General features: G+C 69.8%; 49 protein-coding genes and 1 pseudogene (1 of these 50 running past the window's edge). 27 read left to right on the top strand and 23 right to left on the bottom strand.

What is annotated here, in order from left to right; all coding sequences use genetic code 11:
- Positions 1-518, top strand: partial view of a metal-dependent transcriptional regulator gene (locus tag K0817_RS03385; RefSeq protein ID WP_219979961.1) — the 3' portion only. Its footprint begins 118 nt before the window's first position; only the last 518 of its 636 coding nucleotides appear in the window; the start codon falls outside the window, past its left edge; the stop codon is at positions 516-518.
- A gap of 323 nt (positions 519-841) precedes the next feature.
- On the opposite strand, the gene K0817_RS03380 is transcribed toward K0817_RS03385, so the two are convergent.
- On the bottom strand, positions 842-1,792 hold the full coding sequence (locus K0817_RS03380; protein WP_219979960.1) for an SDR family NAD(P)-dependent oxidoreductase: 951 nt from the start codon (positions 1,790-1,792) through the stop codon (positions 842-844).
- A 38-nt stretch (positions 1,793-1,830) separates the two neighbouring features.
- On the opposite strand from K0817_RS03380, the gene K0817_RS03375 reads away from it, so the two are divergent.
- Together K0817_RS03375 and K0817_RS03370 are read left to right on the top strand one after the other, a co-directional pair.
- Entirely contained in the window at positions 1,831-2,640 is an 810-nt protein-coding gene (locus K0817_RS03375; RefSeq protein ID WP_219979959.1) for an HAD-IIA family hydrolase, read from the top strand.
- 30 nt (positions 2,641-2,670) lie between these two features.
- Positions 2,671-3,243 carry a YdeI family protein gene (locus K0817_RS03370; protein WP_219979958.1) on the top strand — a complete coding sequence of 191 codons (573 nt, stop codon included), beginning with the start codon at positions 2,671-2,673 and terminating at the stop codon, positions 3,241-3,243.
- Positions 3,244-3,361: 118 nt separating this feature from the next.
- Here the strand turns inward: K0817_RS03370 and pyrE are convergent, their stop codons facing one another.
- Positions 3,362-3,940 carry an orotate phosphoribosyltransferase gene (pyrE, locus tag K0817_RS03365; protein WP_219979957.1) on the bottom strand — a complete coding sequence of 193 codons (579 nt, stop codon included), beginning with the start codon at positions 3,938-3,940 and terminating at the stop codon, positions 3,362-3,364.
- Between the two features lie 68 nt (positions 3,941-4,008).
- Here pyrE and K0817_RS03360 point away from each other — a divergent pair, with 68 nt between their 5' ends.
- Positions 4,009-4,845: an exodeoxyribonuclease III gene (locus K0817_RS03360; protein ID WP_219979956.1), complete on the top strand. Its 837-nt coding sequence runs from the start codon at positions 4,009-4,011 to the stop codon at positions 4,843-4,845.
- Between the two features lie 59 nt (positions 4,846-4,904).
- Here the strand turns inward: K0817_RS03360 and K0817_RS03355 are convergent, their stop codons facing one another.
- Complete coding sequence (locus K0817_RS03355) at positions 4,905-5,480, bottom strand: hypothetical protein (protein ID WP_253735155.1); 576 nt, start codon at positions 5,478-5,480, stop codon at positions 4,905-4,907.
- Between the two features lie 247 nt (positions 5,481-5,727).
- On the opposite strand from K0817_RS03355, the gene K0817_RS03350 reads away from it, so the two are divergent.
- From K0817_RS03350 to K0817_RS03340, 3 genes are all read left to right on the top strand, one after another.
- Positions 5,728-7,650: a sigma-70 family RNA polymerase sigma factor gene (locus tag K0817_RS03350; protein WP_219979955.1), complete on the top strand. Its 1,923-nt coding sequence runs from the start codon at positions 5,728-5,730 to the stop codon at positions 7,648-7,650.
- 85 nt (positions 7,651-7,735) lie between these two features.
- Complete coding sequence (locus K0817_RS03345; RefSeq protein WP_219979954.1) at positions 7,736-9,022, top strand: sensor histidine kinase; 1,287 nt, start codon at positions 7,736-7,738, stop codon at positions 9,020-9,022.
- Positions 9,023-9,066: 44 nt separating this feature from the next.
- The gene (locus K0817_RS03340) at positions 9,067-9,738 is read left to right on the top strand and encodes a response regulator transcription factor (protein WP_253735181.1); all 672 of its coding nucleotides are present in this window, start codon (positions 9,067-9,069) and stop codon (positions 9,736-9,738) included.
- 55 nt (positions 9,739-9,793) lie between these two features.
- On the opposite strand, the gene K0817_RS03335 is transcribed toward K0817_RS03340, so the two are convergent.
- Positions 9,794-10,363 (bottom strand): NADPH-dependent FMN reductase, encoded by a 570-nt coding sequence (locus K0817_RS03335; protein ID WP_219979952.1) that lies wholly within the window; start codon positions 10,361-10,363, stop codon positions 9,794-9,796.
- Positions 10,364-10,603: 240 nt separating this feature from the next.
- Between K0817_RS03335 and K0817_RS03330 the strand changes: the two genes are divergently transcribed.
- Positions 10,604-11,488 carry an ABC transporter ATP-binding protein gene (locus K0817_RS03330; protein WP_219979951.1) on the top strand — a complete coding sequence of 295 codons (885 nt, stop codon included), beginning with the start codon at positions 10,604-10,606 and terminating at the stop codon, positions 11,486-11,488.
- Positions 11,485-12,615, top strand: coding sequence for an ABC transporter permease (locus K0817_RS03325; protein WP_219979950.1), 1,131 nt, complete (start codon positions 11,485-11,487; stop codon positions 12,613-12,615). The genes K0817_RS03330 and K0817_RS03325 overlap by 4 nt, the downstream gene beginning before the upstream one ends.
- Before the next feature lie 89 nt (positions 12,616-12,704).
- On the opposite strand, the gene K0817_RS03320 is transcribed toward K0817_RS03325, so the two are convergent.
- Positions 12,705-13,115: a VOC family protein gene (locus K0817_RS03320; RefSeq protein ID WP_219979949.1), complete on the bottom strand. Its 411-nt coding sequence runs from the start codon at positions 13,113-13,115 to the stop codon at positions 12,705-12,707.
- Between the two features lie 226 nt (positions 13,116-13,341).
- Between K0817_RS03320 and K0817_RS03315 the strand changes: the two genes are divergently transcribed.
- Entirely contained in the window at positions 13,342-14,463 is a 1,122-nt protein-coding gene (locus tag K0817_RS03315; RefSeq protein WP_219979948.1) for a hypothetical protein, read from the top strand.
- A gap of 78 nt (positions 14,464-14,541) precedes the next feature.
- Here the strand turns inward: K0817_RS03315 and K0817_RS03310 are convergent, their stop codons facing one another.
- Positions 14,542-16,332 (bottom strand): glycoside hydrolase family 15 protein, encoded by a 1,791-nt coding sequence (locus tag K0817_RS03310; protein ID WP_219979947.1) that lies wholly within the window; start codon positions 16,330-16,332, stop codon positions 14,542-14,544.
- A gap of 77 nt (positions 16,333-16,409) precedes the next feature.
- Here K0817_RS03310 and K0817_RS03305 point away from each other — a divergent pair, with 77 nt between their 5' ends.
- Positions 16,410-17,777, top strand: a complete 1,368-nt coding sequence (locus K0817_RS03305) for a glucose-6-phosphate dehydrogenase (RefSeq protein ID WP_219979946.1) — start codon at positions 16,410-16,412, stop codon at positions 17,775-17,777.
- Between the two features lie 24 nt (positions 17,778-17,801).
- Here K0817_RS03305 and K0817_RS03300 read toward each other — a convergent pair whose 3' ends face one another.
- Positions 17,802-18,338: a transcriptional regulator gene (locus tag K0817_RS03300; RefSeq protein WP_219979945.1), complete on the bottom strand. Its 537-nt coding sequence runs from the start codon at positions 18,336-18,338 to the stop codon at positions 17,802-17,804.
- Between the two features lie 57 nt (positions 18,339-18,395).
- On the opposite strand from K0817_RS03300, the gene K0817_RS03295 reads away from it, so the two are divergent.
- The gene (locus tag K0817_RS03295; protein ID WP_219979944.1) at positions 18,396-19,856 is read left to right on the top strand and encodes an MFS transporter; all 1,461 of its coding nucleotides are present in this window, start codon (positions 18,396-18,398) and stop codon (positions 19,854-19,856) included.
- 11 nt (positions 19,857-19,867) lie between these two features.
- On the opposite strand, the gene K0817_RS03290 is transcribed toward K0817_RS03295, so the two are convergent.
- Positions 19,868-20,203, bottom strand: coding sequence for a hypothetical protein (locus K0817_RS03290; protein ID WP_253735154.1), 336 nt, complete (start codon positions 20,201-20,203; stop codon positions 19,868-19,870).
- A 14-nt stretch (positions 20,204-20,217) separates the two neighbouring features.
- Here K0817_RS03290 and K0817_RS03285 point away from each other — a divergent pair, with 14 nt between their 5' ends.
- The 3 genes from K0817_RS03285 to K0817_RS03275 are packed head-to-tail and all read left to right on the top strand — an operon-like array spanning position 20,218 to position 23,390.
- Positions 20,218-21,501 (top strand): type III polyketide synthase, encoded by a 1,284-nt coding sequence (locus K0817_RS03285; protein ID WP_219979942.1) that lies wholly within the window; start codon positions 20,218-20,220, stop codon positions 21,499-21,501.
- 49 nt (positions 21,502-21,550) lie between these two features.
- On the top strand, positions 21,551-22,255 hold the full coding sequence (locus K0817_RS03280) for a methyltransferase domain-containing protein (RefSeq protein WP_219979941.1): 705 nt from the start codon (positions 21,551-21,553) through the stop codon (positions 22,253-22,255).
- Positions 22,248-23,390: an NAD(P)/FAD-dependent oxidoreductase gene (locus K0817_RS03275; protein ID WP_219979940.1), complete on the top strand. Its 1,143-nt coding sequence runs from the start codon at positions 22,248-22,250 to the stop codon at positions 23,388-23,390. Before K0817_RS03280 ends, K0817_RS03275 begins: the two co-directional genes overlap by 8 nt.
- A 256-nt stretch (positions 23,391-23,646) precedes the next feature.
- On the opposite strand, the gene K0817_RS03270 is transcribed toward K0817_RS03275, so the two are convergent.
- From K0817_RS03270 to K0817_RS03260, 3 genes are all read right to left on the bottom strand, one after another.
- Positions 23,647-24,489 carry a UbiA family prenyltransferase gene (locus tag K0817_RS03270; RefSeq protein ID WP_253735153.1) on the bottom strand — a complete coding sequence of 281 codons (843 nt, stop codon included), beginning with the start codon at positions 24,487-24,489 and terminating at the stop codon, positions 23,647-23,649.
- 123 nt (positions 24,490-24,612) lie between these two features.
- On the bottom strand, positions 24,613-26,832 hold the full coding sequence (locus K0817_RS03265) for an ATP-dependent Clp protease ATP-binding subunit (RefSeq protein WP_219979938.1): 2,220 nt from the start codon (positions 26,830-26,832) through the stop codon (positions 24,613-24,615).
- Between the two features lie 97 nt (positions 26,833-26,929).
- Positions 26,930-28,597: a SulP family inorganic anion transporter gene (locus K0817_RS03260; RefSeq protein ID WP_219979937.1), complete on the bottom strand. Its 1,668-nt coding sequence runs from the start codon at positions 28,595-28,597 to the stop codon at positions 26,930-26,932.
- Between the two features lie 157 nt (positions 28,598-28,754).
- On the opposite strand from K0817_RS03260, the gene K0817_RS03255 reads away from it, so the two are divergent.
- Positions 28,755-29,159, top strand: a complete 405-nt coding sequence (locus K0817_RS03255; protein ID WP_219979936.1) for a hypothetical protein — start codon at positions 28,755-28,757, stop codon at positions 29,157-29,159.
- A 37-nt stretch (positions 29,160-29,196) separates the two neighbouring features.
- Here the strand turns inward: K0817_RS03255 and K0817_RS03250 are convergent, their stop codons facing one another.
- From K0817_RS03250 to K0817_RS03240, 3 genes are all read right to left on the bottom strand, one after another.
- Positions 29,197-30,285 (bottom strand): GlxA family transcriptional regulator, encoded by a 1,089-nt coding sequence (locus K0817_RS03250; protein ID WP_253735152.1) that lies wholly within the window; start codon positions 30,283-30,285, stop codon positions 29,197-29,199.
- Positions 30,286-30,491: 206 nt separating this feature from the next.
- On the bottom strand, positions 30,492-31,766 hold the full coding sequence (locus K0817_RS03245) for a glycosyltransferase (protein ID WP_219979935.1): 1,275 nt from the start codon (positions 31,764-31,766) through the stop codon (positions 30,492-30,494).
- A gap of 6 nt (positions 31,767-31,772) precedes the next feature.
- Positions 31,773-33,002 (bottom strand): glycosyltransferase, encoded by a 1,230-nt coding sequence (locus K0817_RS03240; protein WP_219979934.1) that lies wholly within the window; start codon positions 33,000-33,002, stop codon positions 31,773-31,775.
- Between the two features lie 125 nt (positions 33,003-33,127).
- Here K0817_RS03240 and K0817_RS03235 point away from each other — a divergent pair, with 125 nt between their 5' ends.
- The 6 genes from K0817_RS03235 (at position 33,128) to cls (ending at position 40,367) form a co-directional block, all read left to right on the top strand.
- Complete coding sequence (locus K0817_RS03235; RefSeq protein ID WP_219979933.1) at positions 33,128-33,724, top strand: hypothetical protein; 597 nt, start codon at positions 33,128-33,130, stop codon at positions 33,722-33,724.
- A 53-nt stretch (positions 33,725-33,777) separates the two neighbouring features.
- The gene (locus K0817_RS03230; protein WP_219979932.1) at positions 33,778-35,427 is read left to right on the top strand and encodes a SulP family inorganic anion transporter; all 1,650 of its coding nucleotides are present in this window, start codon (positions 33,778-33,780) and stop codon (positions 35,425-35,427) included.
- A 15-nt stretch (positions 35,428-35,442) separates the two neighbouring features.
- Positions 35,443-36,114 carry a GAP family protein gene (locus K0817_RS03225; RefSeq protein ID WP_219979931.1) on the top strand — a complete coding sequence of 224 codons (672 nt, stop codon included), beginning with the start codon at positions 35,443-35,445 and terminating at the stop codon, positions 36,112-36,114.
- 31 nt (positions 36,115-36,145) lie between these two features.
- Positions 36,146-37,072 (top strand): formylglycine-generating enzyme family protein, encoded by a 927-nt coding sequence (locus tag K0817_RS03220; protein WP_308211860.1) that lies wholly within the window; start codon positions 36,146-36,148, stop codon positions 37,070-37,072.
- A gap of 262 nt (positions 37,073-37,334) precedes the next feature.
- The gene (locus K0817_RS03215; protein ID WP_219979930.1) at positions 37,335-38,834 is read left to right on the top strand and encodes an arylsulfatase; all 1,500 of its coding nucleotides are present in this window, start codon (positions 37,335-37,337) and stop codon (positions 38,832-38,834) included.
- 63 nt (positions 38,835-38,897) lie between these two features.
- Positions 38,898-40,367, top strand: a complete 1,470-nt coding sequence (gene cls / locus K0817_RS03210; RefSeq protein ID WP_219979929.1) for a cardiolipin synthase — start codon at positions 38,898-38,900, stop codon at positions 40,365-40,367.
- A 12-nt stretch (positions 40,368-40,379) separates the two neighbouring features.
- Here the strand turns inward: cls and K0817_RS03205 are convergent, their stop codons facing one another.
- Positions 40,380-41,474, bottom strand: a complete 1,095-nt coding sequence (locus K0817_RS03205; RefSeq protein ID WP_219979928.1) for an AI-2E family transporter — start codon at positions 41,472-41,474, stop codon at positions 40,380-40,382.
- A 177-nt stretch (positions 41,475-41,651) separates the two neighbouring features.
- On the opposite strand from K0817_RS03205, the gene K0817_RS03200 reads away from it, so the two are divergent.
- The 3 genes from K0817_RS03200 to K0817_RS03190 are packed head-to-tail and all read left to right on the top strand — an operon-like array spanning position 41,652 to position 42,857.
- A complete protein-coding gene (locus K0817_RS03200) occupies positions 41,652-42,035 on the top strand; it encodes an SHOCT domain-containing protein (RefSeq protein ID WP_219979927.1) in 384 nt (127 codons plus the stop codon).
- A 23-nt stretch (positions 42,036-42,058) separates the two neighbouring features.
- Positions 42,059-42,478: a DUF6325 family protein gene (locus tag K0817_RS03195; RefSeq protein ID WP_219979926.1), complete on the top strand. Its 420-nt coding sequence runs from the start codon at positions 42,059-42,061 to the stop codon at positions 42,476-42,478.
- A 25-nt stretch (positions 42,479-42,503) separates the two neighbouring features.
- Complete coding sequence (locus K0817_RS03190; RefSeq protein WP_219979925.1) at positions 42,504-42,857, top strand: SHOCT domain-containing protein; 354 nt, start codon at positions 42,504-42,506, stop codon at positions 42,855-42,857.
- Positions 42,858-42,887: 30 nt separating this feature from the next.
- Here K0817_RS03190 and K0817_RS03185 read toward each other — a convergent pair whose 3' ends face one another.
- The gene (locus K0817_RS03185; protein ID WP_219979924.1) at positions 42,888-43,616 is read right to left on the bottom strand and encodes a potassium channel family protein; all 729 of its coding nucleotides are present in this window, start codon (positions 43,614-43,616) and stop codon (positions 42,888-42,890) included.
- Entirely contained in the window at positions 43,609-44,193 is a 585-nt protein-coding gene (locus tag K0817_RS18775) for a DUF998 domain-containing protein (protein WP_374209524.1), read from the bottom strand. The genes K0817_RS03185 and K0817_RS18775 overlap by 8 nt, the downstream gene beginning before the upstream one ends.
- 262 nt (positions 44,194-44,455) lie before the next feature.
- On the opposite strand from K0817_RS18775, the gene K0817_RS18770 reads away from it, so the two are divergent.
- Positions 44,456-44,701, top strand: a complete 246-nt coding sequence (locus tag K0817_RS18770; RefSeq protein ID WP_374209518.1) for a hypothetical protein — start codon at positions 44,456-44,458, stop codon at positions 44,699-44,701.
- On the opposite strand, the gene K0817_RS03175 is transcribed toward K0817_RS18770, so the two are convergent.
- From K0817_RS03175 to K0817_RS03160, 4 genes are all read right to left on the bottom strand, one after another.
- The gene (locus K0817_RS03175) at positions 44,676-45,797 is read right to left on the bottom strand and encodes an AI-2E family transporter (protein WP_219979922.1); all 1,122 of its coding nucleotides are present in this window, start codon (positions 45,795-45,797) and stop codon (positions 44,676-44,678) included. The genes K0817_RS18770 and K0817_RS03175 overlap by 26 nt on opposite strands.
- A gap of 60 nt (positions 45,798-45,857) precedes the next feature.
- Positions 45,858-46,793 carry an HAD family phosphatase gene (locus K0817_RS03170; RefSeq protein ID WP_219979921.1) on the bottom strand — a complete coding sequence of 312 codons (936 nt, stop codon included), beginning with the start codon at positions 46,791-46,793 and terminating at the stop codon, positions 45,858-45,860.
- Between the two features lie 38 nt (positions 46,794-46,831).
- Positions 46,832-48,493, bottom strand: a complete 1,662-nt coding sequence (locus K0817_RS03165) for a SulP family inorganic anion transporter (protein ID WP_253735151.1) — start codon at positions 48,491-48,493, stop codon at positions 46,832-46,834.
- A 177-nt stretch (positions 48,494-48,670) separates the two neighbouring features.
- Positions 48,671-49,084, bottom strand: coding sequence for an MmcQ/YjbR family DNA-binding protein (locus K0817_RS03160; protein ID WP_219979920.1), 414 nt, complete (start codon positions 49,082-49,084; stop codon positions 48,671-48,673).
- 113 nt (positions 49,085-49,197) lie between these two features.
- On the opposite strand from K0817_RS03160, the gene K0817_RS03155 reads away from it, so the two are divergent.
- Complete coding sequence (locus K0817_RS03155) at positions 49,198-52,512, top strand: DUF5979 domain-containing protein (RefSeq protein ID WP_219979919.1); 3,315 nt, start codon at positions 49,198-49,200, stop codon at positions 52,510-52,512.
- A gap of 74 nt (positions 52,513-52,586) precedes the next feature.
- Here K0817_RS03155 and K0817_RS18680 read toward each other — a convergent pair whose 3' ends face one another.
- Complete coding sequence (locus tag K0817_RS18680; RefSeq protein WP_219979918.1) at positions 52,587-55,073, bottom strand: LuxR C-terminal-related transcriptional regulator; 2,487 nt, start codon at positions 55,071-55,073, stop codon at positions 52,587-52,589.
- Between the two features lie 216 nt (positions 55,074-55,289).
- Positions 55,290-57,671 (bottom strand): annotated as a pseudogene (locus K0817_RS03145) (DUF11 domain-containing protein); the annotation flags it as partial.

Below are 57,671 nucleotides of genomic sequence, written 5' to 3'. Positions count from 1 at the left end.
TGACCGAGATGGTGCGAAAGCTGGCGGCGCAGGGGCTGGTGACGCATCGCCCCTACGGGCCCATCGCCCTGACCGAGGCCGGCGAGCAGCGCGCGGCCTCGATCATCCGGCGTCACCGGCTCATCGAGACGTGGCTGGTCGGCGAGTTCGGCTACGCGTGGGACGAGGTGCACGACGAGGCCGAGGTGCTCGAGCACACGATCAGCGACCGCCTGCTCGAGGGCATCGACGAGCGCCTCGGACGCCCGCGATTCGACCCCCACGGCGACGCGATTCCGGATGCCGCGGGCCGCGTGCACCGCGAGCCGTTCGTGCTGCTGGGCCAGGCGCCGGCGGGGCACGTCGGGCGTGTGCTGCGGGTGAGCGACCGCGACCCGGATCTGCTTCGGGCTGTGGAGGCGGCCGGTGTCGCCGTCGGCGCGACGGTGACCGTGGCGGATGCCGGCAGCATCCGCGTCGACGGGACCGAGGTCCCGCTCCCCGAGGCCGCCGCGGCCGCGGTGTGGCTCAGCGCCTGACCCCGACTCAAGCTCGGGCGGACTCGAGCCCCGGTCGGGCCCCGGTGGACTCGAGCCCCGGTGGACTCAAGCTCGGGCTGATTCGAGCCCCGGTCGGGCCCCGGTGGACTCGGGCTCCGGTCGGGCTCCGGAGCCGGGCAGGCCGTCCCTGACCCCGGCCACAACATCGGATCCGCACGTGCGGACATCCCGCCCGACACGCCGCGGTCGAGGTCGGCGACACGGCGCGTCGCAGCATCCGTCCGCACCTGCGGATCCGATTCTGTGTCGTGGGATCGGCCGGATTCTCAGCCGGAGGACGGACCCGCCGGGGCGAAGCGGACTCAGGTGCGGGCGGCGGCCGCCTGCTCGAAGGGCCAATGCACGCCGGTCGCGGACTCGGCGACATCCCACAGCCGCGCGGCGATCTCGGTGTCGCGGGTGATCTTGGGCGCGGCCCGGCGCCGCGGTTCGCCGCGCGTGCCGGTGCGCGGGCCCCAGAACTCGCCGCCCTGCACCTCGGGGTCGACCAGCGCACGCACCAGCGGCCACGCGCCGTGCTCCTTGGACTGCGCGACGGCAGCCTGCAGGTTGTCGCGGAACCGCTTCATGCGCGAGGGCTCGTTGACCCCCGCGATGCCCGGGGTGCGACCCCCGGTCGAGTAGCCGGGGTGGGCGACGACGCTCGCGACCGGCACCTCCGCGGCGCGCAGCCGCCGGTCGGCCTCGAAGCCCAGGGCAGCGGTGGCGACCTTCGACTGGACGTAGGCCCGCCACGCCGAGTAGCGGTCCTCGAGGTGCGGGTCGACGGGGTCGTAGGGGCTGATCCTGGCCGACATGCTGCCGACCCACACCATCCGGCCGGATGCCTCGGCCAGAGCCGTCAGCAGTTCTCCGGCGAGCGCGAAATGGCCGAGCGCATTGGTGGCGAAGACGACCTCGTGCCCCTCGATCGTCGTCTCGCGCGCACGGGGTGCATGGACGATCCCGGCGTTGAGCAGGACCCCGTCCAGACCGCCCCGGCCTCGCACGCTCGCTGCGGCCGAGCGGACCGACCCGAGGTTGGACGTGTCGAGGATGAGCGGCTCGGTGGCGTCGGGCGCGGCATCCGGAACCCGACGCCGGATCGCGGCACGCGCGGCCGACAGCCGATTGGGGTGGCGGCCCGACATGAGGACGGATGCGCCGGCGCGTACGAGCTGCTCCGACGCGAAGTAGCCCAGGCCGGCGTTGGAGCCGGTCACCAGGTACACGCGGCCGGAGAGGTCGGGAAGGCTCCGGGGGTCCCAGGTCACGGGTTCGACCCTACGCCCGCGACACCTAGTCTGGACGCATGCGCACCCGTGCCGAGATCGAATGCTGGCTCACCGACATGGACGGGGTTCTCGTGCATGAGAACACCCCCATTCCCGGGGCATCCGCTCTGCTGCAGCAGTGGCGCGACCAGGGGGTGCCGTTCCTGGTGCTGACGAACAACTCGATCTTCACGCCGCGCGATCTGTCAGCCCGACTGCGGGCGTCCGGGCTGATCGTGCCCGAGGAGTCGATCTGGACCTCGGCGCTGGCGACCGCCGACTTCCTGAAGTCGCAGATGCCCGGCGGCACCGCATTCGTGATCGGCGAGGCCGGCTTGACCACGGCCCTGCACGAGGCCGGGTTCATCATGACCGAGACCGACCCCGACTACGTGGTGGTGGGCGAGACCCGCAACTACTCGTTCGAGGCCATCACGAAGGCGATCCGCTTCCTCCGCGCCGGTGCGCGGTTCATCGCCACGAACCCCGACGCCACCGGCCCGTCGACGGAGGGCGTGCTCCCGGCGACGGGCGCGATCTCGGCGCTCATCACGAAAGCCACCGGCATGGAGCCCTACGTCGTCGGCAAGCCGAATCCCATGATGTTCCGATCCGCGCTCAACCGCATCGGCGCGCATTCCGAGACCACCGGCATGATCGGCGACCGCATGGACACGGATGTCGTCGCCGGCATCGAGGCGGGCCTGCACACCGTTCTCGTGCTCACCGGCATCAGCGATCCTGCCGAGATCCAGCGCTACCCGTTCCGGCCCGACGAGGTGCTCGACTCGGTGGCCGAGCTGCTCGACGCCGAGCCCGTCGAGTCCGAGGATCCCGAGCTGCTGTAGGCGTCGGCGCGTCCCGATAGGGTCACCACCATGGGTGCGCTCGACGACGGCGAGAGAGTGGAAGCGACGGATGCCGCGGCCTGGCGCGCATGGCTGGCCGAGCATCACACCATCTCGAAGGGCGCGTGGCTGGTGCGGCCCCGCCCGGGTTCCGGGCTCGACCTGATCGGCTACGAGGACGCGATCCTGCAGGCGCTGTGCTTCGGATGGATCGACGGTCCGGTGCGCTCGTTCGACGAGCAGCGCGGCGGGCTGTGGTTCGCTCCCCGTCGGCCCACCAGCGGGTGGGCGGCCACGAACAAGGCCCGGGTCGCGAAGCTCGAGGCGGAGGGACTGCTCACGGCAGCCGGCATCCGCGCGATCGAAGTGGCGAAGGCGAATGGCTCCTGGGCCGTACTCGACAACGCCGAGGCACTGCGCGAACCGGATGATCTGACAGCTGCCCTCGATGCGGTTCCCGCGGCTCGAGAGGCGTGGGACGCGTTCCCGCCATCGACCCGCAAGGTCGGGATCTCGAACGTCGACCTGGCTCGGCGCGACGAGACGCGCGCCGCGCGCATCGCGAAGATCGTCGCGGATGCGGCGGAGGGGAGGCGACCGTGATCTCAGAGACCGAGCAGACGCTGCTGCTCTCGGTGTCGGCCATCGTCGTGCTGGGCACGCTCGTGGCTCTGGTGTGGCAGCTGTGGCGGGGCCGCGGCCGCCGCGACGACTGACGGACCTACTGCGGCTCCAGCCCGAGGTCGTCGAGGTCGATCGCGGCGAGCCATTGCAATCCCTCGGCCTCGACGGCGGCCTGGGCGCCGGTCTTGCGGTCCACGATCACGGCGACGGCGACCGGCTCTGCCCCCTCGCGACGCAGCGCCTCGACGGCTTTGAGCGCCGATTGGCCCGTCGTGGAGGTGTCTTCGAGCACGACCACGCGCTTGCCTGCGACATCCGCCCCCTCCACCTGGCGCCCGCGGCCGTGGTCCTTCGGCTCTTTGCGCACCACGAAAGCGTCGAGCGGGGTGTTCGTGCGCGCGGACTCGTGCATCACGGCGTTGGCGATGGGGTCGGCGCCGAGCGTGAGACCCCCGACAGCGACGATGCCGTCGACGTCGCGCACGAGGTCGAGCATGATGCGGCCGATGGCCGGCGCCGCGCGATGGTCGAGCGTGAGCTTGCGCATGTCGACGTAGTACGTCGCCTGCTTGCCGCTGGAGAGCGTGAAGTCGCCGTGGAACACCGCCTCGGCCTTGATGAGCGCGATGAGGTTCTGCCGGTCGAGCTCGAGCTCGGGCGTGGAGGCGACGGTCATGACCCCGAGTCTACGGAGGGGCGGGTCTGCGGACAGGCCGCGTCGGCGGTCGGCCGTAGGCTGGAGCAATGCGCCTGGCCACGTGGAACGTCAACTCCATCCGCGCCCGGGTCGACCGCATCGTCGACTTCGCGGTGCGCGAGCACATCGATGTGCTCGCGATGCAGGAGATCAAGTGCAAGGTCGAGCAGTTCCCCTTCGACCGGTTCGAAGAGGCGGGCTTCCAGGTCGAGGCGCACGGCTTCTCGCAGTGGAACGGCGTCGCGATCGCGAGCCGTGAGCCGGTGACCGACGTACGCACGGCCTTCCCGGGCATGCCGGGGTTCGAGAAGGGGCACACCGGAACGGATGCACCGCTCGAGGCCCGCGCGATCGGCGCGACGGTCGGCGGCGTCCAGGTGTGGAGCCTGTACGTTCCCAACGGCCGGTCGCTCGGCGATCCTCACTACTTCTACAAGCTCGAATGGCTCGAGGCGCTCCGCGCGTACGTGTCGGACACGCTCACCTCCGACCCCGACGCGGCGCTCGCCCTGGTGGGTGACTTCAACATCGCACCGACGGATGCCGACAACGGGGTACCCGAAGTGGTCCAGGGCTTCTCGACCCACGTGTCGCCGCCCGAGCGCGAGGCGTTCGCAGCCCTCGAGACCGCCGGTCTTCACGACGTGGTGCGTCCGCTCCTGCCGACGGGCTACACCTACTGGGACTACAAGCAGCTGCGCTTCCCCCGCAACCAGGGCATGCGGATCGACTTCATCCTCGGATCGCATGCCGTGGCCGACGCGGTGGCCGGGGCGGCGATCCACCGCGACGAGCGCAAGGGAGAGGCCCCGAGCGACCACGTCCCCGTCGTCGTGGACCTCGACTTCGACGACGCGGACGACGACCGCCCGATGATCTTCTGACCCGGCGGCGACGAATCGCGCACACGGACGGAGGCGTGGTGCTGCGCCCCTGACGCTCGCTACTCGACCGGCGAGGGGTCGGGGCTCGGGTCAGGCGTGCAGCCGTGGGGCTCGGAGTTGCCGCTGATCGCGAAGTCCTCGCACGTCAGGAAGTGCGCCTGGTGCAGCCCGAGCACGAACGAGGCGAGGGCGATCCCGAGGACCACTCCGGCGATCAGCCACTTGGTGCGGCGCCGCGTCTGGGACGCGAAGTCGGGCCAGACGACCCGCACGAGCACCCACAGCGTGAACGGGATGCCGAGCAGCACCGCCGCCAGCGCCGCGAGGTCGACGAGCGCGACCGCCAGGTCGGTGGTCTCACCCGAGATCGTGAAGTTGAGCACCAGCCAGACCGTCGGCAGCAGGAGCACGAGAGCGCGGGCCAGACGCCCACCGACCGGCCGCCGCTCGACGAGGACGAAGACGAACGCCGCCGTCGACGCCGCCCACAGACCGAGGATGTCGTCGAAGAAGATGTCGCCCCACGCCCCGAGAGTGAAGGCGGGCCACCACGCGACCGCCGCCATGCCGACCATGACGACGCCCACCGGCACATCCCGCCGTCGCGATGCGGATTCCGGCTGCGGGTCGCTCACAGCCGCACGCTAACGGCTGCCGCCGTGACATCCGTTCCCCCACGCCGACCGGAATCGCGAACTTTCTTCTGAGGCCCGCGTCATGATCGAAGTCGCATCGCGTCTTGACACTCGGAGCCCATGCTCCACCCAAAGACCCGAACCCCTCTCATCAGGGGTTTCCCAGCACACGTCGCTAGCCTGCACGCGGTCCGCCGCGCCGGTGAGACGAGTGAGCCCCAGAGACGCCATCCGGCGAGGAGAAGACGTGACCGTCCCGAACGCCGCCGTCGCCGGCGATTCGCTCATCGAGCGGTCCGACGACGACCTGGTCGAAGCCGCCCGCCGCGGCGACGACGCGGCGTACGCGACCCTGTGGCAGCGTCACGTTGCGAGCGGCCGACGCGCCGCGCGTGCGGTGAGCCCCTCGGTCGACCCGGACGACCTCGTGTCCGAGGCGTTCATGTCGATCCTCGCCGCGATCCGCAAGGGCGGCGGCCCGCGCGAAGGCTTCCGGCCCTATCTGTTCAGCACGATCCGCAACGTCGCCGCATCGTGGGGGCGACGGTCGAAGGAGCAGCCGCTCGATGACCTGGACGAGCGGCCCGACGACGCGCCCGCTGACATCGCCGAGGCACTGGCCGACCGCTCCGTGCTCGCGCAGGCGTTCCGCGAACTGCCCGAACGCTGGCGCACGCTGCTGTGGTACCTCGAGGTCGAGGGCATGAAGCCCCGCGAGGTGGCGCCCCTGCTCGGCATGACGCCCAACGCGGTGTCGGCGCTGGCCTACCGCGCTCGCGAGGGATTCCGCCAGGCGTGGCTGCAGGCCCACGTCAGCGACCCGCGGCGTCCGGCCGAGTGCCGTTGGGTGTGCGAACTGCTCGTCGCGAACGAGACGAAGAAGACCGTGCGCCGCGCCGATCGCAAGCGACTCGACGCGCACCTGCGCGAATGCCAGGCCTGCCGCATCGTCGCGGCAGACATCGAGGACGTCTCGCACAAGCTGCGGATGATCCTCTTGCCACTCGTACTCGGCGGTGCTGGGGCCGTCGCGTATACCGCTGATGCCACTCCGGCCGTGGCATCGGCGGTGACCGGGACGCCCGACTGGGGTGGAGCGTCCGAAGCGGGGGGGAACGGCGCTGGGGAAGCCGTGGGCGGAGGTGCCGGCGCGGGGGGCGCCGGCACCACCGTCCTTCCGATCGTGGGGATCGCCGGCGGCGTGCTCGCGGCGACCCTCGCCGCAGCGGCCGCCGTGGTCATCGCGATCGCCCCGTGGAATCCGCCGGCCGACGATGGCACCGTCACAGCCGACAGCAGCGCGCCGATCGTCTCGGACGACACTGGAGCCGACACCGGGCTCGGGATCGACGACGACGGCCCGGCCGAAGCGGCCCAGCCGGTTCCCGACACCGCCCTGCCGGCTCCCGAGACAGATCCGCCGGTCGAGCCGGTCGCCGCACCGGAACCGGATGCCGCACCCCCGGCGGCACCCGTGCCCGCTCCCGCACCGAGCCCGGCGCCTGCGCCGAGCCCCACGCCTGCACCCACACCCACGCCGACGCCCACACCCACACCCACGCCGACCCCCACACCGACGCCGACGCCGCAGACCGCGGCACCGGCACTGGATGCCCCGCAGGATCTGGCGGCCCCGGTGCCGGCAGCCATCACGGGCAGCGGCGTCGCCGACGCGACGGTGGAGCTGATCGACGACCTCGGCACGCGCCTGGCCGAGGTGACCGCGGGCGATGACGGACGGTTCCGCGCCGAGATTCCCGCCGACGCGCTCCGCTCTGGCATGACCGTCCACGCGGTGCAGTCGGCGCCCGGCGAGCTCGTGTCGGCAGCGAGCGCGCCGATCGGGCCGTTTTCGGCACCGGCTCCGACGATCACGGCAGACGGCGGCACGCTCGAGGGGCACCTCGTCGATGCCGACTTCGACGGCGCCGACGACGACCTCATCCTGCTGCTGGACGGGCTCCCCGGCGAGACCGTGGTCGTGTCGGTGGACGGCGCCTCGACGGGCAACCGCCATGTGCTGACAGACGAACCCCTGCGCCGGGTCGTACATGACATGGCTCCCGGCGAGCACGTGATCGGCATCCGGTATCTCGACCCGGTCACCGGCATGCTCGGCCGTCGCGCCGACATCACCGTCGTCGCGATGCCACCGGCGCCGACCGCCTGACGCGGGCACGGGACCGAACAAGCCGGCGCACCATCTCCCCCGGGGGACGGATGCCGGCGCCCGCCGCGGTCCGTACCGTTGAGGCATGCCCGTCCACACCCCCGAGCGCTCCGCCCACCGGCCGCCGCCGACGCCACGCGAGCTGCGCAACGACGTCTGGCTGGCCGCCGCACTGTTCCTGGGGGCTGTGCTGAGCGCGGCTCTCGGAGCCGTGGCGGGTATCTTCGGCGACACCGAGGTGCCGGGCATGCAGTGGGCGCTGCTCTACGCCCTCGGAATCACCGCCCCCCTCGCGGTGCGCCGGCGCTACCCCGAGGCCGTGGTCGTCGCGATCGCCCTCGTGTTCTTCGCCGGCGTCTCGGCGCGCATCCCCGAGGTGTACGTGAGCAACATCGCGATCTTCATCGGGATGTACACCGTCGGCGCGTGGGTGGACAATCGCCGGCGCGCAGTCTACGTGCGGGCCGCCGTGATCGTGGGCATGTTCGTGTGGCTGCTCATCACGACCTTCCAAGCAGCGATCGACCCGAGTGACGAGGCGCTGTCGCGGGCAGGGCTGTTCTCGCCGTTCGCGGCGTTCATGCTGATCCAGTTCCTGGTGAACGCCGCGTTCTTCGGCGGGGCGTTCTACATGGGTGACCGGGCGTACGCCGCCGCGCTGTCGCGCGCCGCGCTCGAGGAGCGGACCCGTGAGCTCGAGCGCGAGCGTGAGGTGACCGCGGCGCAGGCGGTCGCGCTCGACCGTGTGCGCATCGCGCGCGAGCTCCACGACGTCGTCGCCCACCATGTCTCGGCCATGGGCGTGCAGGCCGGCGCTGCCAGGGCCGTGCTCGAGAAGGATCCGGATGCCGCGCGCACGGCGCTCATCGCGGTCGAGGCATCCGCTCGCTCCGCCCTGCACGATCTGCGCCAGCTGCTCGAGACGCTGCGCACCTCTTCCGGCGACTCGGAGGGCGAGTCGACGGTGCACCTGTCGGCCCTGGACGAGCTGGTGCAGTACGCGAACGACAACGGTCTGCCCACGACCCTCACGGTGATCGGCGACGCGGTCGACCTGCCCGACCTCGTGCAGGTGAACGTCTATCGCGTGGCGCAGGAGGCGCTGACCAACGCGCGCCGGCACGGCGGACCGGATGCCACGGCCGACGTGCGCCTGCGCTACGGCGCCGACGCGGTCGAGCTGGAGGTGTCGAACTCGGGCCGGCCGACGCTGGCGGTGCGGCCGGGCCTGGGCCTGGTCGGCATGCGTGAGCGCGCGCTGGCCTCGGGCGGAACGCTCGACGCCGGCCCCCGCGCGCGGGGCGGGTTCCTCGTACGGTTGCGCGTGCCGCTCGAGAGGGTGCCCGTCTCTGCCACGGCGGTGGGGTCGTGACCCCCGGCGCGATTCGCGTGCTGCTGGTGGACGACCACGCCGTGATGCGCGCGGGCTTCCGCATGATCCTCGAGTCGGCCGGCGACATGGTGGTGGTCGGCGAGGCCTCGACCGGAGCCGAGGCCGTGGCCGCGGCATCCGCTCTGCGTCCCGATGTGGTGTGCATGGACGTGCAGATGCCCGACATGGACGGGATCGAAGCCACGCGCCGCATCGTCGCCGACGCCTCGCCCTCGCCCTCGATCGTCGTGGTGACCACGTTCGACCGCGACGACTACCTGTTCGATGCGCTCGCGGCTGGGGCGAGCGGTTTTCTGCTGAAGAACGCCGGGCCCGAGGAGCTGATCTCGGCCGTGCGCGTGGCCGCCGCCGGCGACGCGCTGCTGGCCCCCGAGGTGACCCGGCGCGTCATCTCCCGCTTCGCCGCCCCCTCGGCCTCGGCAGACGGTGAGACGTCATCTGCTGGACGAGACGGTGGTCGGCACCCGGGGTCTCGGCAGCCAGACGACGTCTCACGGGTAGCGGCGGGGCTGACGGACCGCGAGGCGGAGGTGCTGCGACTGGTGGCGCAGGCGATGAGCAACGCTGAGATCGCACGGCGGCTCTATATCGGCGAGGCGACCGTGAAGACGCATGTGTCGAATGTGCTGCAGAAGCTCGGCGCGCGGGACCGTGTCGCCGCCGTCGTCTACGCCCACCGGCACGGCCTCGCCTGACCCGTCGTTCCGCCGCCGGCCGTTGCGCGAACGAGCCGGCGGCGGCTCGTGAAGCTCAGGCGGCGACGGCAACCGGTGCGTAGCGGTCGACGAGCGCGCGGAAGGCTTCGAGATAGCCGACGAGGAACTCGGCGGTCTGGTCGTTCGTGACCTCTCCGGTCTCGGTGAACAGGCCGGGCGTGGACTGCACGTAGCCCTCGGGCTGGCCGAGCGTCGGGGAGTTGTAGTGGCTGAGGATCGCCTTCAGGTGCTGCTGTGCAGCGGCCGTGGCGATGCCGCCGCCTGACGTGCCGATCACCGCGGTGGGCTTGCCGTTGAAGGACATCTGACCGTAAGGACGTGCCGACCAGTCGAGGGCGTTCTTGAGCACCCCGGGAATGGAGCGGCTGTACTCAGGCGTCACGATGATGACACCGTCCACGTCGTCGATCGCCTTCTTGAAGTCGCGCGCCGCCTGCGGGAAGTCGGCGTCCTGATCGGGCGAGTAGAACGGCAGATCGGCGATCGGGATCTCGACCAGACGCATGCCCGCGGGTGCGAGATGCTCGAGCGCCTTGGCGAGGCGACGGTTGATCGAGGTCGACGAGATGCTGCCGACGATGTAGCCGATGGTCCGGTCGGTCATATGTTCCTCCAGATAGCGAGGTCCGGGCGGGGCGCCGCAGACGTTCCATCTCCATGCAAGGACATAGAACTGAGGTCTATTCCCGTGCATGAAGACCCTCAGCCCTCCTCCGGGCGGAGAAGAGTCCGCCCCCGGGGGGAGGCACACCGCCGCTGCAGTTTCATAGCGTGGTCTTCACAAGCTCGACAAGCTCGACCGGCGATGCCGGAGATTCGACCGCACGGTCGGAGAGGGGACAGGATGCTGCAGCTGAGCGGGATCACCAAGAGCTACGGCGGACGCCGCGTGCTCGACGACGTATCGTTCGAGGTCAGGCCCGGGCGCCTGACGGGATTCGTCGGCGGCAACGGCGCCGGCAAGACCACCACGATGCGGATCGTGCTGGGAGTGCTCGCACGAGACGGCGGCACCGTCACGCTCGACGGTGCCGAGGTCGGGGCATCCGATCGCCGTCGCTTCGGCTACATGCCCGAGGAGCGCGGCCTCTACCCGAAGATGAAGGTGCTCGAGCACATCGTGTACCTGGCGCGGCTGCACGGATTCTCCAAGACGGATGCCACGGCCCGGGCGACCGCGCTGCTCGAGCAGCTGGGACTCGGCGAGCGCCTCGAAGACAACGTCGAGACGCTGTCGCTGGGCAACCAGCAGCGCGCGCAGATCGCCGCGGCCCTCGTGCACGACCCGCAGGTGTTGATCCTCGACGAGCCGTTCTCGGGCCTGGATCCGCTCGCGGTCGACGTCGTCGCCGCGGTGCTGCAGGAGCGCGCCGCCGCGGGAGCCGCCGTGCTGTTCTCGTCGCACCAGCTCGATGTGGTCGAGCGGCTGTGCGACGACCTCGTGATCATCGCGGGCGGCACCATACGGGCCGCCGGCGCGCGCGATGCGCTCCGTGCGCAGCACTCCACCCGGCGGTTCGAGCTGGTCTCGGCCGGCGACGCCGGCTGGCTGCGCACCGAGCCAGGCGTCGAGGTGCTCGACTTCGACGGCGGCTATGCACTGTTCGACGCCGACTCCGACGAGACGGCCCAGCGCGTCCTGCGCCGGGCCGTGACACAGGGAGACGTCGCGAGCTTCGCACCGCAGCATCCCACCCTCGCCCAGATCTTCAAGGAGGTCATCCAGTGAGCGCTTCCCTCGACCGCACCTCGGCGCCGCGTGGCGCCGCACCCACGCAGAGCCTCAGTGGCGCGCAGGGCGTCTGGCTCGTTGCCGAGCGTGAGATCGGCTCGAAGCTGCGGAGCAAGGCATTCGTCATCTCGACGGCGATCATGGTGCTCGGCGCCCTGGCGCTCGTGATCTGGGGCGGGTTCCAGGCGTCCAACGCCACCGGCACGCCGGTCGCAGTGACCGCCGACGCCACCCAGTACGTCGGCGAGGCGCAGGGCCTCGACGTCACCGATGTCGGCGACCGTGCCGAGGCCGAGGCCCTGGTCGAGAGCGGCGACGTCGACGCCGCCATCGTCGGCGACGCCTCTTCACCGACCGGCTTCACGATCCTCGCCGACTCGGCCGCCCCGACGCAGCTGATGCTGCAGCTGGCGCAGCTGCCGCCGGTCGAGCTGCTCAACCCCGACGAAGTCAACGGCGCTCTCGGCTACATCGCCGCGCTCGGATTCGGCATCGTGTTCCTCTTGGCCGCATCGATGTTCGGCGGCACGATCGCGCAGAGCGTCGTCGAAGAGAAGCAGACGCGCGTCGTCGAGCTGCTCATCTCGGCCATCCCGGTGCGGTCGCTGCTGGCGGGCAAGGTGATCGGCAACACGATCCTGGCGATGGGGCAGATCCTGATCCTGGCCGGCGTCGCCGTCGTGGGGCTGACCGTGACCGATCAGACCGCGCTGCTGCAGGGGCTCGGTGCGCCGATCGCATGGTTCGCGGTGTTCTTCCTGTTCGGCTTCATCCTGCTCGCGTCGCTGTTCGCGGCGGCCGCCGCGATGGTGTCGCGCCAGGAGGACATCGGGTCGACGACAACTCCCCTGACGCTGCTCATCATGGCCCCGTACTTCCTGGTGATCTTCTTCAACGACAACCCGCTGGTGCTTGGCGTCATGTCGTACGTTCCGTTCTCGGCGCCCGTGGGCATGCCGATGCGGATCTTCCTCGGTGAGGCGCAGTGGTGGGAGCCGCTGCTGTCGTTGGTCATCCTCATCGCGACCTGCGTCGTGGCCATCCTGGTCGGCGCCCGCATCTACCAGAACTCGCTGCTGCGCATGGGCGCTCGCGTGAAGCTCAGCGAGGCGCTGGCCCGCTGACATCCGTTTCGAATCGCGCACTTGCAGCCTTCGACCCCATGGTCGTGCCAAGTGCGCGATTCGCAAACGGGAGCGGATGCCTCGTGTGGTCAGCCGCCTGTCATCTGGGGCGCCATCCGGCCGACGGCGATGACGTTGCCGCCCGGATCGCGGAACCACGCGATGTCGGGGCCGCCCTCGAAGCCGCGCGAGATGCCCTTCTCGTCGGTGCCGTAGTCGGGGTCGGTGTAGATCTTGGTCACGACACCACGGGCGTTCAGGTCGTCGACGGCGGCCTCGACATCGTCGACATCGAAGTTCAGCACCGTGAAGACCGCCGGCTCGTGATCGGGTTTGGGGTATACGAAGATGTGCCCCGCGCCCGGCAAGGCGATGGTGAAGCCGCCGCCCATCTCCTCGAAGACGGTGACGTCGAGGCCCAGCGTGTCGCGATAAAAGGCCGCCGCTTCGCCGACGTCGGGAACGGCGAAGCTTGAGAACGGCCGGTCGGGTGTGAACATTGTGCGCCTCCAGAGTGATAGTGCCCCCGGGGCCACGATCCTCCTGCGCCGTATCCCTGTCCAGGCCCGTGCCGGCCGATCAGGCGCTGCTGCGCATGGGCGCTCGCGTCATTCCCGCAGGGCGGCGCGCCCGGCGTGACCCACGAGCGCGTCGGATCATCCCGCATCGCCCCTAGGGGCCGGACCACTCACCGTGGAGGTCTGCGCAGACGAATAGAGTCCCGGCATGAGCACTGAGCCGCTTGCGTCAGCGAGAATGAGAGCACACAGGACTTCCGTCGCCGAGCGACTCGTCGGACCCTTCGGGGCCTTCTTGCTCCTCTTCGTCGGCGTCCTGATGCTTGGCGTGATGGCTGCCGCGATGGGCCAGGACAATCTCGGGAAGGGTATGTTTCTCGCCGTCCACGCCATCGGCGAGTTCGTCGGCCCGACGCTGCCGTATGCCCTCGCGGTGATCGGGCTCGTCGCGACCTTACTCATACCCATCGCGGCTTTCACCGCCTTCGGGAGCGAACAACACCGGCTCGACGAAGCCGTCCGCGCTGCGCTCCGCATCGTGGTGCTCGTTCTGCAGTTCATTCTGGCCGCGATGTGCGCCGTCTTCGTCCCGATCGGACTTTCCAGTCCACGCGATATCCCGATGATCATCGCGACGCTTGTTCTGGCGTGGAGTACCGCGACCGCCGCGGGATTGACTTTCTCGCCTCCTCGATCTGGGGCGGCGCAACGAGTGAAGTCTCTTGAAAACCGCCTCGACGCGGGTGAACGTCGTGCGACCCGTGTTCTCGGTTCCGCTTGGCGCAATCGGGTGGTGTCACGAACGACGGGCAGGTACATCGCATTGTGGCTGACGCCCGTTCTCACTTGGGGCGGCGGCGCCGTAGTGATCATGTGCTTCGCGGATGCGCGACTGATCCTGCATCCGACAGCTCTTGCGCTCGTGATCCTGCCTTGCCTTTTGGACACCTACCTGACCTTCGCGTGGTACGCGGCCCGCAACAAGGCCGAACTGTCATGGGCGCCCCGCGTCGCTGCCGTGTCGCTCGGCGTACTTGGAGCCGCGGGGATGGGGTCGCTCGCGATCGTGCTCGCGCCACATGGTCACCCTTGGAACACCCTCTCCGTCTACGTGGTCCTCTTCACGCTCGCACACGCCGCGATACTCTTCCTGCCCGCACGGGTCGGCCTCCACCCCGGCATCCGACGCCTCGAAGCCTCAACGACCGCGAAGCATCTGCGGAGAATCGAAGAAGATCTGATCCTGGCGCAGGAGCAAGCACGCTACGAGGCGGGCGACCCTTCCGGGTGGTGGCGATCGATGCTGCAGCTCACACGCAGGGCGAGATGATGTCGTGTCATCTCGTCACGCTGCGTGGGTCGAGAGGTGCTCCCGAAACCGCGCTGACCGTGCGCCGGGTCGCTCGCGTCATTCCCGCAGAGCGGCGCGCCCGGCGTGACCCACGAGCGCGTCGGCCGCGCGCACCAGCGCCAGGTGGGTCAGCGCCTGCGGTGTGTTGCCCGCGTGGCGCTCGCCTTCGACGTCGTACTCCTCGGACAGCAGGCCGACATCGTTGGCGAGGCCGCACAGGCGATCCATGAGCCTGTCGGCGTCCTCGACGCGACCACTGCTGGCGTACTGCTCGACCAGCCAGAAGGAGCACGCCAGGAAGGGGTGCTCACCACCGGCCAGACCGTCGACCTCGGCCTCGGTGCGGTAGCGCCGCACCAGCCCGTCACGCAGCAGGGTGCGCTCGATCTCTGCCACCGTGCCGAGCATGCGCGGGTCGTCGTAGGCGCAGTAGCCGACCTGCGCGATCAGCAACAGCGACGCGTCGACCTCGGTCGAGCCGTAGTGCTGGACGAAGTGGCCGCGCTCGGCGTCGTACCCCTTTTCGTCGACCTCGGCACGCACCAGGTCGCGCACCCGCTCCCATTCGTCGGCATCGCCCGGCAGGCCCGCCTCTCGCACCGCCCGCACACCGCGGTCCAGGGCTGCCCAGATCATGACGCGGGAATGCGTGAACATGCGGTCCTCGGCACGGATCTCCCAGATGCCGCGGTCGGGACGGTCGATCCACTGGATCACCTGCGCGAGCAAGGCCCGCTGCAGCGGCCACGAGAACGTGTCCTCCTCTACACCCGCTTGCCGGGTGGCCTCGAGGGCGACCATGACCTCGCCGATCACGTCGGCCTGATACTGGCTCACCGCACCATTGCCCACCCGCACCGGCGATGCGCCCCGGTAACCGGGAAGGCTGTTCATCTCCCGTTCGGCGAGGTCGCGCTCACCGGCGATCCCGTACATGATCTGCACGTCGGCGGGGTCACCGGCGATCGCGCGCAGCAGCCATCCGCGCCAGCGTTCCGCGGCCCGGGTGAAGCCGTGCTCGATCAGCGTCTCGAGGGTGAGCGCGGCATCCCGCAGCCACACGTAGCGGTAGTCCCAGTTGCGCGAGCCGCCGAAGTCCTCGGGCAGCGACGTGGTGGCCGCGGCCACGATGCCGCCGGTGCTCTCGTGCGTGAGCGCCCGCAGCACCAGCAGCGACCGGACGACGGAATCGTGGTGCGGACCGTGATGGTCGATGCGGTCGGCCCACTCCTGCCACCACGCCCGCGTCGCCACCAGCGACGCCTCGACGTCGAGCGGTGCCGGAACCTCGTGGTGGGACTTGAACCAGGTGAGCGTGAGGTCCGCGGCCTCACCCGCCTGCACCACGATCTGCGCGGAGTGCGCGTGATCGATGGGACGCAGCGGCGCCCCCCGAAGCACCAGTGCGTGGGGGCCGGCGATCGCGAGACCGGTCAGCGGCACCCCGGGCACCTGTCGCACCCACGGCATGGCCCGGGCGTAGTCGAAGCGCAGGCGCACCGTGTCGGTGAATTCGACCGTCCCCGAGACGCCGACGATCCGGCGCACGATGTCGACCCGGTTGCCGTCGATCGGCATGAAGTCGTGCACCTCGGCGACGCCGGCGTCGGTCGTCCAGCGGGTGACCAGGATGAACGTGTCGCCGTCGTAGCGCCGTGTGCTCGTCGCCTGCGGGTCGCTCGGGCGCAGGCTCCAGCATCCGTGGTCTTCGTCGCCGAGGAGGGCGCCGAACACCGAGGGCGAGTCGAAGCGCGGCACGCACAGCCAGTCGATACTGCCCTCCCGCGAGACGAGCGCCGCGGTGCGACAGCTGCTGAGCAGGGCGTAGTCCTCAATGGGTGCCGGCATCGTCCTGATTGTGGCAAACCATTCCCCCATGCGCCAACCCCTGCCGTTCCCGACGAGGGCCGGATAGGTTGGGCCGCATGGCGACGGAGACCACGCTTCTGATCCTGGGCGCCACCGGCGACCTCACCTCGCGACTGCTGCTGCCCGCACTCGGCCAGCTGCTGAGCCTCGAGCCCGAGCGACGAGTGCGCTTGCGCGGCGCCGGTATGGAGGACTGGGACGACGCCCGGTGGCGCGAGACCGTACGTGCGGCGTTCGCCACCAGCGGGTCGGAGGCGGCGTTCGCGCGCGTCGAAGAGACCACCTACCGGCAGGCCGACATCACGGCGCCCACCGACCTCACCAGACTGCTGGCGGACCCCGGCGAGCGGATCGCCCTCTACTTCGCGGTGCCGCCGGCGGTGGCCGCAGCGGCCTGCGAGGCCCTGGCCGGCGTCGCGATACCCGACGGTACGGTCCTGGCACTGGAGAAGCCGTTCGGCGTCGACGCCGCCAGTGCGCAGAAGCTCAACGAGACCGTCGCGCGGCTCGTGCCGGAGGAACAGGTGTTCCGTGTGGACCACTTCCTCGGCCGGTCGACGCTGCTCAACGTGCTGGGCGTGCGGTTCGCGAACCGGGTGTTCGCGCCGGTGTGGTCGGCCGAGCACATCGAGTCGGTCGTGATCCGCTATGACGAGACTCTCGGGCTCGAGGGCCGCGCCGGCTACTACGACCGCGCCGGGGCACTCGTCGACATGATCCAGAGCCATCTGCTGCAGGTCATGGCGGTGCTCACGATGGAGCCTCCCGCTTCGCTGCACGAGCGCGACCTGCGAGACGCGACGGGCGCTGTGCTGCGCGCCACCCACGTGTGGGGCGACGACCCCACGACCTCTTCGCGCCGCGCACGCTACACCGCCGGCAGTGTGGGCGACCGTCAGCTGCCGTCCTACGTCGATGAGCCCGGCGTCGATCCGGCACGCGACACCGAGACGCTCGCCGAGCTGACGTGCGAGGTGCGCACGGACCGGTGGGCGGGGGTTCCGATCACGCTGCGCTCGGGCAAGGCGCTCGAGGGCAAGGACGGCGAGATCGTCCTGACCTTCCGCCCGGTCAATCACGTCCCGGGTGGCCTGACCGGCGACGCCCCCGGATCGGTGCTCCGTTTCTCGCTGGGCCCCGACCGCATGGAGCTGGAGCTCAACGTCAACGGCGGCGAGGATCCGTTCGAGCTGGAACGCGCCGTCCTCGAAGCCGATCTCGGACCGGGTGCGCTCAAGGCGTACGGCGAAGTGCTGTCGGGCATCCTCGACGCCGATGCCGCCCTCTCTGTGCGCGCTGACGCCGCTGAGCAATCGTGGCGCATCGTCGACCCGGTGCTCGCCGCGTGGCGCGCCGGCGAGGTGCCGCTGGACGAGTACCCGGCCGGCACCCTCGGCCCGGAGAGCTGGCCGCGGCTTCCGTGACGGCAGGGGTCGGGTCGTCGAGGGTCAGTGCGCGGACGGCGGGTTGTCGTCGGTGTGGAACGCGATGAACAGCGAGTAGGTGTCGCCGTCGGGGTCAGGGCGGCGGTTCTTGAACTCCTGCGCGAGGTCGGCGAGCCGCTGCTGCAGCTCGGCCTTGTGCTCGGCGTTGAGCTTCAGCCCGAGCCACGTCGTGTCGAGGTCCTCGTCGGACAGTCCTTCGATCTGCTGCAGGAAGGTCTCGACAAGCACGGTGCTGCCGCCGGGCATCGACGTGCGCCACGAGAGTCCGGTCGCGCGGTACGGCACCTCGCGCGCGCCCTGCGCGCCGGTCCGCTCGGGCTCGGCGGCGAGGTAACCGGTCGAGACGAGCGTGCGCACGTGGTGCAGCATCGTCCCCGGGTTCACGGCGAGGAGCTCGGCGAGCTCTTTGTTGGTACGCGACTCGAACGCGCACAGCCGCAGCACACGCAAGCGCAGAGGTGAGCTCAGCGCCTTCATGCGGGCCTCGGCCTCGGGGTCGCCCGCGCGAAGCTCGATCCGCTCCTCGCCATGCGTCGCCATAGACGGAGCCTAGCGAACCGATTGACAACCCTCAATCACTGGCGCAAACTGATTGACATGTCTCAATCAGAGGAGCCGGCGGCGTCGGGCCGACTCGACACCGGAGTGCTCGCCGAAGCCAGAGCCGAGGCATCCACGCCGGTCTCGCGCGCGAGCGCCGAGGACGCCGTGGAGGCGGATCAGGATGCCGCAGCCCAGGGTTCTCGGCCGGACTCGAACGCGACCGCCCCGGCGGCCAACGGCGCACCGGGTGCACCGAAGGGCTCCTTGTGGCGTGACCGCAACTTCCTCACGATGTGGAGCGGCCAGGCACTCAGCCAGTTCGGCGCACAGATCACCGAACTCGCGCTGCCGGTCCTCGCCGTCCTGACACTGCAGGCGACGGAGTGGGAGGTGGGGCTGCTCGGCGCCGCCCAAGTCGCGGCCTTCCTCATCGTGGGTCTCCCCGCCGGAGCGTGGATCGACCGCATGCGCAAGCGCCACGTGATGATCTGGGCCGACGTCATCCGCGCCGTCGCCCTGGCCACCCTGCCGCTCCTGGCGGTGCTCGGCGTGCTCGAGATCTGGCACATGATCGCCGTCGCCCTCGTGATAGGCATCGCGACGGTGTTCTTCGACGTGTCGAACCAGAGCATCATCCCGTCGCTGGTGCGCACCGACCAGATCGCCGAGGCGAACGGCAAGCTGCAGTCCACCGAGCAGCTGGCGGGCCTCGCCGGTCCTGCCGCCGGTGGATGGCTGGTGGGTGTCCTCTTCGCCCCGGTCGCGATCCTCATCACGGTGGCCACCTACATCGCGTCGTTCATCGCCCTGCTGTTCACCAAAGATCACGAGCAGCGCCGCTCCCCGGAAGACCACCGGCCGCTTCACATCGAGATCCGGGAAGGGCTCGCGTGGGTGTTCGGCAATCCGCTCCTACGCCGCATCGTCGGCACGACCGGCATGGCGAACTTCTTCGGCACGATCGCCACGACGCTGCTGCCCATCTTCGTTCTGCGCGAACTCGGGCTGACCCCGGCGATGCTCGGCATCGTGTTCTCGCTGTCGGCTGTGGGAGGGCTCCTCGGCGCGATCGCAACCCCGCGCATCGTGGCGCGCATCGGCGAGGCCCGCGCGATCCCGCTGAGCGCCATCGCGTTCTGCCTCGTGCCGTTCTTCCTCCCGGCGATCTCGCTCGTCCCGGCGCTTGCCTTCCCCCTGCTGATCGCGCAGTTCTTCGTGCTGAGCTTCACGGTGCTGCTCTACAACATCACGCAGGTCACCTTCCGCCAGCGCATCACGCCGCGTCGGCTGCTCGGCCGCATGAACGCGTCGATCCGCTTCGTCGTGTGGGGCGTGATGCCGATCGGCGCGCTCATCGCCGGCGCCCTGGGCACCTGGATCGGCACCGTCCCCACCTTGTGGATCGCGGCCACCGGTGAGCTGCTGGCATGCTTGTTCGTGGTCATCGGCCCGTTCTGGGGCATGCGGGATCTGCCCGACGTGACGGAGGACACACCCTCAGGCGCCGCCGCGTAAGCGGGCCGGCGTCAGTGGCGAATCGAGCGGATCGCGGCAATGAGGATCCCGAATGCGAAGACCGGGACAGCCGAGAACACCGACCGCCAATTGCCGTTGAGAAGCGGAAATCCGATTGCCACCACCACTCCGATCACGAAGATCGCGATGATGATGACGCGCCACAGCGTGTCCGTCTTGGTCCTGGGTTCGGCCTGCATCGGTTCGCTCACGAGTGCGTTCTCCATTCCGGGCGTTTCATCCACGGTATCGCCGCGGCTCACGCGGCGAGTTGTATTTTCATGCAGCAGCGGCCCTAGCCCGCGCGCGAACATCGCGCAACCACTGCCGCGACGGGGCCTGGGCATGATTGGGTGGCTCCATGACGGCGCGCATTGTCTCGATCGGCACCGCGGTCCCGCCCGCGCGCATCGGGCAGGACGCCGTGCGCGAGCTCTTCGCGTCACAGCCCGGCGTCGACCGGCTCACGCAGCGGCGCATCCAGGGCGCCTTCGCCGCTTCGGCGATCGAACATCGTCATACGGTGCTCGGCGAACTGGCCGGCCTTCCCGCCGCGCCTGGCGGCCCGGTATTCCTCGATGGTGAGGGCACGCTTCAGGCTCCGACCACCGGACCACGCAACGCCCTGTACACGCAGCTCGCACCGGGGCTCGGCGCTCAGGCGGCACGGGATGCGCTGACGGATGCCGGACTCGCGGCATCCGCCATCACCCACGTCGTGACGGTGTCGTGCACGGGCTTCTTCGCCCCCGGCCCCGACTACCGGCTGGTGCGCGACCTCGGACTGCCGACGACGACCGAGCGCTACCACCTCGGCTTCATCGGTTGTGCCGCGGCTCTGCCCGGACTGCGCCTGGCCGCGCGGATCGCCGACTCGCAGCCCGACGCGGTGGTGCTCGTCGTGTGCGTGGAGCTGTGCTCGCTGCACATCCGCGCGTCGGCCGACCCGCAGCAGATCGTGGCGGCGTCCGTCTTCGGCGACGGCGCGGCGGCGGTGATCGTCGCCGGCCCGGACGCTGTGCGGGATGCCGGCGGCCTCGACCTGGACCGCTTCGGCACCGCGCTCACCGACGAGGGCGAGAACGACATGGTGTGGACGATCGGCGACCATGGCTTCGAGATGGTGCTGTCGGCCGAGGTGCCGCGCATCATCGGGCGTGAGATCCGCGGAGCCGTCGACAGGTTCATCGGCCTCGACACGCCCGACGCGTGGGCCGTGCATCCCGGAGGACGCAGCGTAATCGACCGCGTCGAGACGGGGCTGGGCCTGGACCCCGCGGCGCTCGACGCGTCGCGAGGCGTGCTGCGGGAGTACGGGAACATGTCGAGCGCGACGATCCTGTTCATCCTGCGCAGGCTGCTTCACGACGACGCGTTGCCGGAGGGCGCCAGGGTCGCCGGTCTCGCCTTCGGACCGGGTCTGACCGTGGAGTCGGCCCTCATGACCAAGCGGCTCGGAGCGAGACCGCGCGCATCGACCCACGATGCGACCCAGGATGCGGCGGCCGCGGCTACGGCGGTGCCGGCCGTGGCTGGGCCCGCTGTGGCTGGGCCCGGCGTCGCCGAGCCCGGCGTCGCTGAGCCCGACGAGACGAACCGCGTGCTCGCGGCGCGGACGGCACCGGCTCTGGCCAGTCATCGATGAAGCGGGCGGTTCGGGCGGTGGCGCGGGCGGTGGCGGTGGCGGTGGTGCGATGAGTCTCGCGGTGCGCGACGAGGCGCTCGTCGAGCTCATGGACGATCCGCAGTGCGATGCGCGCCGGCTGCGGGCGACGCTTCGCCGCTTCGGCACGGTGAACCGGCTCGTGGCGGGCTGGGGCGCGGTGTATCGCACGCGGCTCGCGCCGTACCTCGCCTCACTCGGACGACCGGCTCACGTGCTCGACCTCGGCTCGGGCGGAGGCGATCTCGTGGTGCGGCTGGCGGCTCTCTCCGATCGCGACGGCCTTCGTGTGCAGTGGACCGGCGCCGACCCCGACCCTCGCGCACACAGCGTCGCCGCCGAGCGCACGGTGCCGCGGACCGTTGCTTTCCGGTGCACGGATGCCGCGTCCCTCGTCGCGGAAGGCGCGAGCTTCGACGTTGTGCTGTCGAACCACGTGCTGCATCATCTGGGCGCCGAGCTTCCCGCGTTCGCGGCGCAGTCGCTCCAGCTCTCTCGCGGGCTCGTGCTGCACGGCGACATCCAGCGCAGCCGGCTCGCCTACGCCCTCTACGCCGTGGGGATCACACCGTTCGCACCGGGAACGTTCCTGCGCACCGACGGGCTGCGGTCGATCCGGCGCAGCTTCACGCGGGAGGAACTCGCCGCCGAGCTCGCGCCCGGCGCTGCGGGCGTCTGGACGGTCGAGCGGCCCGCGCCGTTCCGGCTGCTGGCCGTGGGGCACGGGCATGGCTGATGTCACCGTGGTCGGGGCTGGACCGGTCGGGATGCTTCTGGCCGCAGAGCTGGCGCGCCGCGGGGTGGACGTGGACGTGATGGAGCGGCGGCCCGCATCGGGCGACGGGTCGCGCGCGATCGGCGTGCACGCCCCGGTGCTGGCCGCACTCGAGGCCTCGGGAATCACCGAGAGGCTGCTCGCCCGGGCCGTGCGAGTGCGCCGCGGCGAAGCCCGGTCCGAGGGCCGAGCGCTCGGCGCCGTGCAATTCGACGAGCTGTCGACGCGGTTTCCGTTCGTGGCAACGCTGCCGCAGGCCGCCACCGAGGCGGTGCTCGCCGAGGCGGCGCCCGAGCCGCTGCGCGGCGCGACCGTCATGGCCATCCTCCCCCGACCCGACGGCGTGCGGGTGCGAGCCGGCGTCTTGGGCCGGCCCGTCGAGCAGACGAGCGGCATCGTGGTCGTGGCATCCGGATCCGGCGGTCGCGATCTCGTCTACCGCCCGCGCGCCGTGCCGGTGCGCGAGTACCGCGACCGGTACGTCATGACGGATGCCGAGACCGCCGCGCGAGACGACGCCGAGGTCGCCGTCGTGCACCTGGATCCGTCGGGTGTCCTCGAGTCGTTCCCGCTTCCGGACGGGCGACGGCGCTTCGTGGCGTGGGATCCGCCCGGCGCCGATCCGGACCCCGGTGCCCTCGTCGAGCGCATGCGCGCGGCGCTGGCGCAGCGCGGCGAGGCGGCGGTCGCGTCAGGGGTGACCGAGGCGACGGTGTTCGGCGTGCGCCGGGTCGTCGCGCCCCGCATGCGCAACGGGCGCGTGTTCGTGATCGGGGATGCCGCGCACGAGGTGAGCCCCATCGGCGGGCAGGGCATGAACCTCGGCCTGCTCGACGCGGCGACCTTGGCCCCGCTGCTCGCGGAATGGGTGCGCACGGGCGCCGCCCCCGAGCCGGAGTTGCGCCGGTGGGAGGCGCGTCGTGTCGCGTCGGCGCGGACCGCCGCGCGGCTCGCCGCGGTCAACACCGCGCTCGGGCGCGCGGTATCGCCGCGCCTCGACGTCCTCCGACGCTCCGCCGTGCGGGTGATGCTCGCGCCGCCGGCCGGCCGCCTCTTCGCCCGCGCCTACGCGATGGGGTTCGACCGCGACGCCTGACCCGACTGGTGGGTGCAGCCGCCCCGTCAGCGCGACCCGGTCACCGCGCCAGCTCGTTCCACAGGAGAACCGGGCCTCCACAGGAGAAATCCGCGGCCAATCGTCCTGCGGAGGGCCGGTTGACCTGTTGGAGAAACACGGGCACGGATGCCGCAAAGCCCGCGCGAGCTCGGGCCGAGGGCTCGAGCCCGGCGTCAGGCCGCGGGCTCGAGCCACGTGTCGGACGCGCGAGCCCGGCCGCGAGTCAGGCAGTGGTTCAGGCGGCGAGGGCTCCGCCGGAGGCGACGAGCTGCGCGGCGAGCAGTAAAGCGGCGAGCATCACGAGGCGGAACAGCGCCCGCGACGGCGGCCGCACCGCCGCGCGCACGACTGTCAGGACGGCCACGAACACGACACCGGCGAAGAACACCCACGAGATCGGGGGAACCGCCGAGACGTCGCCGCCTGCCGGGCCGAGCAGCACCGCGACGGCACCGCCCATCACCGCGAGCGCCGCCACCACCGCCGACGCGCGGGCGCCGAGCCGGTGCGGCAGGCCGCGCACGCCCGTGCTCGCGTCATCATCGAGGTCGGGCAACACGTTGGTCAGGTGCACCGCCGCACCGAGGACAGCCCCTGCGATCCAGGCCCAGCCGGCTGCGAAGGCCGGCTCGAGTGCCGACAGCGTCGCCAGCGACGGGAACACCCCGAAGCTCACCAGGAACGGCACGATCGACAGCGGCGTCGACTTCAACCCGGCGTTGTAGGCCCACGCCGAGCCCAGTGTGAGGGCATGTGCCGCCAGCATCCGCCATCCCAACGGCACCGAGAGCACCAGCGCCAGCGTGAGACAGACGGATGCCGCGACCCACGCCACCCGCAGGCTTACGTCGCCGCGGGCGAGGGGCTTGTCGGCACGTCCGACGGCGCGGTCACGGGCGGCGTCGAGGGCGTCGTTCGAGATGCCGATCGACAGCTGCCCGGCGAAGACCGACACCGTCAACAGCGCCAGGCGCCAGGCCTCGAGGCCGATCGAGAGCCCGAGGGCGAAGGCCAGCGCGGTGACCACCAGGGTCGGTCCGGGGTGCGACGACCCCCACAACCCCCGCACGATTCGCACGCTCGATGCTCTCATGCCCGCCCGAGCTCGTTCGCCCTCCCGAGGCTTCCGCCCGCACCCAACCCGAGCGAACCGCGCACCGCCCACCGCCCCGGACCGGACCGGACCCCACCCGGGCCCGACTCAGTCGTCGAGCAGTTCGGCCTCGATGACTTCATCCTCGCCGACCGGGGTATCGGGCGCGTCGGGCACGGGCGCCGGGCCCTCGCTGACCAGGGTCAGCCCAGAGCCGTCGGCCGCGACATCCACGCGCACCACGTCACCGTCGTGCACGCCGCCGCCGAGGATCGCCATCGCGAGGCGGTCCTGGATCTCGGACTGGATGAGCCGCCGCAGCGGCCGCGCCCCGAACACCGGGTCGTAGCCGCGCTCGGCGAGCCACGCGCGGGCGTCGGGAGTCACGGCGAGCGTGAGTCGGCGGTCCTTGAGGCGCCGTTGCAGCGCGAACACCGACAGCTCGACGATCTGCGCGAGGTCGTCCTCGGTGAGCGCCTGGAAGATCACGATGTCGTCGAGGCGGTTGACGAACTCGGGCTTGAACGCCTGCCGCACCAGGCCCTGCACCTGCTCGCGCTTCTGCTCGACAGACAGCGTCGGGTCGATCAGGATCGGCGAGCCGAGGTTCGAGGTGAGGATCAGCACGACGTTGGTGAAGTCCACCGTGCGACCCTGCCCGTCGGTGAGACGCCCGTCGTCCATGACCTGCAGCAGCACGTCGAACACTTCGGGGTGCGCTTTCTCGACCTCGTCGAGCAGCACGACCGAGTACGGGCGCCGACGGACGGCCTCGGTGAGCTGTCCGCCCTGCTCGTAGCCGATGTATCCCGGAGGAGCACCCACGAGCCGCGAGACGGTGTGCTTCTCGCCGTACTCCGACATGTCGATGCGCACCATCGCGTGCTCGTCGTCGAACAGGAACTCGGCGAGCGCCTTGGCCAACTCCGTCTTGCCGACGCCGGTGGGGCCCAGGAACAGGAACGAGCCCGTCGGCCGATTCGGGTCGCTGATCCCGGCGCGCGAGCGGCGCACGGCATCCGCCACCGCCTTCACGGCGACCTTCTGCCCGATGAGGCGCTTGCCGAGTTCGGACTCCAGGTGCAGCAGCTTCTCAGTCTCGCCCTGCAGCAGGCGCCCCACAGGGATGCCGGTCCACGCCGCGATCACGGCGGCGATGTCTTCGTCGGTGACCTGGTCGTTGACCATGCGGTCGCCGGACGGCTCTTCGCGCTCGGCGTCCACGAGCTGGCGCTCCAGCGCAGGGATCTCGGCGTACAGCAGTCGGGACGCTTTCTCGAGGTTGCCCTCGCGCTGAGCTCGGTCGGCCTCCATGCGCGCCGCGTCGAGCTTGGTCTTCAGGTCGCCGACGCGGTTGAGCGATGCGCGTTCGCGCTCCCATCGCCCCTGCAGCTCGCCGAGCCGCTCTTGCTCGACGCGCAACGTCTCGCGCAGCGTCGCCAGTCGCTCCTTCGAGGCGTCGTCCTTCTCCTTCTTCAGCGCGAGTTCCTCGAGCTTCAGCCGGTCGACGTGGCGTCGCAGCTCGTCGATCTCGAGCGGCGCCGAGTCGATCTCCATGCGCAGGCGCGACGCGGCCTCGTCGATGAGGTCGATGGCCTTGTCGGGCAGCTGACGGGACGGGATGTAGCGATGGCTGAGGGATGCCGCGGCCACGAGCGCGGCGTCCGCGATGGCCACCTTGTGGTGCGCCTCGTAGCGCTCCTTGAGTCCGCGCAGGATCGCGACGGTGTCTTCGACGTTGGGCTCTCCGACGTAGACCTGCTGGAAACGGCGCTCGAGCGCGGCATCCTTCTCGATGAACTCGCGGTACTCGTTCAGCGTAGTCGCGCCGATCATGCGCAGTTCGCCGCGCGCGAGCATGGGCTTGAGCATGTTCGAAGCAGCGACCGATCCTTCGCCGCCGCCGGCGCCCATCAGCACGTGCAGCTCGTCGATGAACGTGATGATGCGCCCGTCCGACTCGGTGATCTCTTTGAGCACGCTCTTGAGTCGCTCCTCGAACTGGCCGCGGTACATCGCGCCGGCGACGAGCGCCGAGATGTCGAGGGTGACGAGTTCCTTGTCTTTGAGCGACTCGGCCACGTCGCCAGCGACGATGCGCTGAGCGAGGCCCTCGACGACGGCGGTCTTGCCGACACCGGGCTCGCCGATGAGGACGGGGTTGTTCTTGGTGCGGCGGGTCAGCACCTGGCTGACGCGCCGGATCTCGCTGTCTCGCCCGACGACGGGGTCGAGCTTGCCCTGACGGGCACGGTCGGTGAGGTTGATGCCGAACTGTTCGAGGGCGCTCTGCGCGTCCTCCTGTCCAGGCTGCTGGGTGGCGTTCATGTGTCTCCTGAAATCTGCTCACGTCCAAAGTTGAGTCGTGATGGCTCAAGTTTACCAGGCACCGGATGCCGCGGCAATGCGTCCGGCGGAACGCACATCATCCCCGCGCGATCGCCTCCCGCGCATCCGCGTACGCGCGGCGCAGCGTCTCGCTCACCCATTCGCCGCCGTGATAAAGATTCGCCTCGCCGATGTCGTCGACCACGCCACCCGCGATCAGCTGATCGATCACGCGTTCCTCGCTCGCGACGATTCTGAGCGAGCCCTGGGCGGATGCCAGCTCATGGGCATATCGCCGCAGCACGTCGATGAAGGCCAGGCCCACCTGGTCGGTGCCCCGCAGCCGCACGATCACGACGGCGTTCCGCGAGTCGGCACCTACCCGTGGAAGCTGCCGTTCGAACGTCGGCGCGCTGGCGAAGAACAGGCTCCCGTAGGGCTGCAGCACCAGCACCTGCCCCGGCGGGACGGATGCCGGAGGATCCGACTCGCGCAGCCGCCCGTCGTCGGTGATGTGCACCTGCCGCACCCGCACGCGGTTGGACTGCTGCGCCACGAACATCACGATCCCGAGCCCTACCCCGACCAGCACCGCGAACTGCAGCGGGATGATCAGCGTCAGCACGAAGGTGACGGCCATGATCGCCGTCTGCAGCGCCCCGCTCCTGATCACCGAGTACACGCGGCTCGGCTTGATGGCCGAGATCCCCACCACGATGAGCAGCCCCGCCAGCGCCGGCATCGCGACGAAGGCGACGAGGCCCGAGGCCAGCAGGATCACCAGCGCCATGACTCCGCTGGCGAAGACGAGCGACCAGCGCGTACGCGCCCCGGCCGCGACGACCAGTGCCGAGGCCGACATCGAGCCGCCGACCGGCATGCCACGGAAGACGCCGGCGACGACGTTGCCGACGCCCTGTCCGATGAAGTCGCGCGAGGCGTCGGCGGGCCTGCCGTCCGGAGTGGGGATGCCGGCCGAGACGCCGGCGCCCTGCACCAGTCCCACGAACGCGAGCGAGATCGCCGGGATGGCGAGGTAGACGATGTCATCGACACTCGGGAGCACGGGCGCCGGAAGCCCCCGGGGCACGTCGACCATGTCGTCGAGGACGACGACGGGACCGGCGACCCACACGTTCAGCAGCCAGGCGGCGACCGATCCCAGAACCACGGCGACGACGAGACTCAGACTGCCGACGCGCGTGGGCTGCAGCACGACGATCGTGAGCACGGTGATCACCCCCACGATGACGGCGGGGATGCTCCACTGCGCGATGTGCAGCAGCAGATCGATCGTCTTGACGATGCGGTTCGCGCCCTGCGACTCGTAGCCGGCGAAGTTCGACAGCTGCCCGAGCACGATGTTGACGCCGACCGCCGTGATGAACCCGGTCATGACCGCGGTGGGCACGAACCGCACCAGGCGCCCGGCCCGCGCGAAGCCGGCCACGATCATGACGACACCGGTCATCATCGCAAGCGTGTAGAGCGCGCGGTCGGGGTCGGGTCGGCTCTGCAGGTCGGCGTCGGCCACCACGAGCGCCATCGCGCCGGTCGCCTGCACGGCCATGAACGTGCTGCTGGTGAAGAAGGCCGCGCCCACCATGCCGAAGAGGTAGCCGTAGAGGCCGGCGAGAGGGTTGACGCCCGCGAGAAGCCCCGACGCGAGGCCGTCGGGAACGCTCTCGACGCCGAGCGCGATACCGGCCTTGACGTCTTTCCCCAGGGTCTCGCGTGAGAACCACGTCTTCGGATTGAGACCCATGGCCCCACGGTAGCGAAGGGCAGGCGCGGTGGCGGGCGCCGTGGGGCCCTGGGGCGGTCGCAGTGACGGATTTCATGCGGGTCGCGTGATGCGGCACGCCCAGGCTTCTCCCAGGTTGAGAGAGACGGCCGCCGCGCCGACACGAAAGGGAACTCACATGACCGACAACGACACCACCGTCACCGGCTGGGTGGGATGGGGCGTGTTCGCCGCCGTCGTGCTCATCATCTCGGGGTTGATCAACGTGCTCCACGGGATTCAGGCCCTGATCGGCCCCGACACCCTCTACTTCGTCGGCGAGGCAGGGCTGTTCTCGCTCGACGTCGAGGCATGGGGCTGGTTCCACCTGATCCTCGGCGCGCTGATCCTCCTGGTCGGTTTCGCGCTCTGGGCGGGCGCCACGTGGGCCCGCGTCATCGCGGTGATCCTGGTCGCGCTGAACGCGATCGCGCAGATCACGCTCATCGCCGCGCAGCCGTGGCTCTCGATCGCGGTGCTGGCCCTCGACGTGCTCGTGATCTACGCGCTCACCGTGCACGGGCGCGAGTTGAAGGCGCGCTGAGCGCGCCGGTGAGGGCGGGCGATTCGAGCGCTCGCCCTCACGCCACGGGTTCGAGAACGGATGCCGGCGGGCGGGAGTCCTCGCCTGCTGCGGCTGCGCCCCCGCGCTCAGAGGCTCCGAACGACGCGCTAGCCGCGTTCGGAGTGGGCGCGGGGACCGCCATCTCCGCCTCGTCCGGAGTGCACGAGAATCGGGCCCGGTAGGCGGTCGGGGTCGTGCCGAGCACGCGCGCGAAGTTCTGGCGCAGCACCGCCGCCGATCCGAAGCCGGTCTCGTAGGCGATGCGGTCGAGCCCGAGGTCAGTCGACTCGAGCAGCCGCTGGGCGTGGATGATGCGCTGACGAGCGAGCCACGCCGCCGGCGTCGCACCATGGTCGGCCTTGAAGCGACGCGCGAAGGTGCGCGGCGACATGTGCGCCTTCGCCGCCAGCTGCTCGACGGTGAGTTCGAGGCGCAGGTTGTCGAGCATCCAGTCCGTGACCGGCGCGAGCGACAGCGAGGTGGTGGCGGGGAGCGGCTTGTCGATGAACTGCGCCTGACCGCCGTCGCGCTGTGGGGGCACCACCATGCGACGGGCGATCTTGTTGGTCATCTCGGCGCCGAGCTCCTGCCTCAGCAGGTGCAGGCACGCGTCGAGCCCGGCCGCCGTGCCGGCGCTCGTGATGATGCGGCCGTCCTGCACGTAGAGCACGTCGGGGTCGACATCCACCTTCGGATACATCTCGGCCATCTTCTGCGCGTACATCCAGTGGGTGGTGGCCTTGCGACCGTCCAGCACGCCGGCCGCGGCAACCACGAACGAGCCGCTGCACACGCTCAGAACCCACGCATCGCGTGCGACCGCGTCGCGGATGACATCGAGCACGCGCTCGTCGGTCCGCGCCCAGTACTGGTGCGGAACGGGCGACACGACCACGAGATCGGCCTCGTAAGCGAAAGACAGGTCGTTCTCGACATTGATGGAGAAGCCCATCTTCGACGAGATCGCTCCCGGCTCGGGCGTGACGATGCGGAATTCGAAGTTCGGGATGCCGTCATCCGACCGGTCCAGCCCGAAAGCCTCGCACGCGACGCCGAACTCGAACGGCGCGAATCCGTCCTGGACGATGCAGGCGACGGTCTTCATGAGCGATCCTCCGGAGGTGGCAGTTTTCATGCGAAGTGTGTCCATCCTGCCACTCGTGGCAGTCCTAACGCAAGCGTAGCGTTTCTGCCATGTTCATCGCCATCGCCTTCGCCGTTCTCTCCGCCTTCGCCCTCGCCTCGACGGCCGTCGCTCTGCGCACCGACGGCCACCGCCGCATCCCCACCGATCACACGCGTCTTCCCTGATCACGCACGCGCGCGCTTGTACACCTCGATCATCGCCGCCGTCCGCGAGGACTGGCGGAACCTCTCACGGATCGTCGGATCGGGAACGACCGGTGCGCCCGCGGTGATGTCGGTCGCCGCGGCGCGCAGCGCGTCCGCGAGGGCGGACACCGAGGCATCCGGAATGCCCTCAGGGAAGGCGACGCCGACCGGCCAGTACCCGGGACCGAGCTCGGACGCGAGGTCGGGGTCGCTCACGACCGAAGGCGTCCCGAGCGCGGCGGCCTCGAAGATCGTCATGCCCTGCGTCTCGAAGCCGATCGAGGTCTGCACGACCGCGTCGGCTCGGGCGATCTTGCGCAGCGTCTCGGCGTACGGCATCCGTCCCGCGAAGACGACGGCCGCCCGGGGCCGCAGCCTCTCGACGAGCCGGCGTGCGGCGCGCAGCTGGCCGCCGCCACCGATCAGCTCGACCTCGGCGTCGACGTCCGAGGCGGCGAGCGCCTCGAGGAACGGCAACAGGCGCTTCTCCGGGCTCATGCGCCCGAGCCACACGAACCGCGGACGCCCGGGCACCCGCTCGGCGCTCGACGACGCGAGAATCCCGTCGAGCAGGTCGTCGTCGATGCCGTTCCAGATCACGTCCACCCCGGGTCGCGTGGCGAGTGCGTCGAGGGGCGCGAGGACTCCGCGGCGGCCCTGCGGCACGACACCGTGCTGCTCGAGGCGGCGGGCGAAGTGCGCCGACGGTGCGGTCACGGCGTCCGCTCTCGCGGCGAAGCGGCGCAGGTACGACCAACCGTCCCGGCCGACGGGGCTGACTTCCGGCGCGGTCCCGAGAACGCGGCGCTGCCACGCGTTCAGGACGCGCAGCACGAGCTTCGGGAACGGGGCGGTCGCCTCGATTCCGACGTCGAGCCGGTTGTGCATCGTGTGGACGACGGGGATGCTGTGGCGCTGGGCGAACCGGTAGCCGATGAACGCACCCCAGAAGTCGGCCTGGACATGCACGACGTCCACCGGCGGGCGGGACCGCAGCGCGGCATCCAGCCACCGGTCGGTCCGGCGGCCCGGCCACGACATCGAGTACTCGCGATCGAAGGTCACCGGCATCGACGGCAGGTCGAGGTAGGCGGCGTCAGCGGACATGGTGCGAGCCCGCGGGCCGTGCATCGCCGGCGCGACGATGGTGACCGTGTGACCGGCCTTCTCGAGGAACCGCCGCTGCAGCCGCATCGAGACCTGCGCGCCGCCGAGTGTCTCGGCGTGCTGGTCACCGAACATCACGACGTGCACGGCGGGCTACTCCGGCAAGGGTTCGTCGCGGTACAGCGCCTCGAAGGTGTCGAGCGTGCGCCGCATGTCGTGCACCTTGACACCCTCGAGCGAGGCCCGCTGCATGCGCAGCCGCTCGTCGGGCGCCTGCGTCAGCACCGTCGTGAGCTTCTCGGCCAGATCGTCGACGTCGCCGGGCCGGAAGAGGTAGCCGTTCTCGCCATCGTGCACGAGATGCGGCAGCGCCACTGCATCGGCGGCGACCACGGGCAGGCCCGAGGCCATGGCCTCCATCGTCGCGATGGACTGCAGCTCGGCGATCGACGCGATCACGAACACACTCGCGTGAGAGAGGAAGCCGCGCAGTTCCTCGTCGGCCGTGTGCCCGTGGAACGTGACGCGGCCGTCGAGCCCGAGCTGCTCGGCGAGCTCCTCGAGATTGCGGCGCTGGTCGCCGGTGCCCACGATGTCGAACGTCACATCCAGGGCCGGATCGAGTGTCGCCAGGGCGCGCAGGATCACGTCGATCTGCTTCTCGGTCGTGAGGCGGCCGACGAAGACCAGGCGATGCGCGTCGCGGGGCGAAAGGTCGGGCGTGTAGTTGGCCGCCTCGATCCCGCAGCTGATCGGGATCACACCCTTGATCGCAATCGTCCTCTCGAGGAAGTCCGCGGCACGACGGGTCGGGGTGGTCACGGCGCGGGTGAGAGCGAACGTTCGTTTGGCGTCGTCCCACGCGAGCTTGATCGCGATCTTGTCGAGGAAGGGCGGCAGTGTCGTGAAGTCGACGATGTTCTCGGCCATCACGTGGTTCGTGGCGACGACGGGGATGCCGCGCTTGTGGGCCTCTCGAGCCAGGCCGCGCCCGATGACGATGTGCGACTGGATATGCACGACGTCGGGTTCGAACTCGTCGAGCACGCGCCGCGCGTGGTGCTTCGACATCCACGGCAGCACGAAGGTCAGCCAGTCGTGAGGCGGCCAGCGCCACGACGGAAGCCGGTGGACCGTCATCTGGCTGCCTTCGATCACCTCGGTGAAAGTGCCGTGGTTGCTGTGTCCTGCGCTGGGTGCCATGACGTGCACGTTGTGCCCTCGCACGACCAGCCCGGCGGCGAGGCGCTCGGCGAACCGCGCGGCTCCGTTGACATGCGGCAGGAAGGTGTCGGCGCCGATGAGGATCTTCAGCGGGCGCGCCGATGGACTCGGCGGCCGGGACTCTGACGGGAGGTCGGCGGGCGTCGCAGGATCGGTCACGGGATGGGGGCCTGTCTCTGACGGCGGGGCGCGCGGCGGTGGGGTCGGTGACGCGCGGATCCACTGTACCCGAGGGCCAGGCCGAGCCCCGGGAACGCGCAGGCTCGGCACCGTACCCTGGACTCATGCCCCGACTCCAGGCCGAAGCAGACCCGAACTTGTGGGTTGCGGTGACCGAGTCCCTCGGCTTCCGCGGCCGCCGCCACCGCAAGGCCGCCATCCGGATGCTGCTGACCCAGGCCAGCGGCGCCCTCGGCGGCGAGGCGCGCCCGGGCAGCGGTGTCGCCGCGTGGGCGATGAGCCAGGCGGCTCCGTTCCTGATGCGCAAGGCCGCCGGACGCGTGCTGGTCTGGGTGTGGAAGGCCGACGCCGAGCTGGTGGTGGCCATGGCCCAGCTGCAGCAGGCGACGAACGAGCTGCGGGCGGCACGCGCGATGATGCCCATGGAGTACGACGACACGCAGTCGTTCTCGAACCCGTTCCTGGGGGTCGGCGAGAAGCTCGAGATGCCGCTCCCCCCTGATCCCCGCCAGCCGCCGTTCGCCACCTACACGTGGGACACCGGAACGCACTTCGTCACCGTGACCGCCGTGTGCTCCGACCGCGAGCGCTTCGGCACGGTGATCGGATCCGTCGACGACCTGGCGCGCACCCTGCGCGTCGTCGACGACATGACGCTGGGCGAGTCCCCCGAAGTCCTCCGGATCGACCCCGCCCGCTGACGGTCGGGGCGGCGGGATTGCCGCTAGCCTCGGATCGACATCCAGGAGGCGCCGTGGAACGACCACTCGCCGGGCTCACACGGAAGAACGTCGCCCGCGAACTTCTCGCCGGCGTGACCCTGGTCGCGATCGCCATCCCACTCAATATCGGGTACGCGCAGATCGCCGGACTGCCTCCGACGGCAGGCCTGTACGCCCTGGTCCTCCCGACGATCGTGTACGCCCTAGTGGTGTCGTCCCGCCAGCTGGTGGCGTCGCCGGATGCCGCGGCCGCCGCCCTGGTCGCCTCCTCGATCGGCGGCCTGGCTGCTGCCGGCTCCGCCGATTACGCGACGATGGCGCTCGCGCAGGCGATCATCTGCGGCATCCTCTTCGTCCTGATGTCGGTGTTCAAGCTGGGCTTCCTTGCGAACTTCCTGTCCAAGCCGATCCTCATCGGGTTCGTCGGGGGTCTCGCCCTCGACATCCTGGTGTCGCAGGTGGCCAAGATGCTGGGCATAAGGATCGACTCGGGGGGCGAGTTCGTCGAGAAGATGATCGGCCTCGTCACCGGCCTAGGCACCCTGAACGTCTGGTCGCTCCTCATCTCGGCAGGGTCGATCGCCATCCTGCTGATCGGTCGTCGCCTGCTGGCGGTCGTGCCGTGGGCGCTCATCGTGATGATCGTCGCGACGATCGTGGTGGTGGTGACGGATGCCGACGGCGCGGGCGTGGCGGTGCTCGGGGAGGTACCTGCCGGACCGCCTGAACTCACGTGGCCGATGCTCTCGTGGACCCAGTGGCTCGCTCTCGTCCCGTCGGCGCTCGCGCTGACGATGGTGACAGTCGCGGAGGGGCTGCTCGTGATCCGCTCCTACGCCGAGAAGCGCCACTACTCGACGAGCCCCGACCGCGATCTGCTCGCGTTCGGGGTGGGCAACATCGCCGCCGGCGCCAGCGGCAGCTTCGCCATGGGCTCCTCGACTTCCCGCACCGCCGCGATGGACCAGGCAGGGTCCCGCACGCAGCTGCCGTCGTTCGTGCTCGCGGGGGGCACCCTGCTGCTGCTCCTTTTCGGCACGGCGCTGCTGGCCGAGATCCCCTCGCCTGCCATCGGCGCGATCGTCGGTGTGGCCGTGCTGCCACTGCTGGGCATCCGCGAGTTCCGCGAGCTGTGGCGCTTGGATCGCTTCGAGTTCTGGATCGGGGTGGTGTGCTTCCTCGCGACGCTCTTCATCGGCGCGATCCCCGGCATCCTCGTCGCGTTCGTGCTCGCCCTGGTGAACATGGCCAAGCGCGCCGCGAACCCCGCGATCGACGTACTGGCCGCCGACGGCGAGCCGAGCGGTTCGCTGCTCGCCGACGCGCCCGCCGGCTCCGTGACCGCGCCGGGCATCGTCGTCGTCCGGATGGCGGCCCCCCTCTTCTTCGCCAACGGCGACGTGTTCGGCACGGCGGTCAAGTCCGCCATCACCCGTGCACGCGTGCACGAGGACGTGAACCATCTCGTGATCGATCTCGAGGCAGTGAGCGACGCCGACGTCACGGGTGCCGAGTCATTCGAATCGCTGCGCGACTGGCTCGAGCGCAGCGACGTCTCGCTCGGCTTCAGCCGCCTCCGGGCGGATGCGAGGCCCCGCCTGGAACGGCTCGGAATCATCCGCGACGGCGACACCGTCTACCCGACGAACCGCGCGGCCGTCGCCGCGCTCACCACGAAGTAGGAAGCAGGAGCCCACATGGGTACCGTCATCGGAGACATCCTCCCTCTCGCCCTCGGCATCGCGATCAGTCCGGTGCCGATCATCGCGGCGATCCTCATGCTCCTGTCTCGCAAGGCGCGGTTGACGGGACCCGGATTCCTGGCGGGGTGGGTGCTCGGCATCGTCATCGCCGTCACGGTCTTCACTCTGCTGTCGTCGGTGCTGCCCGACCAGGACGCGACCAGCCCCCAACCGATCAAGGGCGTCGTTCAGCTGCTGCTGGGCGCGTTGCTGCTCGTGCTCGCACTGCGGCAGTGGCGCGGTCGTCCGAAAGCCGGCGACCACCCCACCCTGCCGAAGTGGATGCAGGCCATCGACTCCATCTCATTCGCCAAGGCGCTCGGCCTCGGGTTCCTGCTGTCGGCGGTGAATCCGAAGAACCTGCTGCTCGCGGTGAGCGCCGGGGTCACCATCGGCTCGGCGACCTTGGACGGCGGCTCGAGCGCGCTCGTGATCGCGGTGTTCACGCTGATCGCGGCATCCACCGTCCTCGTGCCGGTGGTCGGCTACCTCGTCGCCGCCGAGAAGCTGCGTGGCCCGCTCGACGCGCTGCACGCCTGGCTCGCCAAAGAGAACGCGGTCATCATGGCCGTGCTCCTGCTGACCATGGGTGTCGTGGTGATCGGCAAGGGAATCGGCAGCTTCTGACCCCTCAGAACGACGGGATACGGTGGGAGGCGTGACCTCCCCCGTACGCCGCTCCGGCCACGACCAGGTGCTTCTCGAAGGCGGCGTGTTCCGGATGGGGTCCGAGGACTTCTACCCCGACGAGAAGCCCGTGCACGAGCGCGAGATAGCGCCGTTCTGGATCGACCGGTACGAGGTCACCAACGAGCAGTACGCCGCGTTCGTCGACGACACCGGGTACGTCACGGTGGCGGAGCGGGCACTCGATCCGGCGGACTTCCCGGGCGCCGATCCCGCCGATCTCGTGCCGGGCGCCATGGTCTTCACGCCGACGCCCGGGCCCGTCGACCTGAGCGACTGGCGCAACTGGTGGCGATGGCAGCCCGGCGCCCACTGGCGCCGGCCGTTCGGACCTGAGTCGTCGATCGACGGCAGGCTGCGGCATCCCGTCGTGCACATCGCGTTCGAAGACGCCAACGTCTACGCACAGTGGGCCGGGATGCGCCTGCCCACCGAGGCCGAGCACGAGTTCGCCGCGCGGGGCGGACTCGACGGTGCGCGCTTCGCGTGGGGCGACGAGCCCTACCCGGGCGGCATCGCGCAGGCCAACTCGTGGCTCGGCCGCTTCCCGTACGACAACCAGGGCGTGGGGGATGCCGCACCCGTCGGCTCGTACCCCGCCAACGGCTTCGGGCTGTACGACATGACCGGCAACGTGTGGGAGTGGACCAGCGACTACTACACGCCGCGGCACCTGCGCCTGTCGGACAGCCCGGTCGACGCCGGAAAGCGCACCAACCTGCTGGCCGCGGCGAGCGCCCAGGAGGGCTTCCCCGCGATCCCCCGGCGCGTGCTCAAGGGCGGCTCGCACCTGTGCTCACCCGACTACTGCCTGCGCTTCCGCCCCGCGGCCCGCTCCCCGCAGGCCGAAGACACCGGCATGTCGCACATCGGCTTCCGCTGCGCCCGCGACGCCTGACCCCCGCCCCCTCCCCGCCCACGCCCTCCCCACTCCCGCCCGCCCCCTCCCCACTCCCGCCCGTCCCCTCCCGCCGTCACCCCCGCCACCCCGCCACCACCGCCGAGACGTCGCAAACGGCCGGGTGAACGCCGCGCGAGCGGCCATTCGCGACGTCTCGAGACAGCCGGGGGCAATCGCGCCGCGCCTCTAGCCAGCGGAGCGACGGAACTGTTTTGATCAGGTCGTAGCCGTCCGTCGCGGGATCACGTCAGGAGCAGACATGGCAGACAAGCCGAACATCCTCATCATCTGGGGTGACGACATCGGCATCTCGAACCTCAGTACCTATTCCGACGGGCTGATGGGGTACCGCACGCCCAACATCGACCGCGTCGCGAACGAGGGCGTCAAGTTCACCGACTACTACGGCGAGCAGAGCTGCACCGCCGGCCGCGCGGCCTTCATCACCGGTCAGAACCCTTACCGCACCGGGCTGACGAAGGTCGGGATGCCGGGAGCGGACGTGGGGCTCCGCGCCGAGGACCCGACGATCGCGACGGCCCTCAAGAACCAGGGCTACGCGACCGGCCAGTTCGGCAAGAACCACCTCGGCGACCGCGACGAGTTCCTGCCGACCGCGCACGGGTTCGACGAGTTCTTCGGCAACCTCTATCACCTCAACGCCGAGGAGGAGCCGGAGCACCCGGACTACCCGACGGACGAGGAGTTCCCCGGCTTCAGCGAGAAGTTCCGGCCGCGCGGGGTCATCCACTCGTGGGCGAACGAAGACGGCACGCAGCGCATCGAAGACACGGGACCGCTCACCAAGAAGCGCATGGAGACGTGCGACGAGGAGTTCCGGGATGCCGCGGCGGACTTCATCCGCCGGCAGGCCGAGGACGACACCCCGTTCTTCGTGTGGTTCAACTCGACGCACATGCACTTCCGCACCCACACGAAGGAAGCGAGCAAGGGCCGGGCAGGACGCTGGCAGTCGGAGTACCACGACACGATGCTCGATCACGACGATGTCGTGGGAAGCCTGCTCGACCTGCTCGACGAGCTGGGGCTGGCCGAAGACACCATCGTCATGTACTCCACCGACAACGGCCCGCACATGAACAGCTGGCCCGACGCCGGCATGACGCCGTTCCGCAACGAGAAGAACTCCAACTGGGAGGGCGCGTACCGCGTGCCCTGCATGGTCCGCTGGCCGGGCAGGATTCCCGCGGGCACGACGCTGAACGGCATCGTGAGCCACAACGACTGGTTCGTGACGCTGCTCGCGGCCGCCGGCGACACCGATGTGGCGGAACGGCTGAAGCAGGGCACCGAGCTCGCCGGGACCGCGTACAAGGTGCACCTCGACGGGCACAACCAGCTCGACTACATCACCGGCGAGACCGACGAGAGCCCCCGTCGCCACTTCTTCTACGTCTCGGACGACGGCGACCTCACCGCGCTGCGCTTCGACAACTGGAAGATCGTGTTCCTCGAGCAGCGGGCAGCCGGCACCTTGAACGTGTGGCTCGAGCCGTACACCGAGCTGCGGGCGCCGAAGATCTTCAACCTCCGGACGGATCCCTTCGAGCGCGCCGACATCACCTCGAACACGTACTTCGACTGGATGCTGTCCCGCGTGTTCCTCCTCGTCCCGGCTCAGTCGTACGTCGCACGGATGCTGCAGACGCTCGGGGAGTTCCCACCGCGGCAGGAGCCCGCGGCGTTCAACCTGGACCGCGTGCTGGAGAAGCTCAGGACGTCCCACGGCGAGTCGTAGACCCACCGACATCGTGCGATCCGTGCGACGCGCGAGCGAGGATCACAGGGCAGACTCGGGGGCGTGGACTCTGCGCTCGCAAATCTGACCTGGGGAATCGGCGCCCTCGCCATCCTCGCGATCAACGTCATCGCGCTGATCGTCATCCCCCGGGGGCGCAAGCCCACCGCGGCGATGTCGTGGCTGCTGCTGATCTTCCTGCTGCCCGTGGTGGGCATCCTGCTCTTCCTGCTGATCGGCAACGTCAAGCTTCCCAAGAAGCGGCGTTCCGAGCAGGCTCGCATCGACGGCATCATCCGCACCGCTGTCGACCGGGCCGGGCTCGACGAGCCCACCGAGGGCGAGCCGCGCTGGTTCCAGCGAATCGTGCAGCAGAACCAGGCGCTCACGGCGCTCCCGGCGACCAGAGGCAACGAGGCGACACTGTATGGGGACTACCAGGCGTCGATCGACGCGATGGCGGCGGCGATCGATGAGGCGCGGCATCACGTGCACGTGGAGTTCTACATCGTCGGGTTCGACGACACCACTCGCGGCTTCTTCGCGGCCATGGAACGTGCCGTCTCCCGTGGGGTGACGGTGAGGGTGCTGCTGGACTACATCGCGTCGCGCAAGGTGACTGTCAGCGACGCGACGGTGGCCGAGCTCGACCGCATCGGCGTGAAGTGGGCCTACATGCTCCCGGTCAAGCCGTTGAAGGGTGAGTACCAGCGCCCCGATCTGCGCAACCACCGCAAGATCGTCGTGGTCGACGGTCGCGTGGGCTTCCTCGGCTCGCAGAACCTGATCGCCCGCTCCTACGACGCGCCAAAGAACATCGAGCGCGGCCTGCAGTGGCAGGAGCTGGTCACGCGGGTCACCGGTCCGACGGTGGCAGCGATCGATGCCGTCTTCCAGTCCGACTGGCTGATCGAGACGGGCGAAGAGCTCACCGCGGAACGCGTGCCGGTCAGCGAGCTCGAGCGCCCCGCTTCCCCCGACGCCCTGTTGTGCCAGGTGGTCCCGAGTGGCCCCGGGTACGAGACCGAGAACAACCTGCGCCTGTTCCTGTCGCTGATCTACGGGGCGACGGAGAAGGTCATCATCACGAGCCCGTACTTCGTTCCCGACGAGGCCATGATCTACGCCATCACCACGGCGTGCCAGCGCGGCCTCGAGGTGCAGCTGTTCGTATCCGAGATCGGCGACCAGGGCCTGGTCTACCACGCCCAGCGCTCGTACTACACGTCCCTGCTCGAAGCGGGAGTGCGGATCTTCCTCTACCCGCCGCCGTTCATCCTCCACTCCAAGCACTTCTCGATCGACGACGACATCGCCGTGATCGGCTCGAGCAACATGGACATCCGCTCGTTCAGTCTCAACAGCGAGGTCTCGCTCCTCGTCCGCGGCGCAACGTTCGTGGCGGCGATGCGCCAGGTCGAGCAGGGCTACCGCGACGCCGGCCGGGAGCTGACCCTCGAAGAGTGGCGACGCCAACCCGCCAAAGCGACCTTCCTCGACGGGGTCGCGCGGCTCACGTCCGCGCTCAACTGACCCCGTCGGCTGTCAGGTCTTCTGATCCTGCCTCGGGATCACGACCTCGCGGATGATCAGCAGGATCGACGCCATCACGGGCAACGCGAGGAGAACCCCGAGGATGCCCATGAGCGTGCCCCCGACGAGGGCGCCGATCAGCACGAGCGCCGGCGGGATCGAGATCGCCCGGTTCATCACGCGGGGGCTGACGACATAGGACTCGAGTTGTATGTAGATCAAGTAGGCGATGCCGAAGATGAGTGCCTGCAGAGGGCTCGTGAAGAACGCCACGGTCGTGGCGAGCACCCAGAAGATCACAGACCCGAACAGCGGGATGAGGGTGATCACGAACGCCACGACCGCCATCAGCGCCGGGAAGGGCAGCCCGATCACGAGGTGCAGCGCGAAGACGACGCCCGCGTTGATCGACGAAAGGATGACCGATCCGATCAGGGAGCTTCCGACCGACGCGGTGATCCGCTCGGTCAGCTCCTCGGCACGTGCACGACCGCGTGCCGGCGTCAACGCATACATCGCCTGCTTGGTCGCCGCGAGCGATGCGAGGAAGTAGAGCGTCAGTGCCACGACGATGAAACCCGCCGAGATGCCGCCGACGATCCCCGCGCCCACCGCGAGCACGCCACCACCAAGGAGGGCGATCGTCGAGGGCGACGCGATCCAGTCCGAGAGCTGCGCGAGACCGGCGAGCATGGCCGCCTGCGCCTCGGGCGTGAGCCGCGCGAACCAGTCCGACTCGGGGAGGGCCGCGATCGCCTCGGGCAGGGCCTCCACGAGCTCGACGACCTGCGCGATCACGGGCGGGAGCACGAAGATCAGGAACGCGGCCATGAGCAGCGCGAACCCGCAGAAGACGATCGCGATGCCCACGCCGCGCCGCACGCCGCGCCGCTCGAGCAGCCGCACGATCGGATCCAGGGCGACGGCGAGGAAGATCGCCAGCACGATGTACACGAGGATCGTCGAGATCGTCGCGAGGGCCGAACCCAGCAGCAGCGCGCCGAGCACCCCGATCGTGACCAGGAACCCGGTGGCGAGCGGGTGATCGAGGCCCGCGAGGACGCCCATGAACCGGCCGGGGCGCGAGGCTTCGTCATCGGGGCTCATGCCCTCATGATCGCGGCATCCGGCGCCCCGGCACCCGCACCACGCGGGCGATCGGCCCCGGCCGAGATGTTCACCGCGGTTTCATGTGGATCAGGGGATGCCGTCGCGGAAGCCGGCCGCTAGGTTCATAGCAGCGACGGGCATACGGCCCGTCCGGACGATTGGTACCGCACAACCATGGGCTTCTGGGACCTCCTGCTCTGGATCTTCTCGATCTTCGTCTTCGTCGCGTACCTGATGGTCGTCTTCTCGATCATCGGCGACATCTTCCGCGATGAGTCGCTCAACGGCTGGCTCAAGGCGGTGTGGATCCTCTTCCTGATCTTCGTGCCGTTCCTGACGGCGCTGGTGTACCTCATCGCCCGCGGCGCGGGCATGCAGAAGCGCTCGGTCGCGCAGGCCGAGGCACTGCGCTCGGCCCAGGACGCCTACATCCGGCAGGCCGCGGGCGGAGCGTCCAGCGCTGCCGACGACATCACCAAGGCCAAGTCGCTGCTCGACGCGGGCGCGATCTCACAGGCCGAGTTCGACGCATTGAAGACCAAGGCGCTGGCGGCCTAGCCGGCGCAGGATCAGGAGGAGACATGACGACATTCGACTACGGTCCGATCGAGTTCTATGCGATCGCCTTCGACGGCGACCGCCCCGGTCCCGCGGTGCTCAAGGCGGTCGACGACCTCGTCGCCGCCGGCACGGTGAACGTGCTCGACCTGGTGTTCGCTCGGCGATCGCCCGAAGGAGAACTCGAGATCCTCGAGCTGTCCGACACGATCGATGACGGAGACGTTCCCCCGCTCGACATGGCGGGGCTGGCGGGCGAGGACGACATCGCCGAGCTGGCCGCAGGCCTCGAACCGGGCTCGTCAGCCGCGATCCTCGTCATCGAGCTGCTGTGGGCGAAGGCCTTCGCGTCGGCGCTCTACGACGCCGGCGGTGCCGTCATCGCCCGCGAGGGCGTTCCCGCCCCCATCGTGAACGCGTTCCTGGCCGAGCACGCCGACTGAGCTGAGAAGGATCAAGGAGGAAGACATGCCACTGGGAAGATTCGGACGCCCCGGTCTCATCGGAATGGCCGCCCGCACCGCGGTCGTGGCCGGAACCGCCACCGCGGTCTCGGGCGGCATCGCCCGCCGCCAGCAGAACAAGGCCTACCAGGCGCAAGAGGCGCAGGCCTATGAGGCGCAGCAGCAGCAGGCCGCGATGCAGCAGGCGGCCGCGCAAGCTGTGGCTGCTCAGCAGGCGGCCGCACCTGCCGCCGCTCCGGCGGCGCCCGCAGGAGGCGACGATATGATGGCAAAGCTCACGCAGCTCGCGCAGCTGCACGCGCAGGGCATCCTGTCGGACGACGAGTTCGCCGCCGCGAAGGCCAAGCTCCTGAGCTGACCGTCACGACGATCGAGCCGAGGCCGCGCCCTACGGGGTGCGGCCTTCGTCGTCGCGGGCGCCGCCTCCTGGCGCCGACAGCGCATCGATCTTGGCCATCAGCTCGCGAATCTCCCCCCGGGTCGCCGGCTGCCGGTCATCGTGCCCCTTGGTAGCCCGCTCCACCACCCACGAGGCGAGCGTGGCGGTGATGATGCCGGCCAGCGCGACACCGCCGAACATCAGCCCGACACCCACCCAGCGACCGGCATCCGTCACCGGCGTGTAGTCGCCGAAGCCGGTCGTGGTCACCGTCACGCACGCCCACCAGACGGCGATGCCGAACGAGGTGATGCTCGCGTCGGGCGAGTGGCGCTCGGCTTCGAGCACCGCCAGTGAGGCGATGTAGATCAGGATGCCGGCCACGCCCACGCCGTAGACGATGATCTGCGTGCGCAGCAGCCCGCCCGCGGTCGGCCGCAGCCCGGGCACGTGAGTGAGGGCACGCAGCAGCCGCACCAGGCGAAGCACCGGCATCAGCGTGAACGCCAGTGCGCTCAGGTGGGTCCGGAACCACAACCACCGCTGCCGCGCCAGCGCCAGCCGCACGAGGTAGTCGGCGACGAACATCGCCCAGGTCACGAAGATCACCGTGGTCGCGATCGCGTGCGGCGGGCCGGAGAGGTCGGCGATCACCCGCCACGAGTAGGCGACGAGGTACAGCATCGACGCCACGGTGAGGGGCACCCGCGTGCGCCGGTGCCAGGTCGCCTCATCCACGGCGCGTGTCCTGCTCGAGTGCGGCACCGTTGCGGATGAAGAGCACGATCCACGTGAACACGAGGATGCCGGCCACCAGCTCCACCGCCGTCAGCGTGTAGTACCCGACGGCGAAGAGCACCGCGAGCGCCAGCGTCACAGCGAGGAACAGCCAGCCCACCACGACGAAGGGCCGCGGCATCCCGGTGATCCATCTCGGGAGCCCGATCACCAGCACGCCGAACGCGACCACCATGCCCGAGGCCACGCCGGTATGGACCGCGAAGAACTGATCGACGGGAAACACGCCCACCAGGCCCAGGAAGACGCCCACCACGATGAGGCAGACCCGGACGCGACCGATGCCCTTGGGGTTGGCGGTGGGGATGCCGCGGGTGGCGTAGCGAGCCAGCGTCGTCACGAGGAAGCCGGCGACGATGATCGTGATGTTGAACGCGAACGCCGACACGTTCGACGACATGCCCAGGGCGCTGAGGTTGTCTTTCCACCAGTCGGGGTCGCTGGCCGTGAGCATGCTCGCCAGCACTCCGAGCACGAGGAACACCGCGAGGACGGCCGCCAGCAGCTGCAGATCCATGTGCGTCGCCGAGAAGAACGAGACGTAGCCGCTCATGGCCGCCGCGGCGCCGGAGAGGATGAGCACCGGCAACGCGAACACCTCGGCGCCGATGAAGGCCTGCTCGAGGATGACCGCCAGCAGCGTCCAGCCGAGCAGCGCGATGACCCCGTGCGCGAACGCGAGGGCGGCGAGGTCGAGATAGTCCAGCGGTCGGGCGCGGGAGGCCGAGCCTCGCCGCCGCAGCAGGATCCTGCCGGCGAGGACGGCCGCGATCGCGACGATGCCGGACGCGATCGCCGCGAACTGCCCCACCGACCCGGGCCCCGAGATCGGCGCCGCCTGGAACCCGAACACGACCAGCGCGACCAGTGCGACCAGCACGAATGCGACCGCGCCGGCAGCGAGGGCGAGCGATTCGAGCGAGCGCTCGCTCGAGGTGTCGAAGGCGCCGGCGCCCGCCGGCGCGGGCCGAGCGAACGTGGTCTCGCTGGACGTGTGCGTCATGGCTGCCTCCGTTGCGGGATGAGGGACGAGGGAGCGGATGCCGCGGCCGCGGCGTTGCCGGGAATCGCGGAGTGGTCGCCAGAGAGCCATCGCAGCCAGAGCGCGCCCGGGTCGCCTTCGAGCACCAGCGCCCGCACGAACAGCGTCAGCGGGATGCAGAGGATCGCACCGAGAGGGCCGATGACGAAGGTCCAGAACACCACCGAGAAGAAGCTGAGCGTGAGGCTCAGGTCCACCGCGTCGCTGATGAACTTCGGCTGGACGAGCACCTGCAGCACGACGTTGACGATGCTGTAGATCGCGATCACGGCCAGCAGCATGGGCCAGCCACCCACCACGAAGGCGAGCACCGCGGGCGGGATGAGACCCAGCACGAAGCCGATGTTGGGCACGAAGTTCGTGACGAAGGCGAGGATCGCCCACACCGCGGGCGCGGGCACGCCCAGCGCCCACAGTGCGAGGCCGTCGATGACGGCCACGATCGCACCGAAGCTCGCGTTCACCACGTAGTACCGGCGGATGCCCCGGTTCAGGCGTCCGATGCGCGCCAGCACGGGTCGCCGCTCGGCGCCGAAGAGGCGATCGGCGCCGCGATAGCGTGCCGCGTCCGCCGTCATGAAGATCACGTACGCGACGACGAAGAAGAGTGCGGTCGCGACCGCGAGGATCGTGCCGCCCAGACTCGATGCCAGCTCCACGAGGGTCCGCGGATCGAGCACCGCCGCCGCGGCATCCGTCGCCTCCTGATGCAGACCCGCCGACTCGAGCCAGCCGAGCAGCTCGTCGACGCTGGCGCGCAGTTCGTCGACGTAGTCGACCACCAGGCGGGCGAACTGGGTGCCCGCGAACCACAACAGCGCGGCCATGCCCGCAAGCACGAGGTACACGACGACGATGACGGCGGTCGTGCCGCTCCACCGAGGCCATCCGCGGCGCTCGAGCGGGCGACGCACCGGTTCGCAGATGACCACCAGCACGATCGCCAGCGCGAGCGGGCCGAAGATGTCACGTGCCAGGAACAAACCCGCCAGCACGACGACCGACGCCGCGAGGCCCAGCAGCACCCGCAGGCTCGGCGAGAGCGGAGGCGGCGGTGCGGCGGGCGCGGCGCGGGTCACGAAGCCAGGCTAGGGGTCGGCGCCGCTCGCCCCCGCCCGGACGCGCGGGGGCGTTCGGGCTCAGCCCGCCGCCGGAAAGACCTGCGACCAGTCGTCGCGCACGCTGACCACGGTGAACCCGTGGGCGGGAGCGACCTCGAGCGCCTGCTCCGCACCCTTGTCGTAGGGGGCGTCACCGCGGCCGGTGTCGTCGTCGTGGTGGACGAGAAGGCCGAGGCTGCGAGGGTTGCCCTGCGCGAAGCGCAGCATCGGAATGTCGCCGTTGGAATTGCCTGCCGCCAGGATGGGTCGGCGTCCGGTGCGCATCCAGATGCGCACCGGCTTCTCGGGGCCGTCGTCGAAGAAGGACAGGGCCGTGCCGTAGCGCACCACGTTGGTCTCGGCGTCGTACTCGAGCGACATTCCGGTGCCGATGACGCGCTGCACCGGGATGCCGTAGTAGTCCTGCGTCATCGGTCGCATGAAGTCGCGCTCGCCACCCGACACGATGTACGTGCGGAAGTCGTGGGCGTCGAGCAGGCGGATCAGTTCGACCATCGGCTGGTACACGGTGTGCGCGTATGAGCTGCCGAGCGTCAGGTGGCGCGCCTCGCGATAGAAGGCGGCGACGGATGCCTCGTACTCCTCGACGCTGGCACCCGCTGACGACGCGGCCACCGCACCGATCAGCAGACCCAGATCGGAGTCATCGCCGGCGTAGTGCTTGTCGATGGCCGCGCCCAGCCACGCGTAATCGCCGTCGACCGCCGCGCGGTACGGCTGACGCTCGGCGAGCGAAGGGTCGGCTGCCGCCGCCAGCTTCCACTGCTCGAGCAGGTAGTGCAGCTGGGTCGGCATCGGCTTCTCGGTCCACAGCGTGCCGTCGTTGTCGAACACGGCGATGCGGCCCTCGTGGGGAACGAAGTCGGGCGAGTCCTCGTCGGTGACGGCGGCGACGAACTCGGTGATCGCGGCCCGCGTCGAGGTGCCGCGCCAGGAGGGGAGGACGTCGTTCATGGTCGCGCCTTTCTGACGAGGGTGCGGACGGCTCGACCCTAACCCCCGTCAGCGGTTGCGCGCACACCGCCGTGATCCGCCGCGGCGGCTGCCAACCCCTCCTCGACCGTGTGGTGCACTCGCCCCTGCCCCTCGAGCCCGGCGTACCAGGGCGTCTTGCGCGCCACCTTCGTCGCGGCTTCCGGGAGCCGGGCCAGCCGGAGGACGATCCCCCGCTCGCCGAGCTCGCTGTCGAGGTCTTCCAGAGTGTCGAGCACGGTCATGCTGAGCACGGTGAGCCGCTCGACGTCGAGGATGACACAACTGACCGGCGGATGCTGCGACACCGCCAGCGACAGGATCGCCCTCTCGTTCGGCTGGGCGTTCGCGGTGTACATCCCGCGGCCGAGGTGGATCGCCATCGCTCCCGCGACCCGCCCCACGATCGACAGCTCCGGGGTGTTGACCTCGCGCAGCACCAGGATCAGCGTCACGACCACTCCGACCGCGAGGGCCGGCAGCAGCCCGGCGGTGAGGGCGATGAGCGCGACGGCGAAAGCCACCCAGAAGTCCATCGGGCTGATCCGCGCCCACCGCACCAGCTGGGGAACGTTGATCAATCCGGCCACGGCGACGAACACCATCGCGGCGAGTGTCGCTTCGGGTAGCAGGCTGAGCACCGGACCGAGGAAGACTGCGACCACGACGGCCAGGGCGACGGTCACGAGCGTCGACACCTGCGTCTTCGCCCCCGCTCCCTGGTTCATCGCGCTCTGCGAGAATCCGCCGGCGGCGGGCATGGTCGCGAAGAAGGCGCCCGCGACGTTCGCCCCGGCGACAGCGAAGAGCTCCTGGTCGCTGTCGATCTGCGGTTCGCCCTTGCGACGGATGCCGCGGGCCACGGCCGCCGACTCGAGGAAGGCCATCACGGCGATGGCCAGGGCACCGGGGACGAGCGCGAGGATGTGTGTGAAGTCCGGGATGCCCGGCAACGGCAGGCCCGAGGGGACGGGATCGATCAGGGCGATGCCGGCGGCCGTGGCGTCGCCGAACGCCACCAGCAGGATTCCGCCGGCGGCCACGATGAGCGCACCCGGTACGAGCGGCGCGAACCGCCTGAGCAGCACCAGCACCAGGATCGACGCTGCAGAGAGTGCGACCGTCGGCCAGTTGACGCTGTGCCACGCACCGCCGACCGCGAGCACGGCGGCGATGAACCCCTCGCCAGACACGTCGGTCGTCTCGCCGAGGAGCTTCGGCACCTGACCGACGGCGACCGTGGCTCCCACCCCGATCTTGAGGCCGAGGGCCGTCGCCCCGCTGATGTTCTCGACGAGCGAGCCGAGCCGGAACAGTCGACCCAGCGCGAGACAGGCACCCACGAGCAGGGTCAGCATCATGAGCGAGCCCAGTGGATCCTTCGATCCGGACGCGACGCCCGCCGACACCAGGGTCGTCGCGGTGAGCGTGGCGATCGTCGAGGTCGTCGATACGCTCATCGCGCGGCTGCCGCCCAAGAGCGCGTAGACGAACATCGGCACGATGCACGTGTAGAGGCCTACCTGCACGGGCAGATTCGCGATCGTCGCGTAGGCCATCGCCTGCGGCACCACGACGGCTCCGGCCGACAGCCCGGCCAGCAGGTCGCTGCCCAGCCACGCACGGCGGTAGCCGACCATCGTGGGCAGCAGCCATCGAGGCCGCGGGGCGGTCGTCGTCACAGCCCGAACCTACCTGCCGGCCGGCGGCCCGGCCACCAGCCGTAGCATCCCCCTCGCTCCCCCTGTCGAGCGAGCCTCTCCCTCCCACCCCCGTCTCGCCGCCGAAACGGCGGAAATGGCCGCACGGATGCCGGAGACCCGGCCATTCGCGACGGCTCGGCGCGGACCACGGGCTCATTAGGGGGCAGGAGCGTGGGCGGCGAGCCACTCCTTCGCGATCCGCTTGGGCGCCTTCAGGAGCCACGCGTCGGTGATCACCTCGCGGAGGAGGTCCAGCTCGATCGCCTCGAGCCGGACCAGCACCGTCGGGTACCCGTCGAAGTGCGGGATCGTGAAGAAGACGTCGGGATACGTCTCGAGGAGGGCCTCCTTGACCTGTACCCCGTCGGTCCGGACGCCGACGACGGCCCCCGCCGGCCAGGACCGCCCGAGCGCGGCGAGCTGCTCGTCGTCGCGACGCGAGGGTCCGCGTTCCCACACGAACATGCCGGCCGTTGTGCGCCAGGACGCGCCGCCGCGATGGCCGTCCACCTTCTCTTCGGTTCCCGGCAGCGCCACCGCGATGGCGCGGACATCGTCGAGAGTGGCCACGACACCATCATCGTCTCCCGGCCGGCGCAACGAAAGACCGACCGTGGAGCCCGCGCGCCCGCTGTGGTGTACTGGCCTGAGTTGCCCCGACGCTCTCGAACGGATCCCCTGACATGAGCCGTGCCAGACGACACTTCCTCCGACGTGCGGTGGCCTCGGCCGCGGCCGTCGTCATGGCGGCCACCGGTGCGGTGGCCGTCGACGCGACGCTGGCGACGCCGGCTCATGCGGCCTACCCCGACACGTTCAACCCGTTCAGCATGAACGGCGGGTTCACCGTGTACGCCCGCGAGGACGCGCTGCTGCAGAACCAGGAGACGGAGGGCAGCATCGCCGTCGGCGGCACGGCGACGGTGCAGGGCTCGAGCGGAACGTACACGATCATCCACGTGGCGGCGGGAACGGGCGACTACACCCTCCCAACCGTCGACGGCGACCCGACGCGCTTCCTCGTCGGCGACTACGACGAGGCCAGCACCGGCATCCTCGCCATCACGAGCGCCGGCACCACCGAACCGTCGCTGCACGGCGATCTCAAGATGGTCGAACGCGACGGCCCTTGGCAGCCGTTCGCGCGTGCCGACTGGCTCCGGCTGAACACCAACCCCTCCAACCCGGATCAGACGCCGCTGATCGATGCCACGAGCCAGCAGTATCCGGCGGATGCCTCACCGCCGGCAGGTGCGGTGGGCGAGGGCAGCATCTATACCGCCGACACGTCCGGCACGGCGGTCGCGGATTACGTGGAGGCCAATGCCGAAGCCTCCTACGAGGCGGCCGCCGACTGCCTCGCGGGGCTGCCCACGGGGGCCGGCTACCCCGTCGGCGTGGCGGAGGACGCCGGGGCGCGAGTCGTGCTGGAGCCGCTGAGCCCGGACCAACCGAACATCGTGGACTACGCCGACATCGCCGGGACGGCCCTGATCCAGTACTCCCCCGGGCCCACACCGGGGCTGGCCAACCCGCTCATCATCCGGGTCGCTGCTGGGACCACCGAGGTGACGGGCGCACGCTCGGATCCCCAGGGCGTGTACTCCCCGTACATCCTCTGGGACCTCTCCGCGGTGACCGGACCGGTCTCGGTCACGGCCGCCGAGGGCGGACGCATCGACGGGTCGATCTACGCGCCGACCGCCGACGTGACCGTCACCGCCGCACCATTGGACGGCCAGGTGCTGGGCCGGAACGTGACGATCGCAGGCGGGGAGGTCCATTCGTACCTGTTCGCGGGTCAGCTCAGCTGCACCGCCGACAGTGGCAGCTTCGCCGTACGCAAGTCGCTCGACGGAATCGAACCAGCAGAACTTCCCGCCGGCACCACCTTCACCGTCAATTACACTGCGACCGAACCGGACGGCTCAGTCCTCACCGGGACGATGGAGCTGCCCGCCGACGGCAGCCCCGTAGCAGCTGGGGCGCAGTTCCCCCTCGGTACGAGCATTGAGTTCGAGGAGGTCGCCCCCGAGAGCGTGCCGGGCTTCGAGTGGGGATCACCGACGATCTCACCCAACCCGCTCACGGTCGGCGCCGGCACCGCCGAGATCGTCGTGGCCAACACCGCCACCGCGCAGACCGGCACGTTCAGCGTCTCGAAGACCATCGAGGATGAGTCCGGAGGCACCGGCGGCACGCCGCCGCAGGCGACGGTCCCCGTGGACTGGGTCGCAGTCTATGGCGGCGCCCAGATCGGGACGGGCACGCTCGACGTACCCTTCGACGGCACACCCGTCGACGTCGGCCAGGACTTTCCCGTGGGCACCGAGATCACGCTGACCGAGGACCTCACCGGCATCGACCCGCCGGCGGGGTACGAGTGGTCCGGCGTCACGTGGAACCCCGGCCAGACGTTCACGATCGGCGAGGACGGTTCGACGATCGCCGTCGCGCTGACGAACGTGATCTCACCGGTGGATGAGCGGACGGTGACGATCGTGAAGTCGGCGGAGGGCGAGGCATCCGATCCCGCCTACGGCTACACCGTCACCTACAACGTCGACCCTCCGGGAACGCGCAGCGACCCCATCGACCTGCCCGTGGGCGACCCCGTGACGATTCTCGATCTCGAGACCGGCAGCGAGACCCTCGACCTCGCCGAGCAGGTGCCGACCTTGAACGGCGAGCCGACGGATGCCTCGGCCTGGGCCGACCCGGTGTTCATCGTGACCGTCGACGGCGTGACGACGGAGTACCCGTCCGGCGGCTTCGACCAGATCGCCGAGATCCCCCTCGGCTCCGACGGGGATGTCGTGATCGAGGTTGCGAACAGCCTCGATGAGGGCACGTTCGCACTGTCGAAGGCGTTCGAAGGTGATGCCGGAGAGTTCCTCCCGCCGGGTCTCGAGTTCACCGTCGAGTGGACTGCCACCACCCCGGCGGGCAGCGTCTCGGGCGGGATCGTGCGGCTTCCCGCCGACGGCACTCCGGTGAACCCCCTCGATGGGAACGGACAGCCGCTCACCTTCCCCTACGGCACGGTCGTCACGTTCACCGAGCTCGACCCGCCGCGACTGCGCCACGTCGCGTGGGATGACGCGACGTTCGATCCCGCTCAACTCGTGATCGGCGCGGGTGGGGAGGCGACGGTGTCGTCGACGCTCACGAACAGCGCCGTCGTCACGACGGACACATTCCAGGTCGCGAAGGACCTCGTCGGCATCGAGGCCTCCGAGCTGCTCGTCGACTCGTTCACCATCGAGTACACCGCCCTGGTTCCCGGCGGGGAGCTGGTCACGGGCAGCTTCGAGATCCCCGCCGACGGTACTCCGGCCGGACCGATCGACGAGGCCGGCGGTCCCGTGGAGTTCCCGGTCGGCACGATCGTGCGCCTCGACGAGGCGGCTCCGGATGCTTCCGCGCTGCCCCCGGGCAACGAGTGGGCGGGTACGACATGGAACCCCGGCCACTTCCTCGTCGTCGGCGCGGACGACACCTCCCTCGTCGAGGTCACCAATACGGTCGAGCGTATGACCCGCTGGGCCGTGACCAAGGTCGTGGACGGGGATGCCGCGACCGGCCTTCCCGCAGGCACGACTTTCCCGCTCGAGTGGTGGTGGGACAACGTCCCTCAGCAGGACGTCGCCCTCGAGCCGGGCGTGCCCGTCTACTCGCCGTACTTCCCGGTCGGATCGATCATCCAGGGGCGTGAGGGCACGCTGCCCGAAATCCCTGGCATCGAGTGGGGCGACCCGGTCTGGACCGTGGACGGCCAGACACTGGTGCCGGATGCCGACGGGATCGTGACGCTGCCGATGGAGCTGGTGCGTGACCAGGAGCTGGCCGAGCTCACGCTCACCAACACCGGCGACGCACGTGATCTGCCGGCCACCGGCGGCGGCGCCATCTCGCCGCTCCTGCCCGCTGGAGCGATCGCGGTGATCCTCGCCGGCCTCGGCATCGTGCTGTCACGACGCCGCCTCACGAGCAGCTGAGGTCGATCTCGGGCGCATCGGCGCACCCGCTGCTGGGACGACCCATGGCGCACGCGACGCCGCGGGCGGGTGTGTCACTCATGACCGGCGAGGAGGTGGCGGGCGCCTGCTTCGGCGACCGCCTCTTCGCGGCCACCCACCCCGAGCTTTCGGTACACGCTCTTGACCTGTGACTTGACGGTGTTGGGTGAGACGCCGAGCTCGGTCGCGATCGCGGTCAGCGGCTTGCCCGAGGGGAGGGCACGGAGCACGATCAACTCGCGCTCGGTCAGGGGCGGTGCGCTGAGCGACGGCGGTAGGACCGACTCGAAGGGGTGGATCGCGCACGGTGCTTCGTCGCGGAGAAGCTGCCACACGGCGGTAGCGTCGGCAGGCGGGAGCAGGGCCAGGGGCATCCTCATCTCTCGGTCGCACAGCAGCGCTGCGAGGGTCAGCGCCTCGTGACGGGCCGCCCCGACGCCTGCCGTCCGGAGGACCGCCGCCGTGCGCAGCGCCGCCGCCGCGGCCCGCAGCCGGGACGTGGTCGGCTGGATGCGGGTCTGGCTCAGGATGCGCATCGTGTCGCGCGGGCGATCGTCGAGCAGCGCGATGCGCGCGCGTTCCACGATCGTCTCGAACCGGTCTTCGGGGGCGTCCTTGTGCAGCACCGCCTTCGCGGCCTCGATCCTTCCTTGCGCCAGATGAAGAAGCGCGCGAACACAGCTCAACGATCGGCGCGCGGCGGCGCTGTGGCCTTCGCGCCCTCGCACCTGCACAAGCGACTCGAGCCTGGCGGAACCCATCGCCGGTTGACCCAGCCGCAGGGCGGTCAGCGCCTCGACGGCGGCCATCGTGAGCCAGTGCTCGCTCGTCGCGCGATGGGGCTCGAACGCCGCGACGTGCTCCGCGGCGCGTGCCCCGTCGCCCTCCTCGAGTGCGAGGATCGCCTCGGCCACGCGATAGAACGTGCCGTGATATCCGTCCAGGTAGCCACGGGGCCAGTCGCCCTCCCGGATGATCTCGACGTAGTGCCGCGCCTCGGGCAGATCACCGTTCAGCGCGTGGATGCCGCTGAGCATCGAGAGATTGCTGACAGTCTGTTCGGCATCCCCGGCCGCCGCGACAGCGACGCCGAACGCGAAGCACTCGATCGCCTGCCGCTGATGACCGCCATAGTAGAGCGAGATGCCGAGTTGCGCGCAAAGCAAAGGCACCTGCGCGGCGTACGGTTCCTTGTCCTCCTCCGAGGTGTCGGCGAGTAGCCGCATCGCGCGGATCGCGACGTCTGCCGCACGGTCGGGCATCCCCAGGACGCGCAGCGCGGCGCTCTCAGCAACCCAGATGAACAGCCGATCCGCGGCGCCCACCTCGGGCTGTTGCGAGTTCGCCGCCGCCACAGCGATCCGGAACAGCTGCAGCCCGCGCAGTCGTCGTACACGGACGCCGTTGTAGCAGACCGCTAGGAGCATCACGAGGAGCGGCTCGTCTCGCAGGGCAGAGAGCGGCACGGGACTGAGGATCTCGCGCACGCTCTTGCCGTCGTTCAGCAACGCGTGCCACGACACCATCACCACGCGACGCGCGCTCTCGAGGTCGTCGCTCTCGATCGCCGCGCGCAGTGCTTCTGTCGGAGCGCCCCGCGCGACGTTCCACGCGATCATGGTGCGTCGCAGCTGCGGGAGCTCGCTCGCGTGACGGCGATCGAGTTCACGCCGCAGGAGTTCGCGGGCGAACGGGGCGAAGCGGAACAGGCGTTCCGAACCGCCGGTGTTCCACGATCCGAAGCCGTAGCTCTCCGCTTCATCGAGGAACCGCGCGGCGTGGGGGTGGCCTCCGAGGTCGCGGGCGAGCGACACGTCCAGCTCTTCCGCGAAGCTGAGGCGGAGCAGCGTGGCGATGAGCGTCGGGTCGTAACCGGAGCGGGCGATGCGGATCCGCATGTATTCCTCGACGGCCTCCACCGCCGCGTGCAGCAGTGCCGCGTCGTCACCGGGCAGCGTGTGGCGCGCCATCGCGTGGATGACGGCGGGGAAGCCGTTGGTCGCTTCCAGGATCTTTCCCGCGATCTCGCCGTCGACCCCGAGGGCGCGACAGACCTCGTCTTCGTCGAACATCAACTCGACCGGCCCGACGACGGATCGGTCCACCCGCAGACCGACACCGTCGCTGTCGAGAACAGTACGGCGATTGGATGCGGCGACGACGCGCAGCGACGGCAACGCGGCGACCGCTTCGCAGAGATCGACGAGCGCGTCGCGGTGCAGCATCGCAGCGTCATCCACCACGACCGTCACCGGCTCACCGTACTCGGCCAGGCAGTCGCGAACCGCCCCCCAGCCCTGGTCGGCGGGCTGTTCCGAGCTGGCCGGTCGCAGATGACGCAGGATCATGCGTGCCAGGGCGGCACTGTCGGCGTGATCCCGGTCGGCTGCGACCCACGCGATGCGGCCGTCGGTCTTGCTCACCCACTCGTGGAGCAGGACGGTCTTGCCCGCGCCACACGCGCCGCGTACGACCGTCAGCGGCGCGCCATTGTCGAGCAGTGGCAGCAGCCGCGATCGGGAGACGACATCGCCGGGCACCCGCGGCACTCCGACATGGAGCCGCTGCTCTAGCCACACTTCGGATACGTTCTTTCGTCGGCCCCAGTCATCGGTCGTTGTTGTGAGGATACGTCCGCGGTCCCCCGGCCGCGAACCGATTGGCGATTCCGTGCGCGTCGCGCTATGGAAAGGCCTCACTGTGCCCCGCCGTCGGGACGGGCGGGGCACAGCGTGCGGTGCTGATCCGAGGAGGGATCACATCACCGGTCCATCGAGCGCCTTGGAGGCACGTCGGCGATGCATCTGGAGCGCCGCCGCGCCGATCAGCAGCAGCAGGGCCCCCAGCGCGGCGGTCGTCCAGGCGATGGTGCCGCCGGTGACGGCCAGGGGTGGTGGCGGTGCGGGCACGTCGTGCTGGGTGGTGCACACGCCCTCGGGATCGCAGATCGCCCGTTCGTCGGGACTGGTCACCACGTTGCGCAACTGCGCGGGGCCGGCGGTGGTCACATCCACCGAGTAGGTGATCGTGGCAGTCTGCCCCACCGCGAGATCACCCGTCCAGGTCAGGGTGTTCCCCGCCCGGGCCACGGTGCCGCTGCTGGCGGCCGCGTCACCGTTCCAGGTCGCATCATCCAGCACCCCCGACAGGTCGTCGGTGACCACCGCGTCGGTGACCGCACCCTCACCACGCTGGGTGACGGTGACCGTGTACGTCACCGTGTCACCGGCACGCACGGTGGCCCCGGATGCCGGGTCCGCGGTCTTGGCGTAGACATACCCGCCGGTCTTGTGGATGGTGCGGCACTCCTCGGTGCCATCCTCCGCCGTCACACAATCGCCGGCTTCGGACGGCGTGGTCACGACATTGGCGAGGGTGGTGTTACCAGCCCCGGTCACCGTCACCGAATAGGTGATCGTCACCTCATCACCCGGCGCCAGGTCACCGGCCCACGACAGCGTCGGTCCCTCGACGGTCGCCGTACCGGCAGTGGCCGCGACATCCCCGTTGTAGGACGCGTCATCCAGGACGTCCGTCAGGTCATCCACCACGGATGCCGCGACCCCGGCGGGACCGACCTGCGTGACGGTGACCGTGTAGGTGATGGTGTCACCGGCCTGCACGTCACTGTTGTGGATCGGGTCGGCCATCTTCGCGTAGGTGAACCGGCCCGTCTCATGCGTGGTCGTGCACTCCGGGTTCCCGTCCGCCGCCGGCACACACTCACCGTCCTCACCCGGCAACACCACGTTGGTCAGTGTCATGTCACCCTCACCGGTCACCGTCACCGTGTAGGTGACCGTCACCGCCGCACCCACCGCAAGATCACCGGACCATTCGATGGTCTCAGCATCCGCGTCGAACGAGGCCTCGCCCGCACTGGCGACCAGGGTGTCGTCCCAGGTCGCATCATCCAGCACCGCCGACAGATCATCATCGAACGACGCATCCGTCACCGCCCCCGGACCACGCTGCGCGACCGTCACGGTGTAGGTGATGGTCTCACCCACCGCGACATCGCTGCCGGGTGCGGCGACCGAGGTCTTGGCCACCGTGTAGTCACCGGTCAGGTGGGTCGTGGTGCAACCCGCCTCGTCGAGGCAGCCGTCGCTGGTGACCACGTTGGCCAGGCTCATATCACCCGCACCGGTCACCGTGACCGAATACGTCACCGTCACCACGGCATCCACCGCCAGATCACCCGACCACGACACCGTCGGCTCCGCGTAATCCGCCGACCCGCCACTTTCGGCCAGGTCATCGTTCCAGGTCGCGTCATCCAGCACCGCCGTCAGGTCATCGGCGAACGACGCATCCTCCACCGGCCCCGCACCGATCTGCGACACCGTCACGGTGTACTCGATGACCTCCCCGACCTGCACATCGCTGCCCGAGGCGGGGTCAGAGGTCTTCACCGTCTCGTAACGACCGGTCTGATGCTCGGTCTCACAATCAGCAGCCGCCTCACAACCCGGAGACTGCACCGTGTTCCCGATCAACGTGTCACCAGCAGCGGTCACCGTCACCGAATACGTCACCGTCGCCACATCACCCGGACCCAGATCACCCGTCCACGAGATCACCCCATCGACATACGTGAACGTCCCGTCCGAGGCGACGATGTCATCGTTGAACGTCGCATCATCCAACACCCCGGTGAGGTCGTCGTTGAAGAACTGCGCCACCACACGACCCTGACCCGACTGCGTCACCGTCACCGTGTACTCGATCACATCACCAACCTGCACATCGGAACCCGACGCCGGATCCGACGTCTTCACCGTCGTGTAGGAGGCCGTGTAATGCTCGGTCTCACACACCTCCACCGACGCACAGCCATCACTGGTTACGACATTGTGCAGGTGGGTGTCACCCTCACCCGTGACCGTGACGGAGTACGTGATCGTCACGACCTCGTCCACCGCCAGATCACCCGACCACGACAACACCTGCGTGGCCGCATCGAAACCGACCGTGCCAGCCGACGCGGTCAGCTCGTCGTCCCAGGTGGCATCATCCAGCACATCGCTCAGGTCATCGACCAGCGACGCACCCTCGTACTCGGCCTCACCCACCTGCGACACCGTCACGGTGTACTCGATCGTGCCACCCTCATCGACATTCGACCCATCAGCCGG

The organism is Microbacterium sp. HD4P20, assembly GCF_019449275.2.
Classification (GTDB): Bacteria; Actinomycetota; Actinomycetes; order Actinomycetales; family Microbacteriaceae; genus Microbacterium.
This window is presented reverse-complemented; position numbering and strand designations above follow the sequence as displayed.

Excerpts from the sequence above, each read along its gene's own strand:
- K0817_RS03375 (WP_219979959.1), top strand. The coding sequence starts at position 1,831 with ATGCGCACCCGTGCCGAGATCGAATGCTGGCTCACCGACATGGACGGG.
- K0817_RS03370 (WP_219979958.1), top strand. The coding sequence starts at position 2,671 with ATGGGTGCGCTCGACGACGGCGAGAGAGTGGAAGCGACGGATGCCGCG.
- pyrE (WP_219979957.1), bottom strand. The coding sequence starts at position 3,940 with ATGACCGTCGCCTCCACGCCCGAGCTCGAGCTCGACCGGCAGAACCTC.
- K0817_RS03360 (WP_219979956.1), top strand. The coding sequence starts at position 4,009 with ATGCGCCTGGCCACGTGGAACGTCAACTCCATCCGCGCCCGGGTCGAC.
- K0817_RS03345 (WP_219979954.1), top strand. The coding sequence starts at position 7,736 with ATGCCCGTCCACACCCCCGAGCGCTCCGCCCACCGGCCGCCGCCGACG.
- K0817_RS03340 (WP_253735181.1), top strand. The coding sequence starts at position 9,067 with ATGCGCGCGGGCTTCCGCATGATCCTCGAGTCGGCCGGCGACATGGTG.
- K0817_RS03335 (WP_219979952.1), bottom strand. The coding sequence starts at position 10,363 with ATGACCGACCGGACCATCGGCTACATCGTCGGCAGCATCTCGTCGACC.
- K0817_RS03330 (WP_219979951.1), top strand. The coding sequence starts at position 10,604 with ATGCTGCAGCTGAGCGGGATCACCAAGAGCTACGGCGGACGCCGCGTG.
- K0817_RS03320 (WP_219979949.1), bottom strand. The coding sequence starts at position 13,115 with ATGTTCACACCCGACCGGCCGTTCTCAAGCTTCGCCGTTCCCGACGTC.
- K0817_RS03315 (WP_219979948.1), top strand. The coding sequence starts at position 13,342 with ATGAGCACTGAGCCGCTTGCGTCAGCGAGAATGAGAGCACACAGGACT.
- K0817_RS03310 (WP_219979947.1), bottom strand. The coding sequence starts at position 16,332 with ATGCCGGCACCCATTGAGGACTACGCCCTGCTCAGCAGCTGTCGCACC.
- K0817_RS03305 (WP_219979946.1), top strand. The coding sequence starts at position 16,410 with ATGGCGACGGAGACCACGCTTCTGATCCTGGGCGCCACCGGCGACCTC.
- K0817_RS03300 (WP_219979945.1), bottom strand. The coding sequence starts at position 18,338 with ATGGCGACGCATGGCGAGGAGCGGATCGAGCTTCGCGCGGGCGACCCC.
- K0817_RS03295 (WP_219979944.1), top strand. The coding sequence starts at position 18,396 with ATGTCTCAATCAGAGGAGCCGGCGGCGTCGGGCCGACTCGACACCGGA.
- K0817_RS03290 (WP_253735154.1), bottom strand. The coding sequence starts at position 20,203 with ATGCCCAGGCCCCGTCGCGGCAGTGGTTGCGCGATGTTCGCGCGCGGG.
- K0817_RS03285 (WP_219979942.1), top strand. The coding sequence starts at position 20,218 with ATGACGGCGCGCATTGTCTCGATCGGCACCGCGGTCCCGCCCGCGCGC.
- K0817_RS03280 (WP_219979941.1), top strand. The coding sequence starts at position 21,551 with ATGAGTCTCGCGGTGCGCGACGAGGCGCTCGTCGAGCTCATGGACGAT.
- K0817_RS03275 (WP_219979940.1), top strand. The coding sequence starts at position 22,248 with ATGGCTGATGTCACCGTGGTCGGGGCTGGACCGGTCGGGATGCTTCTG.
- K0817_RS03265 (WP_219979938.1), bottom strand. The coding sequence starts at position 26,832 with ATGAACGCCACCCAGCAGCCTGGACAGGAGGACGCGCAGAGCGCCCTC.
- K0817_RS03260 (WP_219979937.1), bottom strand. The coding sequence starts at position 28,597 with ATGGGTCTCAATCCGAAGACGTGGTTCTCACGCGAGACCCTGGGGAAA.
- K0817_RS03255 (WP_219979936.1), top strand. The coding sequence starts at position 28,755 with ATGACCGACAACGACACCACCGTCACCGGCTGGGTGGGATGGGGCGTG.
- K0817_RS03250 (WP_253735152.1), bottom strand. The coding sequence starts at position 30,285 with ATGAAGACCGTCGCCTGCATCGTCCAGGACGGATTCGCGCCGTTCGAG.
- K0817_RS03235 (WP_219979933.1), top strand. The coding sequence starts at position 33,128 with ATGCCCCGACTCCAGGCCGAAGCAGACCCGAACTTGTGGGTTGCGGTG.
- K0817_RS03225 (WP_219979931.1), top strand. The coding sequence starts at position 35,443 with ATGGGTACCGTCATCGGAGACATCCTCCCTCTCGCCCTCGGCATCGCG.
- K0817_RS03215 (WP_219979930.1), top strand. The coding sequence starts at position 37,335 with ATGGCAGACAAGCCGAACATCCTCATCATCTGGGGTGACGACATCGGC.
- K0817_RS03205 (WP_219979928.1), bottom strand. The coding sequence starts at position 41,474 with ATGAGCCCCGATGACGAAGCCTCGCGCCCCGGCCGGTTCATGGGCGTC.
- K0817_RS03200 (WP_219979927.1), top strand. The coding sequence starts at position 41,652 with ATGGGCTTCTGGGACCTCCTGCTCTGGATCTTCTCGATCTTCGTCTTC.
- K0817_RS03195 (WP_219979926.1), top strand. The coding sequence starts at position 42,059 with ATGACGACATTCGACTACGGTCCGATCGAGTTCTATGCGATCGCCTTC.
- K0817_RS03190 (WP_219979925.1), top strand. The coding sequence starts at position 42,504 with ATGCCACTGGGAAGATTCGGACGCCCCGGTCTCATCGGAATGGCCGCC.
- K0817_RS18775 (WP_374209524.1), bottom strand. The coding sequence starts at position 44,193 with ATGGATCTGCAGCTGCTGGCGGCCGTCCTCGCGGTGTTCCTCGTGCTC.
- K0817_RS18770 (WP_374209518.1), top strand. The coding sequence starts at position 44,456 with ATGCCGGACGCGATCGCCGCGAACTGCCCCACCGACCCGGGCCCCGAG.
- K0817_RS03170 (WP_219979921.1), bottom strand. The coding sequence starts at position 46,793 with ATGAACGACGTCCTCCCCTCCTGGCGCGGCACCTCGACGCGGGCCGCG.
- K0817_RS03155 (WP_219979919.1), top strand. The coding sequence starts at position 49,198 with ATGAGCCGTGCCAGACGACACTTCCTCCGACGTGCGGTGGCCTCGGCC.